A 57,671-nucleotide genomic window follows, 5' to 3' on the forward strand; every position below is an offset into this window, starting at 1 on the left:
CGAGCTGGGCGGCGAGGGTGGCGTCGGGCGCCTTGCAATCCTGGGCGATGGCGCGCAGTGGCGCGAGGAGGCGTTCGTGCCACTCGCGCAGCTCGTCGCGATGGGATTCGGGGATGGCGCTGGAATCGGCGAGGCCCGCGCAATAGCCGGTGGCGGCCGAGGCGAGCGAGGTGCGCACGTAGGCTTCGATCTGCGCCATCGGGCCGGGGCCGGCCTCGGCGATGGCGGCCTCGAGGTCGTGCACGGTTTGCGCCATGAGGTGCTCGAGGGCGCCGATGAGCAGATCGGCGCTGGAGGGGTAGTAGTGGTAGACAGCCGTGCGGGAGATGGTGGCGCGCTTGGCGACTGCGGCGGGGGTCAGCGCCTGCGGGCCGCCCTCGATTAGGAGGTCAGCGGCCGCTTGCAAGACCTGCTCTTCGCGCATCGCACGATGCTCGGCGACCGTCGACGCCTCAATCTTCGGCACGTTGCCTCCTCGAGTTGGGTATATCGCATTCTAAGCCGTCAGCGCGCATCTTTTCTGACAGGGCGCCAGAATGTTATCGTCAGCATGTCGATAAGAAGGAGACGGCGATGGCTAAACGTTGGTGGGCGCTCGCGGCGATTGCGCTGGGCGTCGCGCTCGTCATTATGGACGCGACTATCGCTAACGTCGCGCTGCCCGTCGTCATTCGCGAGCTGGGCCTGACTAGCTCGGACGCGCAGTGGGTTAACGCGATCTACTCGCTCGTCTTCGCCTCGCTCATCATCACCGCGGGGCGCGCGGGCGATGTGTTCGGGCGGCGCACCATGGCCGCCGGCGGCCTCGTCATCTTCATGGCCGCCTCGCTCGCGGCCGGCAGCGCGAACGGGCCCGGCTTCCTCATCGCGGCCCGCACGATCCAGGGCATCGGCGCCGCCTGCGTCCTGCCCGCGACGCTGTCCAGCATCAATGCCATGTTCCGCGGCAAGGACCGCTCCATTGCCTTCGCCGTCTACGGCTCGATGATCGGTGGCATGGCGGCCGTCGGCCCCCTCGTCGGCGGCTGGCTCGCGACCGAGGTGACGTGGCGCTGGGCGTTCTGGCTCAACATCCCCTTCGGCCTGCTCGCGCTCGCCGGGCTGCTCGCCTTCGCGCCGAACACGCGCGATGAGCGCTCCCAGGCGTCGTTCGACGTCCTCGGCGTCATCCTCGCCTCGCTCGCGATGGGCGCCATCGTCTTCGCCCTCATCGAGGCATCCAGCTTCGGCTGGTGGCGCGGCGCCGACGGCGCGCTCTCGCCCATCACGCCCACCCTCATCGCGGGCCTTGTGCTGCTCGCGGCCTTCGTCGTCGTCGAATATCGACGCGATCGGGCGGGCAAGCCCGTCCTCGTGCACCTGGCGCTGTTTCGGGTGCGCAGCTTCAGCCTCGGGGTGAGCACGGCGTTCCTCGTCTCGCTTGGCGAATTCGGGCTGCTGTTCGTGCTGCCCCTGCTGCTGCAGGGCGCGCTCGGCTACGACGCGCTCGGCACCGGCTGGCTCATGATGGCGCTCGCGGCCGGCACGTTCGTGGCCTCGGGGCTGGTCCCCCACCTCGTGAAGTCCTGGGGCAAGACGGCCGTCATTCGCGTCGGGCTCATCATCGAGGCCGCGGCCGTTGGCGCGTTGGCGCTCGCGACGCCGGCGTCCGCGCTCGTCATGGCGATCGCGCTGTTCAGTTACGGGGTGGGCGTCGGCCTTGCAAACGCGCAGCTGACCGATACGACGATGCAGGACGTGCCCGTCGAGAAATCCGGCATGGCCTCCGGGCTGCAGACGACGATTCGGCAGCTCGGCTCGGCGATGGGCATCGCGGTGCTGGGCGGGCTCATGATCGGCCAGCTCACGACGCACACCGAGCAGCGGCTGACCGATGCGGGCGTGCCGCCGGCACAGGTGGAGCAGGTGTCCACGGCCGTGCACGACTCCGTCGGCGCCGCCATTCCGGCGATTTCGCAGCGCTCGCCCGAGGCCGGGAAGGCCGCCGCCGATTCGCTCATCGACGCCGCGCGGCTGACCGTCGGGATCGGTGCGGGCATCCTGCTGATCGGCGTGGCGGCGTCGTTTGCGCTGCCGGCGAGCCGTCGGGAGGACGAGGCTGCGCGCACTTAAGCGCGCACTACCGGCAGTATCACTGCCGAGGAGTTCTTCGCGCAGCAGGGCGGTAGGCAGAGACCGTCGGATCGCCCTTGAGCGCGAACCGCCAGGGATAGCGCTCCGCCTCGCCGCCCGGCCCCGCAACGCCCGTGCGACCCGTCGTGACATACGCATCAGGGGGCTGCGTCGGCAGCCAGAGTTCGTATGGGTTGCTCAGCGGTGCGCCATCGTCGGCGCGGGTCAGGCCGAGCGCCGCCGCGAGATTGCCCGGCCCGCGCGCGAGCTGCGCGTCGGGGATAAGCGGGCCAGACGTGCCGGCATCCCGCGGCGTGCGGGCGGGCCGGGATGAGCGCGCAGTGCGGGCGAGGCGCAGCTCGATCCGGCGCGCGCGGGCCACCTCGATCCCCTCGACGATCTCGCCCGCCCGCAGCAAAATCGCCCCGACGTCGCCCTCTTCGTGCGCGACGATGTTCACCGCGTGATGCATCCCGTAGGAAAAGTAGACGTAGATATGCCCGGGTTCGCCCGCCATGACGCGGGTGCGCGGCGTGATCCGCCGGTAGGCATGCGAGCCCGGATCCGCCAGGCCGCAATAGGCCTCGACCTCCGTGAGCCGCACCGCCACGTCGGCGACGCGAAACACCCCGCCGAGCAGCCGCGGCGCGAGCGCGACCGGGTCGTGCGAAAGATCGGCGGGCGTGGCCCGCGTCAGCTCTGCCATGCCTCGTCGAGCATCTCGTAGGAGCGGATGCGCAGCGCAGGGTCGAAGGTGTAGGTGGCGGTGATGAGCTCGTCGAGGTCAAATTCGGCGATGAAGTCCTCCAGGTATGAAACGACGGTGGCGGGCGATCCGACGGCGGCGATCGAGCGGGATTGCGTCAACAGGTTCGTCAAGCGCGGATCGAGGACGTCGTTGAGATCGTGCACGGGCGGTTGGATGGGCCCGAGTCGGCCGGTGCGGATCGCGGCCTGCAGCTGGATCGCGGAGGTGTAGAGGAAGGCGGCCTCCTCATCGCTCGGGGCGACGAGCACATTGACGCCGGCCATGACGTAGGGCTCCGGGACCTGGGCGGTCGGCGCATCGGCGTTGAAGTAGCGGCGGTAAATCTCGATCGCGTCGCGCATCTGGGCGGGCGCGAAGTGCGAGGCGAAGGAGAACGGTAGGCCGAGGGCGGCCGCGACCTGGGCGCCGCCCGTCGAGGAGCCGAGCATCCACAGCGGGACGCGCGTATCATCGCCCGGGATTGCGCGCACACGATCGAGCTCCGGGTTCACATAGCGCGCCTGCGCGGCTGTGACATCCTCATCGCCCCGAGGGTGCCCGAGATACTGGGCGAGCTCGGAAACGTCGGCGGCAAAATCGCGCAGTTCGGCCCCGCCGCGTCGCAACGCCCGCGCGGTGGCAGGGCCGGTGCCCGGCGCGCGCCCGAGCCCGAGGTCGAAGCGATCGCCGTAGAGCGTTGCGAGCGTCCCGTAGTATTCCGCGACCATGAGCGGCGCGTGATTGGGCAGCATGACGCCGCCGGCCCCGAGGCGGATGCGCGAGGTGTGCTCGGCGAGGTGACCGAGCAGGAGTGACGTCGCAGACGATAGGAACGTCTCCGAGGAGTGATGCTCCGCCATCCAGTAGCGCTGATAGCCACCGCCGTCGGCCGTGATTGCCAGCTGGCGGGTGGCCGCGAGCGCCTCGGCGCGGGTCATACCCGCGGAGACGGGAGCGAGGTCAAGGATTGAGAGCGGGACGCGAGTCATACTTCATGCCTAACCCGTATGTTGCGGAATGGCAACATCGCCCACAGGTGCAGAAAAACTCGGTAGGCTCAAGGCCAACCCGGCATCCCCTAGCCGGTTTTCGATTTCTGCGAAGGCGGTTCCATGTCTGAAACGACAGCGCAAGCCATAGCCCTGATCATCTACTTCGTCGGGATGATCATCATCGGGCTATGGGCCTACCAGCGCACCGATGATCTCGACGATTACATGCTCGCTGGGCGCAAGCTGCCGCCGACCGTAGCGGCCCTGTCCGCGGGCGCCTCCGACATGTCCGGCTGGCTGCTCATGGGCCTGCCGGGCGCGATCTACTCGCAGGGCCTCGTGAGCTTCTGGATCGCGATCGGCCTGACGATTGGCGCCTACCTCAACTGGGTGTTCGTCGCGCCGCGCCTGCGCACCTATACCGAGGTGGCGCGCAACTCGATCACGGTGCCGTCCTTCCTCGATAACCGGCTGCGCGATAAGACGCGCATGCTGCGGATCGTTTCGGGCATCATCATCTTCGTCTTCTTCACCTTCTACGTCTCTTCCGGCATGGTCGCGGGCGGCAAGTTCTTCGATTCGTCCTTCGGGATGGACTACCACCTCGGCATGGTTCTCGTCGCCGGCATCGTCGTGCTCTACACCCTCATCGGCGGCTTCCTCGCCGTGAGCTGGACCGACCTCGTCCAGGCCCTCATGATGGTGACCGCGCTCGTCATGATCCCGATCGTTGCCATCGCCGAATACGACGGCGGCGCGGGCGATCTGTTCAACAAGGCCGCCGAGGTCAACCCCCTGCTTTGGTCGATGCTGACGGGCACGACGGTCATCGCCGTCGTCTCCAACCTCGCGTGGGGCCTCGGCTACTTCGGCCAGCCGCACATCATCGTGCGTTTCATGGCGCTGCGCACCGCCCACGACGCGAAGGCCGGGCGCCGCATCGGCATCGGCTGGATGATCATCTCGGTCGTCGGCACCGCGCTCGTGGCGATCGTCGGTCTCGGCTTCTTCGCCGGCCAGGGCGAGGAGCTCGCCGACCCGGAGACGGTGTTCATCGCACTGTCGCGCATCCTGTTCCACCCGATGATTTCCGGCTTCCTGCTCGCGGCCGTGCTCGCGGCGATCATGTCGACGATCTCCTCGCAGCTGCTCGTGACGTCCTCGGCGCTGGTGGAGGACATCTACAAGGTGTTTTCTAAGTCCTCGCGCCAGCTCACCGAAAAGCGCATGGTTCTCTATGGCCGCATCGCCGTGCTCACGACCGCCGTCATCGCGGCGCTGCTCGCATGGGATCCGGGCTCCTCGATCCTCGACCTCGTGGGCTTCGCGTGGGCCGGCTTCGGCGCCGCCTTCGGGCCGATCATTCTGCTCGCCCTGTTCTGGCGCAAGCTGACCTACCAGGGTGCGCTCGCCGGCATGATCGTTGGCGCCGTCACCGTCGTCGTGTGGGGCAAGTACCTGTCGGGCGGCATCTTCGACCTGTACGAAATCCTGCCGGGCTTCCTGTTCGCGGGGCTCGTCGCCTACTTCGTCTCGAACGCGACGTACACCGAGAATCCGGAAATTCTCGCGGAGTTCGAAGAGGCGCGGGAGCTGGCAGCGGCCGGCGGCTCGCTGAGCGCTGAGGAGCGCAAGGCGCGCTCCGTTAACCGCTAAGACGCGAAAGCGCGGCGTCCCCGAGCTGGGACGCCGCGCTTCGTATATCGGCTAAGGACACGAGTGCCCGTTTAGCAGGGAGGCGTACGGCGATGCCAATCAGTCACGCCTTGATAGCTTGCACCGAGCTGGACCAACGTTGCCTCACTGAGAGCACCGCCAACCAGCTGAACCGATACCGGAAGTCCCTCCTCCGAAAAACCACCAGGCATCGTGATCGTTGGAATCTGGCTCATAGTAAAGGGCACGGTGAATCGATGGATATCCGAAATCTTCTGCTCGTCCATGTCGACCATGTCACTGGCTAACGGAGCTTCAAAGGGGAGTCCCGGGATCAAAAGCGCATCGACTTTTCCGATAGCGTGCTTCACCTTGCCGGTGAAGTCCAACCGCCGGCGGATGAGGTTTTGATACTCGAAGGCTGAAAGCGAAAGCCCAAGATCTAGCAGCTCCGTGAGCGCCCCTCCATACGACTCACGATGGTCCTTAAACCAGTCGTGAGTCACATGGGCGGCTTGCACTCCGCATACCTTGAACCAGTCGTCGATAATCACTGTTGGATCAGGGAACTCAATCGGAACGATCTCAGCACCAAGCTCCGCAAAGACATCAATGGCGTCGAACAGTGCTTGCTGCGTGGCTGCAGTGACCCCCTGAAGTCCCCATTCGAGATCGATACCGATCGTCGTCCCCTGTAATCCTCCTGGCCTAATCGAGGAAAACTGTGGGACTGGGGCACTCAGAGAAGTTGGATCCGCTGCGTCGTAGCCGGCGATTGCTTCAAGCATCAATCCCGTGTCGATAGCGCTGCGCGCCATAGGGCCAACATGGTCAAGCGTCGCCGCAAAGTCCCACACCCCACTGCGACTACACCGTCCCCATGTAGGTTTCAGGCCTGTCGCTCCGTTGCATGATGCGGGAATACGAATCGAGCCCCCCGTATCGGATGCAAGTGTGCCGAAGGCCAAGCCTGCCGCTGTAGCGACGCCACTTCCACTCGACGAGGATCCGACCCACCGATCCTTTGCCCACGGGTTTTTCGGCGTCGTAAACGGCGGGATGTGCTCGGAGTAGACTCCTTCCGTGAGATTGAGGCGCCCCACAACAATGGCGCCTGCTTGCTCGAGACGCGTGACGACGGTTGCCGTGGATTCCGCGACTTTCCCGACCCGACTCGGCATTCCTAATTCGAACGGCTGGCCAGCGATGCTGTAAATATCCTTGACAGCCACCGGGATCCCGTGCAGGGGTCCCCGCCACTGTCCGCGCTCTATCTCAGCCTGAAGTTTCTGTGCTACGGATAGAGCACCATCATGATCGACGAATACGTAGGAATGAAACTCCGAATCCATCGAATCAATGCGATCAAGAATTCCCTGAGTTAATTCGACAACGGAGAGCTTACGCGTGCGGATCAGATGGGAAATCTCACTAATACTCTTGAAAAACATCATCGTCTCCTAGACAAATCTACATCCCTGGCAGGACGCCAGAGAAGAGACTCAAAACGAAAATCATTGCGAGAGCCGTAAGCCCTGCCAGGGTGCCGCCAGCGGTCCACGTTTTGAGGGTTTCCGGCACGGTCAGTCCGGAGAAGCGGTTGACAACCCAGAATCCCGAGTCGTTGGGAAGTGACAGGCCAATGCCTCCAGCGCAGATCGCCAGGCCGAGCAATAGTGGCGAGACATCGAGACCGGAAGCAAGCGGACCGAGGACTGTGGAAGCCGTAATCAATGCCAGCGTAGTGTTACCCAAAGCCGCACGAAGGATCTGTGCGAACAGGAAGGCCAAGAGAATAATCGGCATGTTCCAGCCCTTCATGAGCTCCACAAGATACTCACCGACACCACTCGCGTTGAGCATCGCTCCGTAACCACCGCCAGCGCCACTAATGAGAATCACAAGTCCGCCATCGGCGATAGCTTGCGTGAACAACTCGTTCGGATCCTCGGTGAGGTATGGGCGGACAGCGATCCAGGTGACAACCACACCGATGAGCAGACCAATATTGGGGTCTCCGAGGAATGCGAGGAATCGCGTCACTCCATTGTCGAAGGGAAGCATGGTCATCAGCGAGCCAATAAGGATGATGACAATCGGAAGCAACAGAAGGACAAAGGAACGCGTCGTCGAGATTTCAGGTTTTGTTGCTACCTGTTGAGATCCACGTGAAGCCACGCTGTCGCCACCTGCGGCGACCTCTTCCTCGCTCCCTTCGCCGTATACCGCTTGCCCACGTCCAATCCATTTTGCGTAGAAAATAGCCGCAACAATAACGGCAGGAATGGCAACGATAATGGCATATCCAAGGAAAACCCCCAGGGGCACATTGACGTTGTAGGCAACGATGATTGGTCCCGGGGTCGGTGGGACCAGTCCATGCGTCGTGATCAGACCAACTGCCAAGGCGGTTGTCAGGGTCATCATCGAGATCTTCGCGGAGCGAGAAACGTTCCGAATGAGGTTGACCAAAATGATGAATGCGGCATCGAAAAATACGGGAATCGACACAAGGGAACCCGTCACCGCAACTGCAGCAGGGGCACCCTTCACGCCCGTTACTTTGAGCATCGCTTGGGCAATTTTCTGGATTGCTCCCGCGGAACCGAGAAGTTGACCAAACATGACTCCGAGACCAATGAGAATACCGACACCCGCTAATGAGGTACCAAATCCGCCGGTCATCGTTGAAATAACTTCATCAAACGGGAGCATTGTGGCGAGGCCGACCGCGAGTGTCGCCACGATCAAGGCCAGGAAAGGCTGCCACTTAAAGGCAATGATTAATACAAAGAGCAGGGCAATTGACGCTAAAAATACGAGTAAGAGTAACGATCCCGACATGGCTATTCCTTAGATTGATGAGGTCGATTAGTGGTTGGTTTCCGGAGCGACGACACGGATGATCGAGGAATCGTCCATCGCCCCCATGCCGTGTGCGACACCCAGCAGGTATTCCTGCTCGGCAGCAGCAGCCGTTGGGACTGCGAGTCCGGCATTCTTCGCCGTCGTCGTCACAATGCCCATGTCCTTGACGAAGATGTCGAGTCGGGACTTAACCTCAACTGGCTCCTCATCGTAGGCCTGCAGCATGCGAGTGCCTCGGTCCCCCAACATGAAGGAGGCCGCTGCCCCCGCCATGAGGGCATCGAGCGCCTGGTGAGTGTCGAGCCCAAGAGCCCGAGCGAGAGCAAGAGCCTCCCCCGCCGCAGCAATATGGATCCCGCACAACAGCTGGTTGACCGTCTTCATTGCTTGTCCCTTGCCGGGCTCGTCGCCGACGAGAACCAGTGTTGAACTCATCGCGTCGAGCACAGGCTTGGCCGCTGCCCATGCTTCCGGTCGAGCACCCACGACGACGAGGAGATCGCCATTGCCGGCACGAACTGGGCCGCCAGATACTGGTGCGTCAACTAAGTGGATCCCAGCTTCCTGAAGCAGCGGATCAACCCAGTCAATGGCGTCACCTCCAACCGTCGAGGTGAGAATGAGAGCGGATCCTGGCTCCATGACCTCCAGGATTCCGTCCGTGCCGATGAGGGCATCTTCGAGCTGAGCCCGGTTGCGAACTGCCAACAAGACGACATCAGAACCGCGGGCCGCCTCCCGCGCGGAGTCAGTCGTCGTGACTCCGGCAGCTGCGGCGAGACCGAGGCGTTCCTGCGAGATGTCATATCCCCGCACCTCGAATGATTGAGCGAAGTTCTGCGCCATGGGCAACCCCATTGCGCCCAGTCCTAGTACTGCGATGGTGGTCATGAAAAACTCCTAGATAGGTGGGATTAGAGACTGAGGGTGTCGACGACGGTCGCGAGCGAGGACTCGTCCCCGACATTTCCGGCGAACACGATGTAGGGAACTCCTTCGGCACGGCCGTCCTGGCCGGACCACATAGAGACGATCCCGGGAAGCATGGGGCCAACAACGAAAGCGCGACGGATACCGAGGCCCTTCGACGCAACGTCAGAGGAGGTAATTCCTCCCTTGGCGATGACGAATCTTGGCGTAGTTTGGGAGACAATGCCCTGGACGACGTCGACAACCGCAGCCGAGACTTGCCGCGAGATGCTGAGACTGTCGTCAGCATCAGCGCCCGTCACCAGGAGCCGCGACGTCCGCACGACGACCGTGTCTGTGGACAGACCCACCACTGCCTCGTCCACCAACGCGCCGAGATGCTCATCTCGCTCGGGCCCTAGAACCTTCGCAACGTCAATTTCGAGTTCAATCAGCGAGCGTGCGTCGCGGAGCGTGTTCAATTGGCGCGTCGTCAATCCAACGTGAGAGCCAACGACGACGAGACCGTGGGGAGATGGTTCGCGCCCACCACGAGCAGCTTCGATCTCCGCCTCCGTCAACGGAGCGTGAACCTCTTGACCGATGCGAGCGCGGACGAACGGCGGCCCAACACGGTAGATAAAGCGCGAGCCCGCGCTTTCTGCCTCGATCAGTGCCAACGACAACAGGCGCAAATCATCTTCGGTCACGATATCCACGACGATTGGCTGCCGAGAAGATGCAGACCTCAAAAGCCGGACTGTCTCGTCGCGATCAGCGCGCAGAACACTTAGCGGAATCGCGATGACGTCTGCAGCCAAAATTTCGCCATCCGTCTTCTCTTCAACCCAGTCCACGAGGCGAGAGTTGCGGTAACCAAAGGTCGCGTCCTTAGCGAACTCCGTTTCTCCGACCGGAACGAAGCCATCGGCAGCAGATCCTGCGTAGTGGACACCACCAACGGTGATCCGCCCTGCGTCGCCAAACGCCGGCACGATCAGGATTCCGTCAATTTTCTCGTGCGTAGCGGCTTCGACCTCTTCCGCTAAGACGTTCGGCTCAAGCGGGAAGTGTCCCCGCAGCGTCGAATCGGAACGCGAAACGAAGGTCACTCGTCGGTCCAATTCCTTGGCAGCGTCAAGGGCCGCGCGAACGACATCGCGGTTAATCTTCTCCGCGTCCGTTGCAGAAAGTGAGCGGGAATTCGTCATGACGTACACAGCGGGAGCGCCAGTCGAAAGAGCCCATCGCAGATCGGCTTCCTCCCACGCCGTGAGGACCGGGAGGTCGGCAACTGACTGGGTCCCCGTTGGATCGTCGTCGAGCACAATCAGTACTGATTGGGCGGGCGAAGCCGCATCGGCTTCGCGCACGGATGAAGCGCTAACAGTGACATCACGGGGATAATCAGCGAGCAGTTGTTCCAGTGTCTGCGTTGACATTCCATCTCCTTTGACCTTAGACCTCTGAGGTCTTGATCAGAGAGTAAGTGTCGCCATCGCGTCCTGTCAAGGGGGAGAACGACCTACGAGCGAAAAGTGCTCCAGGCTAGCGGGCTACTGAGCGAAGGTCTGCAGATCGTTGCGCGTTTGAGTCATGTGCTCCCGCATCGCTTTTTTCGCGGCTGCAGCGTCGCCGGACTCGATGGCGGCAAAAATCCGCCGATGATGGGCGGCAGCTCGTTGCCGCACTTCCGGCACCTGCGTCGTGAGTTGGCGCGATGATCTCAGGGCTTCTTCCAGCGGGTGCAAAATCGCGGCGACGAAGGGGTTGTGCGAGCCCTTGAGGACGGCCTGGTGGAAGGCAAGATCCGCAGCGACCGCGTGGTCGATGTCGTCGTCGAGGGATGCAGCATCGTAGGTATCGAGGAGTTCTCGCATTCGTTGCAGATCCTCCTCGGTGCGGCGTTCGGCAGCTAGCCCGCATGCTCCCACCTCGATCATGCGACGAACTTCGACAAGGTGCTCCCCCGCGAGCGCTGGCGGCGCGGTGCGGACGGTCCACCAAATGATCGACGCGAGATCGGTCCACTGTTCCGGGTCAGCGACAAACGTCCCGCGACCGTGGACGACGATGAGGACCCCACGTTCCTTCAGAATCTTGACCGCCTCGCGCATCGTCGGGCGCGAGACTTCTAGCCAGTGCGCCAACTCGTCTTCGGGCAGCAGCGCAGATCCGGGGACGAACTCACCGTCGGCGATTGCGTCGAGGATCCGGGTCACCGCGTATTCGACTCGGGTAGATGCCACGTTCTCGCTCCTCGTTTATCGCTCTTCCAGTCGATCGTATCGGCTGGCGACGTGTCATGTCGGGCCGCTCCTAGACTGGGGGTATGCAGACATGGCTTTCGCAGCTCGCCGCTAGCGGCGCGCGCGCCCTCAAGCGGCTCGGGAGCGAGCCGGCGCCGGTGCGGCGGGCGCTCGTGCTCTCCGGCGGCGGGGCGCGCTCCTCCTTCCAGATCGGCGCCCTGGCCCGCATCTACGAGTACGAGACCCTCGCCTTCGATACCATCGCGGGCACGAGCGCCGGCTCGATCCTCGGGGGCGTCATCGCCCAGCACGCCGACCCCGCCGGCCAACGCGCCGCCGTCGCCGAGTTGGAACGCCTGTGGACCGAGATGAGCGGGCCGGCCGATATGTTCCGCGAGCGCCCCTGGTTCTCGCTGCTGCAGCATCAGGCGCCCGTGTGGCAAAAGATCCTGCGCTCCGATGCTTCCGGCAGGACGCCGCGCACCATCGAGATTCCGGCCTTTAACTGGCCATGGAAACGCGAGGAGGCAAGCGAGCCCACGACGGTGCGGCTGCCCCAGCTACCGCAGGCGCTCACGACGATGTCGGACCTATGGGCCGTGGCGGGGCCCGGCTCGGGCTTCGATTCGATCGCGCGCGGGGCGCTGACTTCATCCTCGATCTTCACTCCCGGGGACCTCGTCGACCGCATCGTTGAGACCTTCGAACCCGCGCGCGTCGCCGCCTCCGGAGTGCGGCTGCGCGTCGCCGTCGTCGCCCTCGAATCGGGCGAACTGCGCTACGTCGATGAACGCGGCGAGCTGCGTGATCGCGCGGATCAGCCGCTTGGCGAGCGCGTCGACCTCGTGGCGGCGATTGCGGCCTCGTGCGCCATCCCGGCGGTCTTCGCGCCCGTCAAGCTCGGCGCAGAGCATTACGTCGATGGCGGGGTGCGGATGAACCTGCCGGCGGACATCGTCGCGCAGCACCTTGGCGCCGATGAGTGCATCGCGATTTCGTCGGCGCCGCAGGGCGTGCAGACGGCGGAGTCCTACGCGGAGTCGAATATTGTCTCGACGGTGGTGCGGTCCTCGGCAACGCTCATGAGTGAGGAGCTTTCGCGCCAGGAAGTAGCGCGCGCCCGTGCCGCCGGCATGACGATCATCGAGCCGCTGATGGAGGTGCACGATTCGATGACGGTGGAGCCGGGCCTCATCCGGATTTCGCGCGATTACGGCTATGTCCGCGCGGCGCAGGTGCTTGCGGGCGCGTCGCGCGAGGAAGAGCAGCTCGCGCAGCACCTGTTCGAGATTCGGCGGCTGCTGTGGGCGCTGCAGGCCGAGGCCGCCGAGGAGGCGCCGCGCATCGGGGAGGCCGCCGCGCAGATCGTGCAGGCGGCTAAGCGCTCCGCGCAGCGCGAGTCGCTCGGCGCCGACCCGGAGGCGCTCGCGGGCATGGTTCGCGATCTCACGCTCGCGCTGCCCGGCGCGACGCTGCCGCCGGGCAGTTCAACGTGGGGCCGGCGCCCGGAGTTCGATTAGTCCGGCATGCCGCGCAGCCGCACCGACAGGCACGTCACGCAGCCCTCGAGCTTTTCGTACTCGGAGATATCGACCTCGATGACGCGGTAGCCGCGCTCGCGGTAAAGCTCCGCGGTGCGCGGCGCGTCGGCCGCCATGAGGATCGTCTCGCCGTCCAGCAGCACGACGTGCGCGCCGGATTCTTCCGGCACGGCGAGGAAGTTCTCCCACACGCCCGGGTCGTCAACGAGCGGCTCATATCCGACGACGGTGCCGTCGGGCAGGGCGGTGACCGCCGATTTCAGGTGCAGCACCTTGGTCAGCGGCACGGTGACGACGCGCGCGCCGAGCGGCTCGAGATGCGCGGCGAGTTGAGCAATGCCCTCGTCGTTGGTGCGACCGCCGCGGCCCACCCACACGGTGCCGCCGAACTTCAAGACGTCGCCGCCATCGAGGGTGCCGGGCGCTTCGATGTGCGCGATGCGGTAGCCGAGCTCGCGCACCGCGGCCTCCGCGGCCGGCGTCTCCGGCTTGCGTTCATCGGCTCCCGGGCGCGCGATCACGGCCGTATCGCCGTAGACGACCATGGTGTCCTCGACGAAGACGGCGTCGGGGCAGTCGTCGGCGGGCGCGACCTCGTGGGTCTGCCAGCCCGCGTCGTGCAGCGCGGCGACATAGTCCTCCCACTGGCGCTTGGCGAGTTCGACATCAACGGGGCTGCGTTCGATATGCGTGACGAGACCGTCGGCCAGGCGCGGTGAGGGCCGACGGATGAGAGCGTGCTTCTTATCCATACCTCTATTGTGGCGCAGGCGCGGCAGCTACGGCGCGATATGCCGCGGCAACTGGCGCTCCCAGAACGCCAAAATCTCCTCGAAACGGTCCAATCGATGCCAGGGCCGCCCCGAGCGCGACAGCTCGTGGTTCTCGCCGGGGAAAATGACGCACGTCGCGTCCACCCCGCCGGCCTTCAGCGCGGTGTAATAGCGCAGCGCCTGTTCGATCGGGCAGCGCAGGTCCTGCTCGGAGTGCATGACGAGCGTTGCCGTCTCGACCTGATCGACGACGGCCATCGGCGACTGCGCGGCGACCTGCGCGGGGTCGGTGCCGACGTACTGCTCGGAGAAGAACCAGCCGATATCGGACGGACCGGCGAACGTCGCGGGATCGAGGTAGCCGCGCTCGACGATCGCGCCGGCGAAGCGGTGGTGGTGGGCGATGATCCAGGCGGTGAGGTAGCCGCCGTAGGAGCCGCCCATGATGCCAAGGCGCGCGTCGTCCAGATCCGAAAACTCCGCGAGCGCGCCGTCGAGGAAGGCGAGGACGTCGTCAGCATCCAGGGTGCCGAGCGCATGCCGGATCGCCCGCGCGTGCTCGGTGCCGTAGCCGGAAGAGCCGCGCGGATTGCACATGACGACGGCGTAGCCGGCGGCGGCGAGCACCTGGGCTTCGTCGAAGACGGCCGGGCCGTAGGCGGCGTGCGGGCCGCCGTGGATCATGAGGATGACGGGCGCGCCGATCGTCTTATCGGGCAGCAGCACCCAGCCGTGCACGGGGTAGCCGTCGGCGCTGTCGTAGGTGCGTTCTTGCGGCGTGATGAGCTGGGTGGCGCGCAGCGGGCGCGCGAGGTCCGAGAGGCGCGTGATGCCGTCCGCGATGACGCCGACCTCGCTTGGCGAGGTGTGATCGCCGTAGGTGACGACGATCTGGCCCGCGTCGTTCGCATCCCAGCCGGTGACGACGCTGCCCTCGGAGGTGAGCTCGGTCAGCTCGCCGCCCGGCGCGATGCGGATCGCGAGCGTGGAGCCGCGCCGCTCCAGACCGCAGATGAGATCGGTCGCGCCGGCCGCGAGGAAGGGGCCGATGAGGCGCTGCGTGTCCGGGTCGGTCAGGCGCTGCGCGCGGCCGAGGTCGAGCGGATCGCCCGCGAGCGCCGCGGCGAGATCGTCGATGCGGTAGAGCGCATCGGAGCGGCCAACGAAATCCAGGCCGGTCTCCCCAAGGCTGGAGGCCGCGAGGTACAGGCCCTCGCCGACGGGGCAGGCGCCCGAGACCGCGAAGATTTCCGGACCGCCGGAGGTCGTGAGCGCGATGGGCTGATCCGGGTCTTCGCCCTTGGTTTTGATGCGGATCGCGAACAGGTCGGTGCGCACATCGGCGTCGTGGCCCTCGTGCAGACCCGCGATTGCGAGCGCGTGGCTGGCAGTCACGGCCGTCAGCGAGAAGCCGACCTCCCCGCGCGTCAGCCGCGTGACCGGCGGGAGTTTGACGTCGAAGCGTTCGGCATCGCCGTTGGCTTTGGCGCGCCCGACGGGCTCATAGCTCGGATCGGAATGCACCTGCGTGACGGGGACGTAGAAGAGGTGGTGCGGACGATCGAAGACGTAGCCGTGGCCATCGGCGCGGCCCTGGAAGCCGGGCAGCGTGCGCGGCGGCTCGGCGCCGGGTTCGATATCGGGCCGGTAGCGCCCCTCCACCGGCACGGGCGCCTGACAGATAATGCCCTCGCAGTCGGGCAGCCAACGAAACGCGGTGACGCCGAGCGGCAGGTCCGTCATCGCCACCGCTTCGCCGCCGCGTGCATCGACGACGTGCAGCTGGGGCGCCTGCCCCATGTCCGTCTCGCCAAGCGCGGCGGGCGCGGTGCGCAAGAACGCGAGCAGCGCGCCGTCGGGCGAGAATGCGGGCGAGGTATCGCTCGGGCCGCGGGTCAGCAGCCGGCCGACCCCTGCCGCCGCGGGCTCCGGCGCATCCGCCACGGCAAATTCGCGAAGCAGGGAGACGTTGGCGTCCGTCGCGAAGTCCGGATGGCTGACGGCGACGACGACGCGCGACCCATCGTGCGCGAGGGAGGGCATCCCGGCGTGACGAATCAAGGTCAGATCGGTTGGCTGCATATCACTGATGCTACGACACGGTGGCGCGCCCAACCACGCGGCGGCCTCGATACCATATGGGTATGCAGCAACGCCCGACGAAAGCCGTAATCCTCGCTCGCGGCCTTGGCACGCGAATGCGCGAGGCCTCCGCGAGCGCCACCTTGGACCCGAGCGCCGAACGCGCCGCCAACGCGGGCGTCAAAGGCATGATCGACGTCGGGCGGCCCTTCCTGGACTACCTCGTCTCCGCTCTCGCGGACGTCGGCATCACCGACGTCTGCCTCGTCATCGGCCCGGAACACGGCATGATCCGGGAGCATTTCGATCAGCTGCGCCCCACCCGCGTGCGCATCCACTACGCCATCCAGCGCGAGCCGCGCGGTACCGCCGACGCCGTCGCCGCCGCCGAGGACTTCGCGGGCGAGGATCGCTTCCTCGTCGTGAACTCCGATAACTACTACCCGCCCGAGACACTCGACGCCCTGCTCAATGCCCCCGGCGCGGCCCTGCTCGGCTTCGACCGGGCCGCGCTCATCGCGCAGTCGAATATCCCGGCCGAACGCATCCAGGCCTTCGCGATCCTCGACGTCGACGACGCCGGGCACCTGCGCCGCATCGTCGAAAAACCCGATGCCGCGACGCTCGCGCACTACGGCGACGCCCCCATTTCGATGAACGCGTGGGTCTTCACGCCCGCGATCTTCGACGCCGCACGCACCATCGAACCGTCCGAGCGCGGCGAGCTGGAACTCGCCTCCGCCGTCATGGCCAGCGATGAGGACTTCACCGTCGTGCCCGTCGCGGTCGGCTGCCTGGACATGTCCCGCCGCGACGATATCGCCGCCGTGAAGGAGCGCCTCGCGAGCATCGAGGTCAACCTGTGATCACCTCGTGGTTCGTTCCGGGCCGCATCGAGGTTCTCGGCAAGCACACCGACTACGCCGGCGGCCGCTCGCTGCTCGCCGCCGCCGACGTCGGCATCACCTTCCACGCGCGCGCCCTCAGCGAACCCATCGTGCGCATCACCTCGCGCGCCGTCGATGACACGGTGACCCTGCCGCTCGCGATCGATCAGGACGTGCCGCGCGGCCACTGGGCCGGCTACCCCGCCGCCGTCGTCTCCCGCCTCGTCGCCAATTTCCCGGACGCGGTCTCCGGCGCGCACATCACCGTCGACGCGACGCTGCCGCTCGCCTCCGGCATGTCCTCCTCCTCGGCGATGATCGTGGGCCTTGCGCGTTCGCTGTTTGACCTCTCCGGCATCGAGGACCACCCCGCCTTCACCTCCCACATCCGCACGCCCGAGGACCTCGCGATGTACCTCGCGTGCGTGGAAAACGGCATGAGTTTTGGCGAGCTTGCCGGCCACCGCGGCGTCGGCACCTTTGGCGGTTCGGAGGACCACACCGCGATGCTGTGCGCCGAGGCGGACGCGCTCGTCCAATATCGTTTCTGCCCCACCACGCGCGAGGCCGTCATCCCCTTCCCGGCCGACTATTCCTTCGTCGTCGCCGTCTCGGGCGTCCTCGCGGAGAAAACCGGCTCCGCGATGGAGCTGTACAACCGCGCGGCACTGTCGACCTCGGAGATCGTGCGCCGGTGGAATCGCGCGACGGGCCGCAAGGACGTCTGGCTCGCCGACGCGGTGCGCGCCGGCGGCGATGCGCACGACCAGCTCCGCTCCCTCACCTCCCCCGACGCCTATCTGCGCGGGCGCCTGGAGCAGTTCATCAGCGAATCCGAGGATTTCGTGCCACGCGCGAGCGCCGCGCTCGCCGCCGGCCGGATCAGCGAATTCGGCCGCATCGTTGATACCTCCCAGCGCTGGAGCGAGGAGGGACTTGGCAACCAGGTCCCCGAGACGGTGCACCTGCAGCGCTCGGCGCGCAGCCTCGGGGCCGCGGCGGCCTCCGCGTTCGGCGCAGGTTTCGGCGGCTCGGTATGGGCGCTCGTGAAAACCCACGACGCGGAAGCGTTCGCGGCGCAGTGGCTCGCGGACTACCAGCGTTCCTTCCCCGAGCCCGGCCAGCGCGCCACGACGCTCATCACGCGCCCCGGCGGCCGCGCCCACCGCATCAGCTAGGCGCGTCGCCGGCGCACCCCGCGCGCGAGCGTCTTGGAGAACTCAAGCTCCTTGATGGCGCCGCCGAGCAGCGTGCCGACGGCCACCCCCAGAAATGCGCTGCCCGCACTCACCAGCGGCGAGGCCGAATAACCGCTGACCTGGCTCGCCGTCATGAACGCGAAGGAGCCGGGCGCAACGATCATGAACGCCGGTAAGTACGTCACGTGCCACGGCGGCCCCACCCGCGCGAGCGCCTGCGCCCCCACCGAGGCGACGAGGGCCGCCACGAGCCCACCGAGCGCGGGCGAGACCTCCCCGCCGAGGTAGACCTGCAGTGCGCCGGCCACCCCCGACAGCGCGATGATCGAGGCGGCGTGGCGCAGCGGGCAGTAGCAAAACACCATGATCCCGATCGTCGCGAGGATGACGCCCACGAGCTTGATCCCAAACGGCCATGCCGGCGCCGCGATGTCGAGCAGCTCGCTCAACTGGTGCCCCGCGGCCATGACCGCCAGCGCGATGCCGACGAAGAACAGCGTGAACTGCATGAGCGCCGCCGCGAGCCGCGCCGTGCCCGCAGACGAATGCCCCGCGACGAGGTCCGCGAGCCCGGTGACGAACACCGAGCCGGGGAACAGGATCGCGAGCACCGCGACGATCGTGCGGAACGGGTAGTCGAGCCAGCCCGCATCGGCTGCGAGCAGGATCGGATAGGACACGAGGAAGCCGGCGATCACGGGCAAAAACTCCGCCATCGCCTTCACCCGCCCGGCGATCGTGGCAAGCCCCGCGACGAGCGCCGAGCCGATCAGCCCGGCCGCCACGGTGGGCCATGTCGGGCAGAGCAGCGCGACGAGCCCCACCCCGACGAGGATCGATCCGAGGTTCGCCACCCCATAGCTCCACGGCGCCCGCTTCGCCGCCGCACTCTCCAGCAGCTCGCACGCCTGATCAGCGGGCAGGTCGCCCGCGCGCAGCCGCGCCGTAATGGAGAGGAACTCCGAGAGCTGATCGAAGCGAATATAGGACTTGGCCGCCGAAAATTGCACGGGCGCGTCCGGTGACAGCCCGACGAAGACGCCGGTCGGCAGCGCCGCCACCTGCACGTCGGGGTAGCCGAGCGCCCTACCCGCGGCGATGACCTCCGTCTCGACGTCGCGAGCCGAGAGTCCGCCACCGAGCAACAACCGCGCCAGGCGCAGCAAAAACGCTTCCACCCCGCCATCGTAGAGCCCCCGGACGTTCACTCACTGTTGCGATGGCGGCCCACATGGCGTCAAGTGCCGGTTACACCCCGCTCCTAACCTGTCGGGTGACACCACCACCCATCAAAAGGATGTCCATGTCACGCTTCATTGTCTCTGCCCTCGCTGCTGCCACCCTGGTGGCCGGCGGCCTGGCCGCCACCCCGGTCGCGGCCGATTCCGCCCCCAAGAACGTCATCGTCTTGATCGGCGACGGCATGGGGTACAACCACATCGATAACGCCTCCTCCTACCTGGCCGGCACGACGCGCTGGCAGGTCGAGTGGGATCCCGCCAGCTTCACCGGCGGCGAGCTCGGCGGCACCCCCAGCCAGGAGTTCGAAACCTGGAACCGCGTCTCCCAGCAGACCTTCCCCGTCACCGGCTCCTATGACCCGAAGGCCGCCTGGAGCGACTTCAACTGGGTGAAGAAGCATCCGACGGATTCCGCCGCTGCCGGCACCGCGCTCGCCACAGGCGTCAAGACCATCAACGGCTACCTCGGCGTCGATGCCTACGGCAAGGCGCAAGAAACCATCGCTGAGCGCGCCAAGCGCCTCGGCAAGTCCGCGGGCGTCGTCTCCTCCGTGCCGTTCTCGCACGCGACCCCGGCGGCCTACGTCGCGCACAACATCTCGCGCAATAACTACCACGACATCGCCACCGAGATGATCGCCTCCGATATGGACGTCATCATCGGTGCCGGCCACCCCCACTTCGATGATTCGAACCAGGCGGCCGTCGCGAACTACAAGTACGTGAACGAAGCCGATTTCACCGCCCTGAAGCAGGGCAAGACGGACTTCTCCTTCCTGGAGACGACGGCCGAGCTGACCGCCCTCGCCTCGGGCGAAACCCCCGAGCGCGTCTTCGGCCTGCCCCAGGTCGCCTCCACCCTGCAGCAGTCGCGCGCCGGCGAATCCACCGTGCCCTTCGACGTCGCGAACAACGACGTGCCCGATCTGCCGACGCTGACCGCCGGCGCCCTGAACGTCCTGGATAACAACGACGAGGGCTTCTTCCTCATGGTCGAGGGCGGCGCCATCGACTGGACCGGCCACGCCAACGACGAGGTGCGCAACATCGAGGAGACCGTCGACTTCTTCGACGCTGTCTCCACCGTCTCCCAGTGGGTCGAAGCGAACTCCTCGTGGGAGGAAACGCTCGTTATCGTTACCGCGGATCACGAAACCGGCTACCTCGTGGGCCCCGAGTCCGATCCCGCCTTTGACGCGATGACCGGCAACAAGGGCGAGGTGCCGAAGCTCAGCTGGCACTCGGGCGATCACACCAACATGCTCGTCCCCGTGTTCTTCAAGGGCGCAGGTGCGGCGACGCTGGCCGCCCACGCGACGGGCGAGGACCCGGTGCGCGGCGCCTTCCTCGATAACACGGCCCTTGCCAACTTCCTGCTCGAGGACCTGTGGCGCGCCGCGGAACCGACGGAAGAGCCGACCGAGCAGCCCACGGAAGCCCCGACCGAAGCTCCCACCGAGCAGCCCACCGAGGCGCCAACCGAGCAGCCCACGGAAGCTCCGACAGAGCAGCCGACGGCCGAGCCGAGCGAGAAGCCCACGCACGACGCGAAGCCACTGCCGATCGGTCCGAAGCAGCCCGGTAAGCCGATCGCCTCGGCTCCGAAGATGCCCGTCACGGGTGGCGAGCTCATCATGCTCGCGCTGCTGGCCTCCGGCCTGATCTCCTCCGGCGTGGTGCTGGTGCGCCGCCGCCAGGCGAGCTAATCCCCATACGCAAGTGGCCCGGCAGATTCTGCCGGGCCACTTGTGTGTTATCGAGCTACAGCTCGCAGGAGACGCAACCTTCTACTTCGGTGCCAACGAGCGCCTTTTGGCGCAGTCGGATGTAGTAGAGCGTCTTGATACCCTTGCGCCACGCATAGATCTGCGCGCGGTTGAGGTCGCGCGTGGAGACCGTGTCCTTGAAGAACAGCGTCAGCGACAGACCCTGGTCGACGTGCTGGGTGGCAGCCGCGTAGGTGTCGATGATCTTCTCGGGCCCGATTTCGTAGGCGTCCTGGTAGTACTCCAGGTTGTCGTTCGTCATGAACGGCGCCGGGTAATAGGTCCGGCCGATCTTGCCTTCCTTGCGGATTTCAACCTTCGCCACGATCGGGTGGATCGAGGACGTCGAGTTGTTGATGTAGGAGATCGAGCCCGTCGGCGGCACCGCCTGGAGGTTCTGGTTGTAGATGCCGTGCTCCATGACGGAGGCCTTCAGCTCGCGCCAATCCTCCTGCGTGGGGATGTGGACGCCCGCGTCGGCGAACAGCTGGCGCACGCGATCGGTTTCCGGCTCCCACACCTGATCGGTGTACTTGTCGAAGAACTCGCCGGAGGCGTAGGTCGAGTCCTTGAAGCCGCCGAAGGAACGGCCGCGCTCGATCGCGAGCTTGTTGGATTCGGTGATGGCGTGGAACAGCACGGTGTAGAAGTAGATGTTCGTGAAGTCCAGGCCCTCGTCGGAGCCGTAGAAGATATTCTCGCGCGCCAGGTAGCCGTGCAGGTTCATCTGGCCAAGTCCGATGGCGTGCGATTCGTCGTTGCCGCGCACGATGGAGGGCACCGAGTTGATCGTCGTCTGATCGGAGACGGCCGTCAGGGCGCGGATCGCGGTTCCCACCGTCTTGCCGAAGTCGGGCGAGTCCATCGCCATCGCGATGTTGAGCGATCCCAGGTTGCAGGAGATGTCCTTGCCGATGTGGGAGTAGGTGAGGTCCTCGTTGTATTCGCTGGCTTCCGAGACCTGCAGGATCTCCGAGCACAGGTTGGACATGATGACCTTGCCCTTGATCGGGTTGGAGCGGTTCACCGTGTCCTCGAACATGATGTACGGGTAACCGGATTCGAACTGGATCTCGGCGAGCGTCTGGAAGAAGCGGCGAGCGTTGATCTTCTTCTTGTGGATGCGCTTATCGTCGACCATCTCGTAGTACTTTTCCGAGACCGAGATGTCGGAAAATGGCACGCCGTAGACGCGCTCGACGTCGTAGGGCGAGAAGAGGTGCATGTCCTCGTTCTTGCGCGCGAGGTCGAAGGTGATGTCGGGGATGACTACGCCGAGCGAGAGCGTCTTGATCCGGATCTTCTCGTCGGCGTTCTCGCGCTTGGTGTCGAGGAAGCTCATGATGTCCGGGTGGTGCGCGTGCAGGTAGACGGCGCCGGCACCCTGGCGGGCTCCAAGCTGGTTGGCGTAGGAGAAGGAGTCTTCCAGCAACTTCATCACGGGGATGACGCCTGAGGACTGGTTCTCGATCTTCTTGATCGGCGCACCGTACTCGCGAAGGTTCGTCAGCAGCAGCGCGACGCCGCCGCCGCGCTTGGACAGCTGCAGGGCGGAGTTGATGCCGCGGGCGATCGACTCCATGTTGTCTTCGATGCGCAGCAGGAAGCAGGAGACGGCTTCGCCGCGCTGGGCCTTGCCCGAGTTCAGGAACGTCGGGGTTGCGGGCTGGAACCGGCCCGCAATGATCTCGTCAACGAGCTGCAGCGCGAAGTCTTCGTCGCCGTCGGCCAGGGTCAGAGCCACCATGACGACGCGGTCTTCGAAGCGCTCCAGGTAGCGCTTTCCGTCGAAGGTTTTCAGCGTGTAGGAGGTGTAGTACTTGAAGGCGCCGAGGAAGGTGGGGAAGCGGAACTTCTTGGCGTAGGCGTAGTCGAAGATGCGCTGGAGGAATTCCTTGGAGTACTTCTCAAGGACGTGTCCCTCGTAGTAGCCCTCATCGACCAGGTAGGTGAGCTTCTCGTCCAGGGAGTGGAAGAAGACGGTGTTCTGGTTGACGTGCTGCAGGAAGTACTGCCGCGCGGCCTGTCGGTCGGCATCAAACTGGATCTTGCCGTTTTCGTCGTAAAGATTCAGTTTGGCGTTCAGCGCATGATAATCAAGATCTTCGCTGGCAAAGGACTCTAGGCCGGTATCAGTGAGCGTTTCTGCCAAAATTCTTCCAATCCTTCTTTGACCCGCGCGACGTCGTCGGCGGTGCCAAGCAGCTCGAAACGATAGAGGTAGGGCACCTTGCACTTGGCGGAGATAATGTCGCCGGCGATGCAAAAAGCGGTGCCAAAGTTAGAGTTGCCCGAGGCGATGACGCCGCGGATCAATGAGCGGTTGTGCTCGTCGTTGAGGAAGCGGATGACCTGCTTGGGAACCGCGCCCTTGTTATTACCGCCCCCGTAAGTGGGGACGATCAGGACGTATTCCTCCTCGACGCGCAGCGGGGGGTCGTTCGGATACAGCGGAATCCGGGAGGCGGGAAGCCCGAGTCGCTTCACAAATCGATCGGTGTATCCCGACACCGATGAGAAGTACACGATATGGGCCATGTCGTCCTCCCGGATTCATGATCCTGCGGGGTTTTTCCGGTGCATGCAGGGGCGCACCGAACCGTCGGGACTAGGCAGTTATGGTCTGCTCGACGCTCTGACGGGCGAGCGCCTTGATGCGGTCGGGACGGAACCCGGACCAGTGGTCGCCGTCAGCGAAGACGACGGGAGCCTGAACGTAGCCAAGTGCCTTCACGTTGGCGAGGGCCTCGGCGTCTTCGGTGATGTCGACGACGGTGTACTCCAAGCCGTTCTTCTTCAGCGCACGGTAAGTGGCATCGCACTGCACGCAGTTCGGCTTGCTGAACACGGTAATGCTCATGGGAGCACACTCCTTTTTGCTTCGTAATGACGGTCCGGCGAGCGGTTTTCCCCGGATGTTACATCCGTGTGGTTCGATTCATCTCGGACCCCGTCGCTGACTTCCGTCACTATACCTTGTGATCGATCGAATGCGCGACCACTAGATGTAGTGGTCTCATTATTCCAGTGTGAATATTTATCCAAGTTTATGCACCACCTCCTGTGGACGGCCGCGGCTCGAATGTGGATGGGAATGGCGGCTGCGATTGCCCGTGTGCTGAAGCCTGCCATCGACCTCGGACACGAGCGGCCCAGGGGCCGCGTCGTTTGTACGAATCGGCACCTGGTGAACCATGTCCGCCGCGTCGCCGCGAAAGCCCACACTGCCATGTGCACGCTGGGGATGAGGATCCATCCACAGGCTGTGGAGGCTGTGGATAGGTGAGCTGGGAGGGGTGGATGGTGAGAACCAGATCGCAAAAATTACCGGCCCGCTCGGCGTGTCGCGAGCGGGCCGGTGAGAAACGGGCTTCTTAGAGTCGGGTGGCGATCGTCGAAGTGAGTTCTTCCAGGTCCGCGATGTCCGTGTCCTCGGTAGTGGTCAAGACCGTCGTGACGAGGGTGGAGCCGACCTTCGCGAGCATCGTGTATACGTGCACGGTGCCATTGGGCAGCTCCTGGGTGACGTGCTGCCCAAGGGAGGAGTCCGCAGCGATCGAGGTAGGGATCAGGGAGACCGCGGATGTGATGGATTGGCCGTGGGCGCTCACGGTGAACTGCGGGCACTTTGTGATCACGTCGGTGACGTTGCCGAAGTCGATGCCGTCGGCGCCGCCGGGCGAGACCTGGGCAACGACCTGTGCCCCATCGACCTCGCCGGCGGCCAGGCTCAGATCGCTTGTGTGGGCGATGAGCTTTTCGTTCAGCTCCGTATTCAGCTTGCCGCAGACCTCCGGCTCGAAGGTCGCGCCTTCGGTCCGCAGGGCCGAGCGGATGGACTCGACGTAGGCATCGACCTGGACTGGTGGCAGGGCGGTAAGGGGCTCACCGCGGTAGGTGAGATCGGCGAGGGCCTTGGCTGCGTCGGGCGAGCCCTGCGTGGGCGCTGCCGAGGTGGTGGCCGACTCAGTCGGTGCCGGGGTCGCCGTGGTAGCTTCCTGCGACGTCGTCGCCGATGCGTCCGGGGAGGGCTTCGTGGTCTCGGTTTGGCTGCAGCCGGTGATCGCCAGCGCGGCAGCTGCTAGCGCGGCCAGAGTTCGGTTGCGGGCGTTGGTGCTAAGCGTGCGGGACATGTAGCTCCTACCGGGTTAGAGTCGCTCGACGATCGTGTTGATGAGCGATTCCATCTCTCTGGCCGTCGCCTCATCCACCTGGGCCGAATCGGCCAGTTGGACCATAACGATGTAGTCGCCCTTCGTCGCGAAGAGCTGGTGCAAGAAGACCTCCTGGTCGCCCTGCTTGATGCGTTGCACCTGGCCGTAGTGGTCATCGGCGGGCGTGTCGAATCCCCCGCTGTGGACCTCGATCTCCTCGTTACCGATCTTCCAGGTCATGTCCTCGCAGTCGTCCTTGAACCGTGCGGAGATCTCGCTGGACCAGGATTCCTTGGCGGAATCGGTGATGACGACGGCGAGGTTGTCCTCCTTCAGCTGGGCACTTGCGATCTGCCAGGAGGAGGTATCGCGGCCGGCGGCTTCGGTGAGGCGCTCGTTGACGAGTGCTTCGCAGGATAGGGGCTCAACCGTCACCTGGGTGGCGGCACCGTTGGCGCCGGAAAAGATCGCGGCGGACTCTTCCTTGCTCGCTACGCTCAGTTCCTTGCCTTTGAACGTCAGGCCGGTGAGGGCCGCTTCCGGGGCGCTATCGCCGCTGGGCGATGCGGAGGTCTCGGTGGTCTCGCTCGGGGTAGCGTCCGCGGGCGTCGTCGCCGCCGAGGTGGTTGGCTCTGCGGACTTCTCCGGGGTGGAGTCCGAGGAACAGGCGGCAAGGACGAGGGATCCCACCGCGACGGTCGATAGCAGGGCGGTACGAAGGCCGGAGCGGCCGGTGAATTGAGTGCGCATTACGGGATCCGTTCAGTCATGGTTTGCAAAAGTTCGGTGAGGGCGGCGACGTTGGGCGATGAGGCCTGCATGCCCGACTGCACCATGAGGATGTAATCCCCCTTGGTCGCATACAGGGTGTACTGGGGCGGGTTTTCGCCATTGACCATGGAGTAGCCGAAGGCGTCGTCGGCGCCGCTGATCGGGGTCTCGACTTTTTCGACGGTGATGGTGGCGGGAGCGCCGGCCACGGTGAGGTCCACCGAGGGGCAGATGGCCGGGAACTCGCGGGCGATGTCGACGTTGCGGCGCTGGACCGCGAAATCGCGTGACGCCGACACCGAGATACCGCTCGCGTTGGCGGCCATCGCGATGTCGACATTCTTGTAATCGGCGGTATTGCCGGTTTGCGGCACGAACGCATGCTCGCATTCGGGAGGCTTGACCGTCAGGTCGAGCTGGTTGACCTGTTCCGCAGCGCTGATGAGGATATCGGTCAGCGGCGCCCCGTGCATGACCTCCAGCGCCGTGCCGTCGTAGGAAAGATCTCTCACGATCGGCACCGTCGTATTGTTCGGGTCTACGTCGGCGGGCGCACTTGGGGCTGAGCTGGTCTCGGCCTCTGGGCTGGTCTCTGGCGAGGGTGCAGCGCTCGAAGGCGCGCTCGTCGTCGCTTCCGGAGTCGTCGACTGCGAAGTGCAGGCGGCGATCGAAAGTGTCATTGCTCCAGCAGCGATGACGGCTGCAAGGCTCCGGCGCAAGGTCATCGGGCACGTCCTTATCTATTGGGTGCGCTCATCGAGTTCTAGTTGATCACGACGATGAGCGCTGTCACCAGGACCGCCCCGGCGCGGCACCATGATGGGCGAGCCGGGGCGGACATCGGACTGTACTTCCTTAGAGACGATCCAGCACAGTCGTGAGGAGCCCATTGGCCTTATCAATGGTTTCGGCCGTCGGCTCGGTGAGGTTCACGGCGACGACGACGCCCGACTTCTTGGCGGTTGCCGTATAGCTGCCGGACTTCGTGTCACCCATCGTGACATCCTGCTGATACGCGATAGCTTCGCGCGCCGGAACACTCAGCGGATGTTCCGCCATCGTCATTTCGATAGTTCCGAACTCACTCTCCATCGACGACGTCTTGCAGGCACTGAGCATCTCCTTAGAAAGCGCAATGTCGAAGTTAGCGACCTGCTCCTTGATCACCTGAACCGTGACGCTCGGCTGTTCCGGGGCGGCCATTGCAAAATCGTCGACCGTGACCTTGTCTAGGTCGAAGACGGTGGATGAGCCCTTGGACACGACTGCGTTGCACGCCTCAGGCTTAATGTTCTGAGCGCCCTGTCCCGTAGCGAAGTCGCCGAACTGCTTGATCATGTCAATGGACTTCTGCGGATCTCTCACCATCAGGGGTGCGCCGTCGTAGGTCAGGCCCTCGAGGACCGCGGCCAGATCGCTAGGCGGTTCGCCGTCGGCCTCTTCCGTGGGCGACGCGTCGTCGGTGGGCGTCGCGTCGTCGGTGGACTGCCCGCCACCCGCTTCCGTCGTGACGGACGGGCTCGTGGTCGTGGCGCCGTCGTTGGACGAGCAGCCCGCCAAAATCAGCGCGGCGAGCGTGGCGGTAGCCCCCAGGGCTCGAATCGTGCGAGACATGTGACTCCTTGAGTTCTCATCGGAGCCCCCGGTGAGCCCCTCCCACGGGTAGTCGACCATAATCTGGCGGCCCGCGCTACCAGAATCTTGCGACGTGAAACTTTCGGGCGGCCTCGTCCTAGCACTCCACGACGTTCACGGCGAGCCCGCCGCGGGAGGTTTCCTTGTACTTGCTCAGCATGTCTTCGCCGGTTTGCCGCATCGTTTCGATGACGACGTCAAGGCTCACGGTGTGCCGGCCATCGCCCCACAGCGCCATGCGCGCGGCGTTGATTGCCTTCATCGCGCCGATGGCGTTGCGTTCGATGCACGGGATCTGGACGAGGCCGCCGACGGGATCGCAGGTGAGCCCGAGGTTGTGCTCCATCGCGATCTCGGCAGCGTTTTCCACCTGCAGGGGGGTGCCGCCCATCGCTTCGCACAGTCCGCCGGCCGCCATCGCGGAGGCCGAGCCGACCTCACCCTGGCAGCCGACCTCTGCACCCGCGATCGACGCGTTCGTCTTGATGAGCGACCCGACGGCCGTGGCGGCCAGCAGGAAGCGACGCACCCCCTCGCTGTCCGAATCGGGCACGAACTGCAGGTAGTACTTGATGACCGCGGGCACGATCCCCGCGGCGCCGTTCGTCGGGGCCGTCACGACGCGGTGGCCCGCGGCGTTCTCCTCGTTGACCGCGAGGGCGTACAGGTTGACCCAGTCGACGGCGCGCAGCGGGTCCTCACAATCGCCGATCGGCCCGCGCTGCTCGCCTGCGGACAGCTCCGCAAACAGCTTCGCGGCGCGGCGCGGCACGTTCAGACCACCCGGCAAGATGCCATCGGTGCGGCAGCCCGCGTCGATGCACTCGCTCATGGCGTCCCAGATCTGATCGAGATGCTTGTCGACGTCGATGCGCGCGCGGGCGGATTCTTCATTGGCGCGCACGACGTCGGAGATCCGCAGCCCGGACGACTCACAGTGATCGAGGAGCTGCTGCGCGGAGGAGAACGGATAGGGCGCGGGCTCGGCCGAATCATGATCCTCGCCGCGGTCACTCGACAACGAGCGCACGCGCGTGACGTCCTCGGCGCGTTCCTCCTCGGACAGCTCGTCGTCGGGAATTTGTTCGACGACGAAGCCGCCGCCGACGGAGTAATACGTGCGCTCAAGCGCGACGCCCTGCTCGTCGTGCAGCCGGAACGTCACGCCATTGACGTGGTAATCGAGGACCGTGTCCGGCACGAGCGCGACGTCCGTTTCAAACGCGAACGGCACGTCCACGGAGCCGGCGACGCTCAGCGTGCCGCTCTGCTCGATCCGATCGACGAGGTTCGTCACGACATCCATCGGGACGCTGTCGGGCAGGAAGCCGGCAAGCCCCCACACGACCGCCCGGTCCGTCGCGTGCCCGCGGCCAGTCGCACCAAGGGAGCCATACAGGTCGACGGTGACGCGCTGCGGGCTGACCCCTGAGCGCACCGCCGCCACGATTTCGCTCGCGAACGCATGCCCGGCCTTCATCGGCCCGACGGTATGCGAGGAGGACGGCCCGAGCCCGATCTTGAATAGATCCGCGACGGATAGCGGGCGCGGCGCCTCAGCCGCGGGCGTCGCCCCGGCATACAGCGTGTCCGGCCCGCGCCGGCCCGTCGCCCGCGCCCGGCCCGGCATGACCGAACGTTCCACGGGAGTGATGGCCAACTGGCGTCGCGACGAATGCGGCCGGGTCAAGTGATATTCGACGTGGGCTCCCGGCGTCGTGGCTGTCGGCGGCTCGGGCAGCGTCGGCGCCCCGCCATCTCCCGCGTTATCAGCCGTCGTTTCGCGCATCTCGCGTTCTTCCATGCCTAACCTCCTCGTCGGGCCCGCGCGCGTCGCGTGCCAGAGGTATGGTGTCACGTTTCGGGCGATTTTCCTACCCACCACCGGGCTACCATGGGGCCATGACTACCCCCAAGATGAACGTCGAATCCTTCAACCTCGACCACACGAAGGTTGCCGCGCCCTACGTGCGTGTCGCAGATCGCAAAGTTCTGCCCGCCGGCGACGTCCTCGTGAAATACGACGTGCGCTTCACCCAGCCCAACCGCGCGCATCTTGAGATGCCGACGATCCACTCCCTAGAGCACACGTTCGCGGAAAAGGTGCGCAATCACGCCGATTACGTCATCGACTTCTCCCCCATGGGCTGCCAGACGGGCTTCTACCTCCTCGTGAGTGGCGATCACGAAGATCAGGAGATCTTCGACCTCATCGCCGCGGGCCTGAGCAATGTGCTGGCCGCCGACGAGGTCCCCGCCGCTAACGAAGTCCAGTGCGGCTGGGGCGCCTCCCACGATCTCGCCGGCGCTAAGGCCGCCGCCAAGGCGATGCTCGAGGGCCGCGATGTCTGGCACGAGGTCATGGCCTAACTCATGACTGCACACACCCCCGAAGCCGTCACCGCGCGCCGGCCCGTCCTCATCCTCGCGGCGATGCCCGAGGAAGCCGCCCCCTATGAGGACATGGACCTCGACGCAGCGGTCGCCGTCACCGGCATCGGCGCCGTCAACGCCGCCGTCACCGCCACCCGCATCATCACCGAGCTGAACCCCCGCCTCGTGGTGTCCACAGGATCGGCGGGCGGCCTCGGCCAGCAGCTTTCCATCGGCGACGTCGTGATCGGATCCGACTACCGCTACCACGGCGCCGACGCCACCGCCTTCGGCTACGAGCTCGGCCAGATCCCCGGGATGCCCCCGGCGTTTTTCGGCGACGCCGACTCAATCGAGCGCGCCCGAACCCTACCGGCCAACCCCGAGGCGCCCATGCATATCGGCGGCATGCTTTCCGGTGATTCCTTCATCGCCGCGCACCTCGTCGACGATATTCGCCGCACCTTCCCCACCGCCCTTTCCACCGATATGGAGTCCACCGCGTTAGCTCACGCCTGCCACCTCGCGGGCATCCCCTTCGTCTCGGTGCGCGCCATCTCGGACCTGTGCGATGGCTCCGCCTCCGAGGCCTTCCACCTGAGCCTGCAGGAGGTCGCCACGCGCGCCGCCCACACCGTCGCAGCGCTGCTCGCCTAAAAGTTATCCACAGTTCCACCATGGGCCCTTGCGGCGACTTTCTCTCCCGGCTTGACTGTCATCCACGACATCACCTCCCCGCCACACCGGACGGGGAGCCGGAAGAGAAAAGGAGCAGCCGATGGCACTACTCAGCCCCGACGACATCGCCGCAGCCCTGTCCTCTCTTTCCGACGGCGATGATCCCGTTGCCGCATCGACGGTCGCCCTCGCCGCCGAGCTCCTGAGCCGCGCCTTCGATCGCGGCATCACCGCCGCCTCCCGCGAGGACCACCTCGCGATCTACGACGCCTACGAGGTATCCCACCGCTACGCCACCTACGGGCGGATGCGGGCCTTGGCCGCCGCCGATCAAGCAAAGGCCGGAAAAGTCCACGGCATGACGATGGCCGACTACGTCGCCGAGCGCCGCCGCGTCCCCCGCCCGGCGGGCCTGACCGCAGTCCTCGATTCCCGCAGCGCAATCGCCCACCCCAACGCGCTCGCCGCAGCCGCCGCCGGCCACATGAACGAACGCAACTTCAAACCCTGCATCGAGACCCTGAGCGAAATCGCCGAGGTCGTCACCCCCGAGCAACTCCCCGACATCGAAGCCGACGTCCTCGCCGCCGCCACCACCCCCATCCCGGAAAACTTCCGTCGCCGCACCCGCGAACTCATCCGCCGCGCCAACCGAAAAACCGCCCGCAAACAAGACGAGGTGGAGCGCATTAACCGCACCCGCTCCTACGTCCAGCGCGGCGCCAGCCTCATTCTTGTCGACGACGGCCGCGCCGGCGCGCGCATGAGCGTGCGATTCACGGCCGAACAGCACGACGCCGTCCTGCCCGTCATCGAATACTTCGCCGAACGTCAACGCCAAGCCCTCAAGAGCGCGGGCCTGCCCACCGGCACCACGGCCACCCGCCGCGCCGACGCGCTCGCCTGGATCGTGGCAAACTTCTTTACCGACGATCCCGCGTGGAAGAACCGTTTCCCGACGCCGCCCGATCCGCGCACCCCGGACGCGCCGAACCCCTACCCCGCTCCGCCGCCGCACCTCGATCCGGCCGCGACGCTGGGCGAGGCCCCGGGCCGCATGTCCTTCCTTAGCCGCTCACACGCCAGGTGCGTCGGCACAGCCCCGGTCGAATTCTGCGCCTTCGCGCCACTGCCCTACGACGACGCCGTCGCCGCCCCAGGGCCGATCGCGAGCAACTCGCCCCGCCGCTCCTTCCACCCCACGGCCCGCAGCGCCACGCTCACCGTCGCGACCGCCAAGGCAGCCGTGACCGCCGCGCTGGCCTCCTACGGCGCCGCGGCCCCCGCAACGCCCCACGATCTCGGCCGCACCGCCCGCGGTCCCTCCCCGGACCTGCGCCTCATGGTGCGCCTGCGCGACGGCGGCTGCATCCACCCCAACTGCACCGCCGAGCCCTACCGCTGCGAAATCCACCACCTGCACTCCTTCGCGGACGGCGGCCCCACCAACTTTTTCAACCTCGTCCTCGTCTGCCGCTCCCACCACCTGCTCCTGCAGCACGAACCCGGCAGCCGCACCCACTGGACCGCACGCATCGGCCCCGACGGCCTACCCGAGGTCATCCCGCCGGTCACCATCGACCCACAACAAACGCCCCGCCGCCACGAACGTTTCACCCCCGATGATGATCCCCTCGGCCGATGGTTCCGCGGTAAAATCCCCGACGACGAGCCTCCCGTCGCGCGCGAGTGGCCCGACGACGGAATCGCCGAGTCGGCCCAAGCCTCCTAGCCGGTAGGCCCCTCCCGCGCCGCGACATCCCCGGCCGCACCTCCGCGCCGCATCCCCCAACGCCAACACCCCGCCTGCCGTCCGCACCTTCGTACGGTGCCCGCAGCAGACGGGGTGTTCAGCGTGCCTATTCGGCGACCATCGCCTGAATCGGGCTCGTCTTCGCCGCCGTTCGCGCCGGCAACACCGACGCGATAAGCGACGCGATGACCGCAACCGCGAAGATCCCTGCGAGCCAACCCCAGGGCAGCGATAGCCCAAGGTCGAACCCGGTCTCGGCCGCGAGCGCCCGGATCCCCAGCCAGCCCTCGAAGATGCCGAGCGCCAGCCCGCCAACGGCCGCCGCCAACGCAATGAGCAGCGCCTCCACCGAGAGCATCGCGCGCATCTGGCCCCGCGTGAACCCAAGCGCGCGCAGCAACCCGGACTCCTGCGTCCGCTCCAGCACCGAAAGCGCCAGCGTATTGGAGACCCCGATGATCGAAATCGCCACCGCCGCGCCCAGCAGCCCCAGCACCACGTACATCATCGTGTCGAGGATCGAAAGGTAGCGGATCCGCTCAAACGCGCCACCATCAAGCTGCACATTCTCGCCGCTGCCCCGAATCGCACTCGCGATCTTGTTGAGCTGGCGCGTATCGACATCGTCATCCAGCTTGATGATGATGGCCACGCGCGTCACCGCAATGTCGTGTTCGCTCGTCAGCGACGAAAGCTCGCTCGCATCGAGCCATACCGACGCTTGGTCGGGCCCGCGCCCCTCGATAAGGGTGTATTGCTTGCCGACGGCTTGCTCGCCAGGATTCGCCCGCGGGTCCGCGGCCACCTCGGCAGGGAGGAAACGGAGCTCGCCCTTACCGTCGCTCGCCCCGTCCACCGCGCTGATCGAGCGCACCCCGAGCTCACCAGCTTCCGGGCGCGCGACGCGCGAACGCGCCACATCGTAGGCCTCCGGCGTCATGCCGAAGACAGCAACGGGTGTCGCCACCTGCTCGTCGCTCGATTCGGTCTCGCTGCCTGCCCCCTCACCAGCGGCCCCCTCAGCATCGCCCCCTTCAGATCCCGGACCACCGGCAGCTGCTCCCTGCTCCGGGTTCTCCTCAGGACCCGCCTGGCCCTCGGTACCCGCCTGGCCTTCAGTACCTGTCGCTCCCTCGGACCCGCGGCCGCCTTCCGATTCCGGCGGTACCGGCAGGATCGTGCCGCTGCCAAGGTATCCACGCGCTACCTCTACCCCGACGGCCTTGGCCACGCCGTTAAGGTTCGCAATATCCCGCAGCTGCGCGTCCGAAAACTCAGTCGATTGCGCGATGAGATCGACGGGCCGCCGCTCCGACAGCGTCTGGCTGAGCGAATTCTCCAGCGAATACCGTCCCGTAATAACGGTCGTCACGAGCCCGATCCCGACGACGAGGGCTGCCGCCGTCGCCGCAGTCCGTCCGGGATTGCGCTGGGCGTTGGCCGCAGCCAGTTCGCTCGGCGCCCGTCGCTTCGCCCATCCGGCCGACAGCACCCGCAGCAGCGGCGGCACCACGTAGACGTACAGCATGATGAGCCCGACGAACAGCGCCATCCCGCCGGGCATCGCGATAATGAGCGACTCCTTGACGATGCCCGCCACCGCCGCCGCGGCGCCCGCGCCGGTCAGCAGCAAGCCCAGGATCAGCCGCACGATGCCGCGGCGGGACCGCACGGGTGCCACGTCCATCGGCCGCAGTGCCGCCAGCGGCGCCACCCGCGTCGCCCGCCGCGCCGGCCCCAGCGCGCAGATCACCGTCAGCACCACCCCGATGGCGAGACCCGCGAGCATTGGCACGTACGTGTCAGCAAACTCGGGCGTCAACTGCAGCATCGGGAACGTCCACATGACGAGCCCCGCCCCCACGAGCGCCCCGATCGCCGAGGACACCAGCCCCACGATCGCGGCCTCGCCCAGCACCAGGCGGCGCACCTGCCCGCCCTCAGCGCCGATGCAGCGCAGCAGCGCCAGCTCGCGGGTGCGTTGGACCACCAGCACCTGGAACGTCAGCGTGATGACGATGCCCGCCACCACCACGGCGATGAGCGCAAACGCCGTCGCGATCCCCGTGAGAATGCCCGTGCCGGTCGTGAACTGCTCGAGCTCCTTTTCCACGGCCTGATCGACAGTCAAGAAGGTCAGCGCATCCGGCGCATCGGCCGCCGATACCCCCGCGGGCAGCAACTGCGCCGCCTGGAGGCGATCGATCAGCGTCGCCGCACCCACGCCCGGCGCCGCCTTGACGATGATCCGCGCCACCGAGTCGAATGTCGGGCCGGACCAGCTCTGTACCGCCGCGGGCACGACGGCCTGGGGGAAGGAAAAGCCGCTCTTAGAAAATACTCCGACGACGGCCACCTGCGTGCCCTGCTGGTCCTGCCCAATCGGCGCGACCTCCATCGAATCGCCGACGTCGACCTTCAGCAGCTCCGCCGAATCCGCGTCGAGCGCGATCTGGTTGTCCGCCTCCGGCCAGCTGCCGCGGTCCATCGTCTGCCAGCGCACATCGGCGTCGATGAGCGGGAAGGCCTGCACGTGCGTACGCTCCCCGGCATGGCGCACCTCGAGCGCGGAATTGTTGACGACGCCAAGCGCCGCAACCCCGTCGACGTCCCGCACCTTTGCCGCGATGTCCTCGCACGTCGGCAGGTCGCGCGGTGCCGCGCCATCTTCCCCGCCCGCGTCGCCTACGCCGCCCGCGTCGCCTTCACCGCCCGCGTCGACCGCGCTTTGCAGCGCCGACTCCTGGCAGGAGATCTGCACGTCGGAGTTCTTCAGGATCTCGGCGAATGCCTGGCGCATCGTGGAGGTGAAGGCCCCGCCGAGGGATAGCGTGACGACGACGAAGGCCACCGCAACGATGACGGCGATCGTCGTCGCGATGAGGCGGCTCGGCCGCGAGCGCAGTTGCGCGAGCAGAACGTCTTTCACTCCGCCACCCGCCGACCATGGCTGTGACCTGGGCGCTCATCGGAGACGATCACCCCGTCGGCCATTGACAGGATCCGGTCGCCCACGCCGGCAGCGTCCGGGTCGTGCGTGACCATGAGGACGGCCTGGTCGAGATCGTCCACCGCGCTGCGCAACAGCTGCAGCACCTCGGCGCTCGAGGCCGAATCGAGGTTGCCCGTCGGCTCATCGGCGATCAGCACCGCCGGCCGCGTCAGCAGCGCCCGCGCCACCGCGACGCGCTGCTGCTGCCCGCCGGAGAGCTCATAGGGGCGGTGATCAAGCCGCTCGGCGAGCCCCAGCGTCTCGATGAGCTGATCGAACCAGGCCTGATCGACGCTCTTGCGCGCCATCTTCGTCGGTAGCACGATGTTTTGCTGCGCGGTCATCGTCGGCAGCAGATTGAACGCCTGGAAGACGAACCCGATGCGATCACGACGAAACCGCGAAAGCTGCGCATCGCTCATCGCCGTGATGTCCTCGCCCGCGATCTGAACGCGCCCGCTCGTCACCGAGTCGAGCCCGGCCACGCAGTGCAGGAACGTCGATTTGCCCGAGCCCGACGGCCCCATCACCGAGGTGAACTCCCCCGCTTCGATTGCCACGCTCACGTTGTCGACGGCTCTCACCGCGGCATCGCCGGAGCCGTAGATCTTGGTCAGGTTTTCCGCGCGGATCGCGGCAGAGATGCTCGACATACCACCATCGTGCCAGCATCTGCGAGCGGCGCACTATCGGCCGTTCGGAGGGGGTGGTACTTCATGTGAATACCTCCGCCTGGTGGGTCATTACCTCAGGTGAGGATCTCCGGAAAGTGGTGGGTCATTGCCTCACGTACTTTCTCCGGTTCAGTCGGTGGCGGGACTGTCAGGAGAACGGTGTGTGAGGGTCAGGCCTGGTCCGAAAGGAGATGGCCGTGGCTGACACGACCGATGTCGTCGTTGATGACGAGATGATTGATCCCATGACCGGGCAGATCATCGATCAGAAGGAACTCGCACAACGCCTGCTCGCGCAGGCGGGGCATGGCGTTCGCCTGACGCTCAGCTAGCTCACGAACAACGTCCTCAAGACGGGATGGAACGCCGAGTTGACCGAGTATCTCAGTCACGAGCACGGCGGAGTCCCAATCGCTGCGAACATGCGCAACGGGACACGGTCGAAGACCGTGCTGACGGTATAATCGTCCCGGTTCAGATCGAAGTCCCCCGGAATCGAGATGGTTCGTGTGAGCCGGTGATCCTTTCAACGAAGGAAGCGTCGCTTGGACGGGCTCGATCAAATCGTCCTGTCGCTGACCGTGCGGGGGTTGAGGTCCGGTGAGATCGCCGTGCACTTCGACCAGGTCTCTGGTGCGAAGGTCTCCAAAGACGCGATCAGTCGGATCACGGACACGGTCACCGGCCAGCTCGCGCAGTGGTCATCCCGGTCGTTGGAGCCGCTCTCTCCAGTGATCTTCGTCAACGCAATTCAATGGTGAAGGTCCGCGACGGGCAGGCCCGCAACACCCCGCATCTCAGTCGTCATGGGTGTGACCGTGAACGCGGAACGCGAGATCCTAGGCCGGTGACGGCGGAGAGGGAGCCGGTTCTGGCTGCAAGTGTTCACCGTACTGAAGATGCGCGGTGTCCAGGACGTGCTCATCGCGGTCTATCACGGCCTGAGGGGGCGTGCCGAAGCAATGAATCAAACCTGGGAGCAGACGTTGGTACAGCAGCGCATCGGCCACCTGATCCACACCAGACTCCGTTACTCTGGTCGGCAGCATCGCGACGCGATCGTCCATGCCCTCAAACCGGTCTCTACGGCCCCAAGTGAGACCGCGGCGAAGGACCGGTTCGAGGAGCTCGCGGCCAAGTGGGGCGCACGCTACCTAGCGATCATCCAGCCCTGGCACAGTTTGTGCGCCCAGTCCGCGCCGTTCCTCGGATACGACGCCCTTGATCCGCCAAGTGATCTGCACGACCAACCCGAATTGAGTCCATCAACGCATGGATACCGGCGGGCTGTCCGTGCGCGAGGGCACTTCCCCAACGAGGCCACTGCGCTGAAGCGTCTACACCAGCTGATAAGGTCGCTCGACACGACCGGCCATGTCCGGGCACGCTGAGTAATGAGGTGCAAGCCCACGCTAAACGCGCATCCGATTACCTATGCCAGACCGTTCGAAAGAACCACCCACCAATGAAAACCACCGGACCCCTACCGCGTCGGTGATCCAGCCGATCGGTTTCTTGGTGGGGCGTGGAGAAGTCGAGCCGGTCATCGACCAACGGTCAGAGCTGGTTGAGTAGATCCACCTCGGCGACGGAGTCGTAGCGGTAGTAGAACCCGTAGCCGCGCACGAGGTGCCCTGAAGCCGCCTTGAGGATCTCAATGGCTCGACGGGCTTCGGCAAGCACGCGTTTGAGGCGCTTGTTCTGCTCCTGCAAACTTTCGACCACGGGCGCTGGTCTCGCTTCTGGGCTGTATCGATTGCGCCATACCCGAAGCGTCTCCTGGCCGACACCGACCTGCTGGGCGATAGCTGTGATCGAGTGAGAACGAGCACCTCGTTCGACCACTTTACACTTCAGAACCAATCAAATCGCACTCTCACGCAACCCGCAGCTGTATTTCTCAGGCATATCCCTATTCCCCTTCAACCAGATCCGAACAAAACCCGGGCCGATTCAACAGCTGTCGCGCGTTATCCCGGATCCAGTCCATACCCCCACCACCTGATCCAGGATCTGGAACTTGCCCTTCTTCGGCGCCGCCGCATACGCCTTCGCATACTTCTTCTTGATCTCATACCAGCTGACAACGACAGTTCCTTCGCACTCACACCCCATCGTGACCGGCTCACCGTACGCGAAGGAAACTATGCGAGGTACGACCCTCCCTCGCAGGGAATATATGAGAGTGTCGTCGAGGTCTTGACCCGGCGAGATGCGATTGGTATTCTCCAGTCAAGTGCATGGTAAAGATGCCGCGCCTACGTGAAGAAGCTTCCGTTGAGATATCCAGCATTCATAAAAGGGGCTCTTGCGTTACTGGCTTGCTGCGGCTTGACCCCTATGCTCATTGCCGCTGCGCCCGTCTCCTCAGGAGACGGATCGCCATCATTCGGCGAGAAGGATGCGCATCACTACAAGCTACTGCTAGAACACGGAGTTTCAAAGACTACCGCCGTTACGCTTATAGAAAAGCTCAATGAAGGCGAGATTTGGGATTCAATGCGAAACGACTCTTCTCCCGTCTCGGAATCCTCATCGATCGACGGTATTACACGAGTAACCCGGAGTGTTTACAAAGACGGCTCCATTGCTATTTCTCGGATCGATGATCCCGCGCTTGCCAAACAACGCGGTGCCGAGAATGGGATCTCTAGCCGAGGGGTGACTAACTGCGAGTACAGCAAGGCGGGTTCATACGGCGGATATTGGAAGCATTGCCAGGTGTATCGAAACTTCGTCGTTGCGGGCCATGGCTTCTACTTCGACTACGAAAACATCAAGGGCAGCCCCGCAAAGATGACACAGTATGGAAATCCAATCTACAATACGGTGCAAGGCTCGTGGACTGGAGGATCGTTCCGTAGGATGGGCCCTGATAGGGTGCGCCTAATCAGTACGCACACGGTCGCGAACAAGCAGTCTACGCTCTGGGTCCAAGCCAACGTCAAGGGGCCCAATGCTTGGGAGGCACACGGTTAAAATGTCAGGCTCAGAACTAACGATTGTTAGCATTGTTGCTGTCATCGTCATCGGCGTGTTCGCATTGGCATGGGCTGTAGCGAAGTATTTGAAGCGCCGTTGATTCAGCCGTGCCTCGAGCATGGCAGTGGGCGGCGCGGGTAGTATCGGGGGCATGTCGTCTTACAGCTCGAACACCCCGACTCCGCACAAGCCGTCGCGGCCCGCGTTCTCCCCGCTCGTCATCGTGCTGGCGACGCTGCTGGGCCTGCTGCTCGTCGTCGCCGGCTTCCTCGCGGGGCGCTACGCCTACAGCAGTAAGGCGGCGCCCGCGCCGGGAGCGAGCGCGCCGGGCGGTGGCCAAGGCCAGGGCGGCCAGGGCCAGCAGCCGCAGCCGGGCGAGACGCGCGATACGCTGCCCGAGCCCCCGCCAGAGGTGCTCGAGCTCATCCGCAAGGAACCCAAGCGCGAGGAGGGCGATCCCTTCGCCCAGGGTGCCGTCGATGCCCCCGTCGTGATCGTGGAGTATTCCGATTTCTCCTGCCCGTTCTGTGCGCAGTTCGCGACGAAGACCAAGCCCGAGATCCAAAAGCTCATCGACGAGGGGACCGTCCGCTTCGAGTGGCGCGATCTCGCGCTCTTCCCCGAGGGCAAGACGACCGGCGCCGCGGGCCGCGCGGCCGCTGCGCAGGGCAAGTTCTGGGAGTTCCACGACCTCGTCTTCGCCGACCACTCCGGGCAGGGCCACCCGTCCTACACCGTCGATCAGTACGTCGAGTTCGCCAAGCAAGCCGGCGTTGAAGACCTGGACAAGTTCCGTGCTGCTATCGAGGATCCGGCACTGGAAGAGGCCGTCTTTAAGGCGACCGATGAGGCCGTCATGCGACTGGGACTGCGCGGCACCCCCGCGTTCATCATCAACGACCAGGTCGTCTCCGGCGCCCAGCCAACCGAGTACTTCCAAAAGGTCATCCAGGAACAGCTGGACAAGCTCAACGCGGCGAAGTAACGCCCTCCGGCGAGCTATCCGCCCCGCGTCCGTGCGTCATGACGTAGCCGGTCACGTAACTCAGCATCAGTCCCGCACCGACAGCGGAGGGCGATGATGACGAAACCCAATCGATACCCGGAATCGGCGGCAGCTGAGGCGTGGTTCATCCCGAGCCACCACAGCATGATCCTTCCCTCGGAGGATTCGGCGGCAGTGATGCACACCATATGCTCGCTCTATGACCACTCCTGAAGGCTCGGATACGCCTGCGCTGCGGCTGGATTCGCTCACCAAGGATTACGACGGACGGCTCGTCGTCAATGAGCTCTCGCTGGACATCCCGGCAGGGTCGTTTTATGGCATCGTCGGGCCCAATGGCGCGGGCAAGACAACGACGCTGTCGATGGCGACGGGGTTGCTCCGGCCCACGCGGGGGCACGCGTATGTGGCAGGCATCGATGTGTGGGCGGACCCGCCGGCGGCCAAGGCGCACATGGGCGTGCTCGCCGATGAGATGGCGACGTTTGACCGGCTCACCGGCCGCGAACTGCTCACCTACACGGGGCTGCTGCACCGGCTGGCACCGGACATCGTCGACCAGCGATGCGATGAGCTGCTGCAGGCGCTCGACCTCGGGCGAGACGGCGCGAAGCAGGTGGCCGATTATTCCGCGGGTATGCGCAAGAAGATCCTGCTCGCCACCGCGCTCATCGCGGCGCCGCGCCTGCTCATCTTGGACGAGCCCTTCGAGTCCGTCGACCCCGTCTCCGCGCGCACGATGCGCGAAATTCTCGCGGCCTACGTCAACGGCGGTGGCACCGTCGTCATCTCCTCGCACGTCATGGAGCTCGTCGAGGCGATGTGCGATCACGTGGCGATCATCCACGAGGGCCGGGTGCGGGCGGCCGGGACGGTGGCCGAGGTGCGCGGCGAGCTCTCGCTCGTCGACAGGTTCATCGAGCTCGTCGGCGCCAAGCACCTGGCCGAGGGGAGCCTGACGTGGTTGCGCTCCTGACGCGCCTGCGCTGGCGGCTGTGGCGAACGGAGTACCGTTCCAAGCGACGCTGGATCACGGCGATCATCGGCGTCGTGTACACGGTGCCACTCATCGGGTTGTTCTGGCTCGCCTTGGGAGCCCTGACGCGCGAGGCTCCAGTGATGCTGCCGCACGTGCTAGTGGGTGCCGGTGCGGGAATCGTGCTCGCGTGGTCGACGGTGCCGATCGTGGCTTTCGGGCTCGATGACCCGCTGGCGGCCAACCGGTTCGCGCTGCTGCCGCGCCGGGCGCGCGAGCTCCAGCCTGGGCTCCTTGTTGCGGGGCTCGTCTCGATTCCCGCGGTGCTGACCGCTATCGCGCTGATCGGAGCGCTGCTGCTCAGCGAGATCGCGCTCGCTACCTGGCAGGTGGGCGATGCGTCGATGCCCGGACGGATTCTTGCGATGGCGATCGCGCCGGTGAGTTTTGGCGCTGGATCGGCATTGTGTTTGATGGTGCCGCGGGCGCTGCTCGCCGTAACCTCGGCCGGCGGGGTCTCCCGCCGCCGCCGGGAGCTAGGCAGCGCGCTCGGGCTTGCCGGGCTGCTCGGCCTGACCTATGCGGCGATGCTGTGGGGCGCTCCCGTGCTAGAAAATGCGAGCGGCGAAGAGCTCACTCACGCATTAACGACGGTGGCAACGATCGCCGCGTGGACGCCCTTTGGTGCGCCCTTTGCGCTGCCGTTCGACATCGCGAGCGGGGCATGGCTCGCCGCCGCCGGGCGCGCGGTGATCGTTGCCGCGAGTGTCGCCGGGGTCTGGCTATGGTGGGAGCGCGCGCTGTCCGAGGCGCTCGTTTCCGGTCCCCAGAATCAAAGCGCGAGGCGTGCGCGCCGCGCTGGCGGGGCGGGCATCATGCGGCTGCTTCCGGCCAGCCCACTCGGTGCGGTGATCGGCCGGTCGCTACGCACCTGGGTGCGTGACTCGCGCTATTCGCTGGGGCTGCTCATCTCCCCACTCGTCGTCGGCTTCCTCGTCGGGATGGCCATCATCAACGACAACCCCTCCACGATTCCGATTGCCGGCTTCATGCTCGCGCTCACCCTGCAGCCGATCCTCAACGACTTCGGCTACGACGGGCCCGCGATGTGGCACTCCATCGTGCACGACGCAGACCCGCGGGCAAATATCCGCGGGCGCGGGATCGCGGCGCTGCTCGTTATCTCGCCGATGCTGCTCATTCTTGCCGTCGTCCTAGTGTGGGTGACGGGTTCGCTTCGCGCGATTGCCACCTACGGGCCATGGATTGTGGGGGCAGCATTCTCGGCGACGGGCGCGGCGGCAATCGTCTCCCCGCTGTTGCCCTACGCCGTGCAGCCGCCGGGCACGAATGCTTTCAAGGGCAACGCGGCCCAGGGTGCGGGCGCGTGGATCTCCGCGATCGTGGGAATGGTAGCGATCACCGTGCCGCTGCTACCCGCTGGGGTCTTGTTCCTCGGCGGCTTCCTGCGGCCGAGTTGGGCCGCGGCCGCGCCGTGGGTAGCGCTCGCCGGGGGCACGATCATGCTCGTCGTCGGGTGGATCCTCGGGCCAAAGCTCCTTCAGGAGCGGCAAGCGGAGATCTACCACCGGGTGCGCATCTGGGCGACGTAGCGGGGCACACCACCGACGCCAGTATGCCCAGCTCGGAGACGTGTCTTGCCAACGCGGCGCACAGTGCAAAGGATGGCTACCACAGTCACTGCCGCCGCCACACCGATGTAAGGCGAGGGCCCAAAATATGCGTCGAGGTCTTCACCCAACTATGTTCAACCTAGCTCCTCCCGTTGCCCTTCAGGTTTGCACCCGGGCAAACGTCAATTCCAATCAAAAGAGCGCTTGTCAACTACGTGGAGAGCTATACGCACGCTACAACCACCGGACAGCGCACATGTGTAGCAGACTTGTGCCATGGATATCGTCTCTGCGCTGGGACTTGGCTCCGCTGCGGGCCTGAATGCCTACATCCCGATGCTTATCGTCGGGCTGCTGGACCGCTACACCTCCGTCGTGAACCTGCCGGCAGGCTGGACGTGGCTGTCGGATGGCTGGCTGCTCGCGATCGTGGCGGTGCTGCTCGTCGTGGAAGTCGTCGCCGATAAGATCCCCGCGGTTGACTCCATTAACGACGTCGTGCAGACGATTGTGCGGCCAGCCTCGGGTGGCATCGTGTTCGCCTCCGGTATGGGCGATCCGCAGACCGTGAGCGATTCCGCCTCGGCCTTCGGTGATGGCCGCTGGGTCGGCTTTGCCGTAGGTGCGGCGGTGGCCCTCATCGTGCACCTGACGAAGTCGACGGCGCGGCCCGTCGCGAACGTCACGACGGCGGGCCTCGCGGCGCCGGTGCTGTCCGCCGGGGAGGATGCGACGAGCGTGGCGCTCTCGCTCGCTGCCGTCTTCGCGCCGATCGTCGTCCTGGTGCTGCTCGCGCTCACCTTCTTCGGCCTCGGCTGGCTTATCAGCAAGCGGCGCAAGCGCAGCCACGCCGGGCCGCCACCCCGCCTCGAAGATATGGACTTCTAGCCGGGCGCTTCCGGGGCCGGAAACTGCGTGTCAACGAAAAGTAGCGCGATGGTGCGCGTCGTACCCCCAAGAACCCTGGTCCTCGTCGGGCCCTGCTGCTGCAATGGAGATAACCCCATTCGACCCACAGCCGAGACGATGAACGATGGACATCCATGAACGGCTCAAGGAGCTGCGGACGAAAGCCGGCCTGCCCCAAACCGAACTGGCGGAAAAGCTCTCGGTGTCCCGCCAGGCGGTCTCGAAGTGGGAATCGGGGCGCGGGACGCCCGATATCGGCAATATCCAAGCGATCGCCGCACTCTTTGATGTCTCCGTCGATTATCTCCTCGCCAACGTCGCCATCTCTCCAAGCCCGACCGTGCGCGTCCCGATTAATCTCGATGAGCTCACCGCGATCCGCCCGAAAGGAAAGGTCCTCAAAAGGAGGGCTCACGCCGCGGTGATGGCGGCCCACCCCCGCGCCACGAGCATCATCCCGCTGATCCGCTCCAAGGTGAATACTGGGCCGGGATGAACAGGTTCAAAAAGGAGCTCAACCCGACCATCTGATGGTGGCGGCTCCTGTTAGCTGGCGCCTTCGCGGCGGGCGCGGTGTTCCGTCTCCAGCGTCGTCGTCATGCGCACCAGGACAAATACCGACAGGCCCAGCGCGATGAGCGTCGCGATGAGGCCGGCGATGATGGATGCGGTGGCGGCGAGCGTCGTATAGCCGATGAGGGCGGCGATCGCGGCGGCGCCGGCGTAGGGCAGCTGGGTCAGCACGTGCGTGATGATGTCGCAGCCGGCGCCCGTCGAGGACAGGATCGTCGTATCCGAAATCGGGGAGCAGTGATCGCCAAGGACGGCTCCGGCGAGGACGGCGCCGAGGGCCGGCAGCAGGAATTCGGTGGCGCCGAGCGAGTTCATGATGTCGCCGGCAATGGGGATGAGGATGCCGAAGGAGCCCCAGGATGTGCCGGTGGAAAACGCCATGATGGAGGCCGCGAGGAACATCACGGGGATGAGCCAGGCGACGGGCAGGTCCGCGCCGCGCACGAGATCGCCGACGTAGCGGCCGGTGCCGAGCTTGCCGATGAGATCGCCGAGCAGCCAGGCCAGCAGCAGGATTTGGATGGCGGGCCACATGGAGGCGGCGCCGGAGCCGATGCCGCGCACCATGGTGCCGGCGGAGATGTGCTCGACGGGGCGGATCGCGCGCCAGCAGAAGAAGAGCGCGGCCGCGAGGCCCGCGAGTCCGCCGATGACGAGGGATTCGGCGACCATCGTGTTTTCGAGCATGCGCAGGACGTTCGTCGTGCCGCCCTTGAGGGCGCCGGTGACGAACATGGCGCCGACGACGCCGATGACGAGCGTGATAAAGGGGCCGATGAGGGCGGCGATGCGGCCGGATTCGGCGTGCGGCAGGTGCTCGGAGACCTCGCCGGGGATATCGGCGTCCTTGGAGTAGGGGCGACCGGCGGTGATGGCGCGGCGCTCCTCGGCGCGCATCGGCCCGAAGTCCAGCGAGAAGGCGACGACGGCGGTCACGAGCAGGACCGCGGCGATGGCGTAGTAGTTCGCGGCGGCGGCGCGCATGAAGGCGCCGATGTCGGTGACGGCGAGCCCGGAGGCGGCGACCGTCGGGGCCATGAGGGCGATGATGGAGGCGCCCCAGGAAGAAAACGGCACGAGGACGGTCACCGGCGCGGACGTCGAGTCGATGATGTAGGCGAGTTTGGCGCGCGAGACACGGTATTTGTCGGTGACGGGCTTGGCGACCTGGCCGACGGCGAGGGCGTTGAAGTAGTCGTCGATGAAAATGCCGACGCCCATGGCGGTGCCGAGCCACTGCGCGCCGCGGCGGCCCTTGATGCGGGAGGCGGCCCAGTCGGAAAATGCTTGGGAGCCGCCGGCCATGAGGACGAGCGCGGTGATGGCGCCGAGCAGCGCGAGGAAGGCGAGGATGTAGATGTGGTCGGTGTTGAGGGCGCCGTCGGCGTAGAACAGGCCGAGGATGGCGGTGCCGATCGTCTTCAGGGTGGTGAGTGGGTTGAGGTTGGCGATGAGCAGGGCGGCGGCCAGGACGCCGAGGCCAAGGCTCAGGATGACCTTGCGGGTGAGGATGGCCAGAACGATCGCTATGAGCGGCGGCAGGATCGAAATCCAGGGGTGGGCGGCAGCGAGCGTGGCCCCCGACTGGGTGGCGGACTGGGCAGCGGGCAGCGCTGCGGCAAGAGCAGCGACGGGTAGGGCTGCGGCGATGGCAGCGATCGTTGTGGCTCTCACGCCTCCACGATAGTGGGATCGGCCTGCAGCGCGGCGGTGGGGTCCACGCGCGGGGCGCATGCCGGTCCGAGCAGCTCGGCGAGGCGGTCCACGCCGATGCCGCCGTGGGCGGGTTCGGCGGCGAGCAGCCGGGCGACGGCCGTGTTGGCGCGCGAGGCCGCGGTGATCGGATCCGCGCGGCAGGTGAGCAGTTCGTGCAGGAAGACGGCGAAGAACGCGTCGCCGGCGCCGATCGTGTTGGTGATGCGCACCGGCGAGGCGGGCACGTGCACCGGCTCGGCGGGCCAGCTGCCGTCGGGCTGCCGGACGAGGAGCAGGCAGCCGCGGCATCCCAGCGTCATGATGACGAGCTCGGCGCGCGAGGCATGCGCGAGGGCGGTGAGGGCCGCTTGCTCGCGGCCGGGCACGCGCTCGGCGGACATCGTCAGGTAGCGCGCGGCGAGGAAGGGCGCGACCCACTCGGCGAATTCCGACGGCTCGCCGGGCGCGTCGTCGAGGATATGGGGGCCGATCTCGTGCAAATCAACGGCAAACGGCAGGCCGGCGTCGGCGAGTTCGGCGGCCAGCGGCGCGGTCATGCGGCGCGAGGCGAGGATGGTGATATCGGCGTCGGCGATGTCGGGCTGTAGATCGCTCAGGCGGAAGCTCGCGCGCGAGGCGTCGGTCAGATCGTTGAACACCTGGCGGGTGCCGTCCTCGGCGTACAGGACGACGGAGCGGGGCGTGCGCGCCAGGGTGCGGGTGCACAGGTGGGTGGACAGGTCGAAGCGGTAGGCCTCGTTATCGATCAGCGAGGTGGGGTAGTCCTCCCCGAGGGGCGCGGCGAGGTCGACCTCGTTTCCGAGGGCGGCCAGCGAACGCGCGACGGCGAAGGCGATTCCGCCCACGCTGTAGCGGATTTCATGGTGATAGGACGGGCCAGCTCCGCGGGTGACGGGGAAGGCGCCGATGGGCAGTGTCGTGCGTTGGTTTGCAATGCCGACGACGATGACCTTCATGTGACCTCCTTCCGCGTCGTTGCGGCCCCGGCATCGAGCCGGGAGGGGTGTGCGCATGGGGCGCTCGAAGCCAGCCTACCTGTTCTTCGCCTCGCTCGGAGCCATGTCCGCGGGTGCGCTCCCATCTGCCGTCTTCACGACGCTCACCTCGGCTGCCTTGATGACGGCGGCAAGTGGCGTGCCGACCTCGATGCCGAGGGCGCGCACCGAGCCGAGGGTGATGTCCGCGCTGAGGCGCCAGGTGCGTGGTGCGGCGGCGGCGCGGGCCTCGGGACGCAGCACGTCGAGGGTGATGCGCGCCAGGCGCCCGGCCGATTCGATGCCGACGACGCGGGTGGCGAGGACGTTGCGCGGGGAGCCGGCGGGCTCCGTGCCGGCCGGGTAGAGCGAGACGGCCGAGGGCGGGAACAGTGCGACGGCGCGGCAGGAGGCGAGCTCGCGCGCGTCGGCCTCGCTGTCCGCGATGCCGGTGATGGCGAACGGATCCGCGGCGATCGTCACAAGGTGCGGGTCCGCGGGCTCCGCGTCGTCGCGGTAGGCGCGGCCAATGAGCATGTTCATGCCCGCGAGCGCCGCGGTGAACTCGGTGCGCGGGTGCGTGAGGATCTCGGGCGCGGGGCCGTGCTCGATGACGTGGCCGTCCTCGAGGACCACGACGTGGGTGGCGAGCGAGGCGACGTCGAGCAGGTTGTGAGTGACGAGGACGACGGTGGGGCGGGTTGCGGCGAAGCGGCGCGCGAGCAGGGAGCGGATGGCTGCGGCGGCGTTGACGTCGAGGGCCGCCATGGGCTCGTCGAGGAAGACGACGGCCGGGTCGGTGGCGAGCGCGCGGGCGAGGGAGACGCGGGCGGCTTGGCCGCCGGAGAGCTGGAAGGGGCGGCGCTCGGCCAGGTGCGCGCAGCCGACGGCGGCGAGCTCGCGGCGGGCGCGGGCGCGGGCGGCGGCGGTGCGGTGGCCTCTGGCGCGCAGACCGAAGGCGACGTTGTCGAGCACGGACAGGTGTGGCAGCAGCAGCGGGCGCTGGGCGAGCAGGGCGATGCCGCGGTCGCGGGTTGGCACGTGCGTGGTGGCATCATCGAGGATGCGCTCGCCGATGCGCACGGTGGAGCCGGGGCCCTCGAGCAGGCCGCTCATGACCTGCACGCACGTGGATTTGCCGGAGCCGTTGCGGCCGAGCAGCGCGACGATGTCGCCGGGCGCGACGTCGAGATGGACGTCGGTGCCGCGCTCGGGAACGGTGATGTGTGCGCGGATGGCGCGGCCGCGCGGGGTAGTTCGGGCTGCGGTTTTCGCACCTGGCCCGTCGACGGATTCCGGGGATGCGGGGCCGGGAGTATCGGAGGCGTCGGGGGTTTCTGCGGCGGCGGTGTTGGCGGCGGTGTTGGCGGCGGTGTCGGCGCCCGGGAGCTCATCGTCGTCGGATATTGCGGCGCGCCGCGTCGTGCCCGTGTGTTGCCAGGCCGTGATGGCGACGACGAGGATCGCGACGACGATGAGGACGGCGGCGAGGGCGAGCGCGATGTCGGGATCGGTTTCGCGCTGGAGGTAGATCTCCAGCGGCATCGTGCGGGTGACGCCGGTGAGCGAGCCGGCGAAGGTGAGCGTCGCGCCGAATTCGCCGAGCGAGCGGGCGAGCGCGAGCGCCGTGCCCTGCGCGATCGCGGGGGCGACGAGCGGCAGCGTCACACGGCCAAGGATGCGCGAGGGGCCCGCGCCGAGCGTCGCCGCTATCGATTCGTGCCCTTTTTCTCGCACCTGCAGCGCGCCCTGCAACGCGACGACGAGGAAGGGCATCGAAACGAACGTCTGCGCCATGATGACGGCCGTCGTCGTGAATCCGATCTGGATGCCGATCGCGTCGAGCCAGGATCCGATGAGGCCGCGGCGGCCAAAGGTTTGCAGCAGGGCGAGGCCGGCGACGACGGGCGGCAGCGCCATCGGCAGCAGGACGAGGATGCGCGCGATCTTCACGCCGCGCCAGGAGCCGGACAGCAGCACGGAGGTGGGGATGCCGAGCACGACCGCGAGCGCTGTGGAGGCGAGGCACGTCTTTAGCGAGAGCCACAGGGCCGTGCGCGCGTCGCCCTCTGCCATGATCTCGCCGATGCGGGCCCACGGCACGCGTGTGCCGAGGCCTATCAGCGGGATCGCGAGCGCCGCAAGGCCCAGGCCGGCCAGCAGGTAGAGCCACGCCGGCACCGTGCCGCGACGCAAGTTTTCTGGCATAACTGGAGGCTACCTCAGCTCGGCATTAGGGTTTTTTATGGCGAACTTTTCGGGAGGAACAATGGACACGCAGGACGCCAAAAACCTGACGGAACAGGCGGGTCGCTCCGACGTGGTGCGCACGGGGGCGCGCATCGGGCATGTGGCTAATGGCCTGCTGCATCTCATCGTCGCCTATCTCATCGCGCAGCTCGCGCTCGGCAGCAGCCAGGAGGACACCGACCAGTCGGGCGCTCTCTCGCTGCTCGGCCAGTCCGCGCTGGGGGCCGTCTTGCTGTGGGTCGTCATCGCCGGGCTCGTGCTGCTCGCCGTCTGGCAGATCACCGAGGCGGTGACGCTGAGCAAGACGAGCAAGCGGATTTCGGCGGCGGGTAAGGCCGTCGTCTACCTTGTCATCGCGGGCGTCGCGTTCTTCATCGCGATCGGCTCGTCGACCTCCTCGGGCACCGAGGAGGAGGCGACGGGCACGGCGCTGTCGATGCCCGGTGGCCAGTTCCTCGTCGCGATCGCCGCGATCGTCATCCTTGCGATTGGTGGCTACCACTTCTACAGTGGCGCGACGGCGAAGTTCTTAGAGGATCTCGACAAGAATCCGCCCGCGCCGCTGACGGCCGCGGGCCGGATCGGCTACATCGCCAAGGGGATCGCGCTGCTCGCGACGGGCTCGCTGTTTGGTTTTGCCGCGTGGCAGCACGATGCCGAGGAAGCCGGCGGGCTAGCCGACGGGATCGAAAAGCTGCGGGGGCTCCCCTTCGGGACGATCATCTTGCTCGCGATCGCCGTCGGCTTCGCCGCCTATGGCATCTACAGCTTCGCCAAGGCGAAGTACGCCAAGGTCTAGCGCGATCGCTACGTGGCCGCGTCGGCGCCGGCGCCGAAGCCGTAGTCGGCGAGGATCTTCTGCCCGCGCTCGGATAGCACCAGGTCGATGAAGGCCTGCGCTGCGGCATTGTCCGCACCCTTGGTGGTCAGGGCGATCGGGTAGCGGTTGACGACCTCGTCGGCGCCGTCGACGTCAATGACCTCGACCTTGTCGCCGGCCGCCTTGGCATCCGTCGTGTAAACGAGGCCCGCATCGGCTTCGCCGGCCTCGACCTTGCCGCGCACGTCGGTGACTTTTTGTTCCTCGGAGACGGGCTCAAGCGTGACGCCGAGGTTCTTCGCGAGGGTTTCGGTGGCGTTGCCGCACGGCACGCCGGGGGCGCACACGACGAGGCGCTTGCCGGTCAGGGAGTCGTTCAGCCCCGTGATCTCGCCCGGGTTTCCGGCGGGCACGATGAGGGTCAGGACGTTGGTGGCGAATTCCTTGGCTTCGCCGACGAGGTTTTCCTCGGTGGCGCGCGTCATGTTCTTTTCGTCCGCCGAGGCGAAGACGTCCGCGGGGGCGCCTTCGGCCATCTGGTCCACGAGCGTGGAGGAGCCTTCGAAGGAGAAAGTGACCGTGATGCCGGGGTGGGTGGTGGCGAGCTCGTCGGCGATATCCGAAAATGCCTTGTTCAGCGAGGCCGCGGCAAAGACGGAGACATCGCCGGAAAGGTCCTGGCTGGCAGCGGTATCCGTCGCCGCTGGCGATGCGGCCGGGGCCTGGGTGCCACCGCCGCCGCAGGCGGACAGCAGCAGCGCGCTGGCGGCCAGGCCTGCGAACAGGGCAGAGCGCGTTGAGTGGTTCGTTGTCATCGGGTCCTCCCCTGCGCCGCGAGATGCTCGCGTGGCGGCTCCGGCCCGTCGTGGGCCGCTTGTGGCGCACACTCCGACGCCGCCACGCTTGTCAGGCTATCGCCTTTTGCTCGCCAGCTACATTCCGATGCGGGTCATCGCGTCGTAGAACAGCGACCGGCCGAGGACCTCGGAGGCGAGGACGACGACGAAGGCGCACGTCGCGACGGTCGCGAGGGTGGGCAGCGAGCGGTGGGCGGCCGCGAAGCGGTACATGAGGAACCCGAGCAGGCATGCCCCGATGATGAGCAGGAGGATGCGGGCAAGGAACCAGTTGTTGTAGAACGCGGCGCGCGAGGCCTCCGGCATGGCCGGGTCCGCGCCCATCGTCGTGAGCTGCAAAATGAGCAGGACGATCTGGGCGATGGCGAGGGCAACGATCGCGACCGCAAGGATCTCGACGGTGCGCTGCAGCATCACCTGGGTGCGGTCATCGATCACGTCGTCGCGGCCGCCGAGGCGCCGACGGCGCCACATCGTCACGGTGAGCAGGCCGGCCCCGACGGCAAGGGCCCCGAGAGTGAACGTCGTGACGAAGAACGTCGCGGGCGTCGTCCACAGGTGCCAGAACGGGACCGTGGGCAGGGAGGCGTAGACCATCGACATGACGTAGACGAGGCCCAGGCCGATGAGCGCGGTGATGACGCCGAGGGCCTGGCGCAGGCGCGGGCTGCCGATTTTCTTCCACTGCAGGAAGGAAAAGACGAACCCGGCTGCGGCGAATCCGACGCCGAAGAGGATCTCGCGCGAGAGCCAGCTCGAGCCGAGGTGGCGGAAGGTGTTCAGCGCGTTAAACGGGTTACCGAGGTGGAGCATCGAGCCGAGCAGGCCGAGCACGAGGATCGGGCCGATGGCGAACAGCGCCGGGTCGGTGAGCTTGTCGAGCACGTTCGTGGCGGGCACGTAGTCGAGGCCGAAGCGCTTGAGCAGCCGGGCGATCGGGTTCGTGGGCTCGCTGCTCGTGGCACTGCTCGTCGTTGCTGCATCATCGGTGGCGGCGGGGGCGCCGCCGCGTCGTTCGGCGTCACTCAGGTGGTACAGCCGCGGGCCAATCACCTGGATGAGCCCGAGGATCACGAAGGCGCCCACGCACATCTGCGCGAGGATCGTAAAGGAGATGAGGGGAAGTTCGTGGACGTTCATTGCTAGATCTCCCGCGGGTTCATGATCTGGCCCGTGCCAGAGCCGGAGGTTTGCGCATCGCGGTGCGGCGTAATGACGAGGTGCGGCCGGGTGATCGAGGGATCGGGCAGCGGCTCGGTGTTATCGACGTGGCCGTGCTCATCGCGCAGTTCGTCGATCGGGCCCCAGCCGAGCGCCCGCGAGGGGCAGGCGGCGACGCAGGCCGGGTCCTTGCCCTCGGAGCGGTAGTCGGCGCACAGGTCGCACTTGGTCATGTGGCCAAGGCCGGGGTGGTACTGCGGTGCGGAATAGGGGCAGGCCCATTCGCAGTACCGGCAGCCGACGCACTTATCGGCGTCGACGGAGACCGTGCCGTCCTCGTTTTGGTGCATCGCCGTCGTCGGGCAGACCTTGACGCAGATCGGGTCCTCGCAGTGGTTGCACGAGATCGAGGTGTAGTAGGAAAAGACGTTGGGCGTGACGGTATTGCCGTCGCGCTGCCAGCTGCCGCCGGTGTATTCGACGACGCGGCGCCAGGTCACGCCTTCGGGCAGCGAGTGCTTATCCTTGCAGGCGATCTGGCAGGCCTTGCAGCCGTTGCACAGGGTCTGGTTGAAGTAGAATCCGAGTTTTTCCGCCATGATGTCTCACCGTGCCTTATGCGTGGGTGCCGGCGTCGGCGGTCCCGAGCGCGATCGCGGCGAAGGCGGCGGCCTGGCGCGCGACGTCGTTCGGGCTCGAGCCGGACGCGGTCTCGAAGGTGGATGTGTAGGTCACCGGGGCTTCGTTGAGGTCGATGTGCCGATCCGGGTCCGGATAGCTAGCACCGGCGGGGGCCGGTTCGACTTCGACGAGGACGGTGTGTTGGCCGTTGCCCTTGGCGTACGGCGTCTTGTGTTGGCTGGTCAACATGTTGACGGCGCCGCCGTGATCGACGCCGTCGGCGTCGATGTTGAGCCAGGCACCCTGCGGCACGGAGACGACGCCGGGCATGATGCGGGGCGTGACCATGGCGGGCAGCTGGATGGTGCCGCGATCGTTGTGGATGCGGACCATGTCGTTGTTCTCGATGCCGCGATCCTTCGCGTCGAGGGTGTTGATCCACGCGCGCTGGTGGTGGGCCTCGCGGTTGAGCGTGAGGTTGCCGTAGGTGGAGTGCGTGCGGCCCTTGAAGTGGTGGCCGATGCACTGCAGCGGGTACTTCTTGTTCGTGCGGGCTTCCAGTGCGCCTTCCCAGGTGTCCACGTGCTCGGGCAGCGCGGTGATCTTGTCGCCCGGTAGCGCGTCGGGGAACTCCCACGTCTTGGCCATGTCCCACAGCTGCTTGGAGAAGATCTCGATCTTGCCGCTCGGGGTATCGAGCGGGTTGGTGTCGGGATCGTCGCGGAAATCCTTCAGCGCGACCGTCAGGCCGTCGGGGTTGTAGTACCGGTAGACGCCCTGCTCGCGCAGTTCGTCGAAGCTCGGAAAATCGGGGTGCTCGGCGACCGTCTGCTCCTGCATCCAGCGCGCCCAGCCCTCCAGATCCCGGCCCTCGGTGAACTCCTCTTCGATGCCCATCCGCTTGGCGATTTCGGTGCACATTTCGTAGGCGGGCTTGGACTCGAAGATCGGTTCGATCGCCTTCTCGCCCATGATGAGGTAGGCCATGTCGCCGGTGTATTCGCTCGGGATGAGGTCCCAGCGCTCGGAGGTGGTGCAGTCCGGCAGGATGAGGTCGGACATGCGGGCCGTCGCGGTGAACTGGTTGTCGACGGTGACGATGAATTCGCATTTGGTTTCGTCATCGAGGACGGCGCGGGTCTTGTTGATGTCGCCGTGCTGGCTGCCGGACATGTTCGAGCCGTAGTTGAGCAGGAACTTGATACCGGTTTGCAGGCGTTCGCGGCCGCGCACGCCGTCCTTGAGCTCAGTCATCTCTTCGCCGTGGTCGATCGCGTCGACCCAGGAGTAGCACGAGATCGTCGTCGTGACGGGGTTGTCGCCGTCGGGGAACCACTGCGTGACCGGCCAGTAGTAGCCTTCTCGGCCGCCGGTGCCGCCGCCGGGGATGCCGATGTTTCCGGTGAGCGCAGCCAGGGTGTAGATGGCGCGGGCCTGGTTCTCGCCGTTGGCGTGGCGCTGTGGCCCCCAGCCCTGGGAGATGTTGACCGGCTTGGTGGTGCCGAGTTCGCGCGCGAAGGAGACGATCTTGTGGGCGGGTACGCCGGTGATGTCGGCCGCCCATTCGGGGGTCTTTTCGACGCCGTCCTCGCCCTGGCCCATGATGTAGGCGCGGTAGGAGTTGTTCGCCGGCACGCCGTCGGGCATGTGCTCTTCGTCGTGGCCGATGCAGTACTTATCGAGGAAGGCGGTATCGGCAAGGTTCTCGGTGAACAGGACGTGCGCGATGCCCGCGACGAGGGCCGCGTCGGTGCCGGGGCGGGGCGCGATCCAGTCGTCGGCGAGCACGGATGCAGAGTCCGAGTAGCGCGGATCGACGACGATGATGCGCAGGCCCTTTTGGTGGGCGAAGTTCGACACGAAGGTCAGGCCGCCGCCGCTCATGCGGGTTTCTTGCGGGTTGTTGCCCCACAGCACGAGGAGTTTGGAGTTTTCGATGGCGTCTTCAAACGAGTTGGAGATCTGCTCATCGGGAGCGCCGTAGTGGAAACGGGTGCACTGCGAGATCTGCAGGTAGGAGTAGTTGCCGTAGTAGCCGAGGAAGCCACCGAGCAGGTTGAACAGCCGCGGCCAGCCGCCGGAATAGCCCAGGTGCGCGTTCCACACGCCCGAGCCGTAGTTCTTGTAGATCGCTTCGTTGCCGTAGGTATCGATCGTGTGGCGGAGTTTTTCCGCGAAGAGGTCGAAGGCCTCTTCCCAGGTGATCTCCTCGAACTTGCCCTCGGAACGCTTCGCACCCTCGACGCGCTTGAGCGGTGTCTTGATGCGGTCGGGGTTGTAGATCCGCTGGCGCATGTTGCGGCCGCGCGGGCAGGCGCGGATCTGCCGGCCGAGCAGCGAGTCGTCGCCGGTGTTGTCCGGCAGGACGCGCACGATCTGTCCGTCGTTAACGACGAGGCGCAGCGGGCAGCGCGAACCACAGTTCACGACGCACGCGGACCAGATCTCCTTGGCGCCATCGGGCAGCGGACGGTATTCGACATTGCGGTTATCGAGGCCGAAGGTGTCGGACTCGGAGGAGCACCCGGCCGCGGACATGAGCGCGGCGCCGGCCCCCACGGCCGAGCCCCAGGCCAGGACCGAACGGCGGGTCATTCCGGGGCGTGGTTCTGCCTCGCTGGCTCGTTCACCTGAATCGATCGTCATGGTCTGCCTCCTGATGACCCGGTCTACCTGTGTCACGAGTGGGGGTGCGCGAGTTTTTTCGCTAACAATGCCCCACACCAATTTTTATATACGATTTCGCTGGTGTCTCCATTGTGGTGACAGCCGTGTCGGAGAAAACTGGGACTCTCGTCCTAGTTGGCAGGCAAAAGCCGCGAAATTCTGGGGGAAGTGCGCCGTGTGACTCGGGCCGCATACGGCGACTTAGCGGGGGCTAATTAGCTCAGATTAATATTGCGTAAATTCCAATATGCCCATATTGCCGCAACGTTTGTGGGAAAAGAACGGTAAGGAGATTATTCGTCGATCGTGATATCGCTGATGACGACGACCGAGTCTTCAGCGGGTATCCCTACCGCCTCAACGCACCGGGCGACCTCGGGCAGGTCGGGAAAGTCCTTGGCCGTGAAGTATCCGCCGCAGCCCATGACGGGTTTGCCGAATTCGTAGGTGACGCCGTCGCGGCGGATTCCGTAGGTGCCGTCGGCGTCCTTCACGAGCTCTGCTGTTGCCGGCACGATGGGGATGGCGAAGCCGCTGTCGTCGAGTTGGAGTGCGACGCAGCCGTTCTTGGCGACGAAGGTCCCCCACCATGCAGCATCGAAGCCGACGTCGTTGTTCGATTCGGTCATCGTGAGGATGAGATCATCGCTCGGTTCGAATGTCGTCATGGCAGGCGTCGTGCACCCGGAAATCATGAGTGCTGACACCGCAGCCGCTGCCGCGATCGCTTTTGCTGGCACCATTACCATGCGCGCTCCCCCGTCGCCGTTACCCTTTCAGGTTAACGGTTGGGACACGCGCGGCAGTAGTGCTACCGCCCGGTTAGACCTCCTTGAGGGCGGCGACGACCGCGGCGAGGGACTCCTTGGCATCGCCGAAGAGCAATTGCGTCTTGTCCGAGAACAACAGCTCGTTTTCGATTCCCGCGAAGCCCGGGCGCATGGAGCGCTTGAGGAAGAAGACCTGGCCGGCGTAGTCCGCGTTGATGATCGGCATGCCGTAGATCGGCGCGGACGGGTCGGTGCGGGCGGCCGGGTTGACGACGTCGTTGGCACCGACGACGAGCACGACGTCGGTGGAGGGCATGGCCGCGTTCACGTCGTCGGCCTCGATGAGCAGTTCGTAGGGGACGTTCGCTTCGGCGAGCAGGACGTTCATGTGGCCGGGCATGCGGCCCGCGACGGGGTGGATGCCGTAAACCGCGTCGATGCCGCGCTCGCGCAGGGCGGTGACGAGCTCGGCGCAGGTGTGCTGCGCCTGGGCGACGGCGAGTCCGTAGCCGGGAACGACGACGACGCGCGAGGCGTAGGCCAGCGCGATCGCGACGTCGTCACTTTGGGCGCGGCGCACCGGACGGTCGGACTGCTGGGTCGAGCCGGCCGTCGAGCCGCCCTTGAGGGCGCCGAACAGGATGCCGAGCACCGAGCGTCCCATCGCGCTCGCCATCGCGATCGTGAGGATGGAACCGGAGGCGCCGACGAGAGTGCCGGCGACGAGCATGAGTGTGTTGGGCATCGCGAAGCCGGAGGCCGCGACGGCCAGGCCGGTGAAGGCGTTGAGCAGCGAGATGACGATCGGGACGTCGGCGCCACCCACGGGCAGCACGGTCAGGACGCCGGAGGCCAGGCCCGCGATCAGCAGCGCGAGGCCGAGCCATACGTTGCCGGTGACGGCGACCGCGACGGCGAGAACCGCACTGATGAGCATGGTGCCGGCCATGATCGCGGGGGCCGCGGGCAGGACGATTGGCCGGCCCGTCATGATGCCCTGGAGTTTGGCGAAGGTCAGCATCGAGCCCGCAAACGACAGGGAGCCGACGAGGATCGCAAAGGCCGTGGCGGACGTCGCGAACGTCGAGTTCGCCCCACCCCATTCGGTGAGCTCCATGATGCCGACGACGGCCGCGGCGCCGCCGCCCACGCCGTTGAAGATCGCGACGAGCTGGGGCAGGTCGGTCATTTTGACCATGCGCGCCCACGGCACGGCGATGAGGCAGCCGAGGACGATCGCCACGAGGGTGACGGCGAGGTTCGCGCCGTAGAAGTCGGTGGAGAGCAGCGCAGTGACGACGGCGAGGGCCGCGCCGGCCGCGCCGAGCATGTTGCCGCGGCGGGCGTGCCGCGGGTTGGACAGGCCCTTGAGGGCCAGGATGAAGCAGACCGCCGCGACGAGGTAGAGCAGGGCGGCAACGTCGTAGCTGAGGAGCTTCACTTGGCCTCTCCTTCGTTTCCGACGGGCTTGGGCGCCTTCTTTGCGCTAAACATTTCGAGCATGCGGTCGGTGATGACGAAGCCGCCGACGAGGTTGACGGTGGCGAGTAGGACGGCGATGAAGCCGAGGACCGTCAGGATCCAGTTCGGCGAGTGCGCCGTGACGAGGATTGCGCCGACGAGGATGATGCCGTGGATGGCGTTCGCGCCGCTCATGAGCGGGGTGTGCAGCGTCGAGGAGACTTTGGAGACGACTTCGACG

Annotated in this window: 49 protein-coding genes and 1 pseudogene (2 of these 50 only partly in view); 18 read left to right on the forward strand and 32 right to left on the reverse strand. The window is 66.0% G+C overall.

Translation table 11 applies throughout. The features are described 5' to 3' along the window. Window positions 1–466, reverse strand: the 5' portion of a protein-coding gene (locus tag MUN85_RS12695; protein WP_348647951.1) for a TetR/AcrR family transcriptional regulator. 122 nt of this gene lie to the left of the window's left edge; 466 of the gene's 588 nt are visible here — the first part of the coding sequence; the start codon lies at window positions 464–466; its stop codon lies beyond the left edge, outside the window. Between the two features lie 107 nt (window positions 467–573). On the opposite strand from MUN85_RS12695, the gene MUN85_RS05630 reads away from it, so the two are divergent. After that, window positions 574–2,112, forward strand: coding sequence for an MFS transporter (locus MUN85_RS05630; protein ID WP_250505782.1), 1,539 nt, complete (start codon window positions 574–576; stop codon window positions 2,110–2,112). 19 nt (window positions 2,113–2,131) lie between these two features. Here the strand turns inward: MUN85_RS05630 and MUN85_RS05635 are convergent, their stop codons facing one another. Further along, complete coding sequence (locus MUN85_RS05635; protein ID WP_250505783.1) at window positions 2,132–2,818, reverse strand: DNA-3-methyladenine glycosylase; 687 nt, start codon at window positions 2,816–2,818, stop codon at window positions 2,132–2,134. Next, on the reverse strand, window positions 2,806–3,849 hold the full coding sequence (locus MUN85_RS05640) for an LLM class flavin-dependent oxidoreductase (RefSeq protein WP_250505784.1): 1,044 nt from the start codon (window positions 3,847–3,849) through the stop codon (window positions 2,806–2,808). Before MUN85_RS05640 ends, MUN85_RS05635 begins: the two co-directional genes overlap by 13 nt. A 123-nt stretch (window positions 3,850–3,972) precedes the next feature. Between MUN85_RS05640 and putP the strand changes: the two genes are divergently transcribed. Beyond that, window positions 3,973–5,508, forward strand: a complete 1,536-nt coding sequence (putP, locus tag MUN85_RS05645) for a sodium/proline symporter PutP (RefSeq protein WP_250505785.1) — start codon at window positions 3,973–3,975, stop codon at window positions 5,506–5,508. 71 nt (window positions 5,509–5,579) lie between these two features. Here putP and MUN85_RS05650 read toward each other — a convergent pair whose 3' ends face one another. The 5 genes from MUN85_RS05650 to MUN85_RS05670 form a co-directional block, all read right to left on the reverse strand. Next, the gene (locus MUN85_RS05650) at window positions 5,580–6,962 is read right to left on the reverse strand and encodes an amidase (RefSeq protein ID WP_250505786.1); all 1,383 of its coding nucleotides are present in this window, start codon (window positions 6,960–6,962) and stop codon (window positions 5,580–5,582) included. A 16-nt stretch (window positions 6,963–6,978) separates the two neighbouring features. Continuing rightward, window positions 6,979–8,352 (reverse strand): GntP family permease, encoded by a 1,374-nt coding sequence (locus tag MUN85_RS05655; protein WP_250505787.1) that lies wholly within the window; start codon window positions 8,350–8,352, stop codon window positions 6,979–6,981. Between the two features lie 27 nt (window positions 8,353–8,379). Continuing rightward, a complete protein-coding gene (locus MUN85_RS05660) occupies window positions 8,380–9,267 on the reverse strand; it encodes an NAD(P)-dependent oxidoreductase (protein WP_250505788.1) in 888 nt (295 codons plus the stop codon). 23 nt (window positions 9,268–9,290) lie between these two features. Further along, on the reverse strand, window positions 9,291–10,727 hold the full coding sequence (locus tag MUN85_RS05665) for a four-carbon acid sugar kinase family protein (RefSeq protein ID WP_250505789.1): 1,437 nt from the start codon (window positions 10,725–10,727) through the stop codon (window positions 9,291–9,293). A gap of 114 nt (window positions 10,728–10,841) precedes the next feature. Beyond that, entirely contained in the window at window positions 10,842–11,534 is a 693-nt protein-coding gene (locus tag MUN85_RS05670; protein WP_092562502.1) for a FadR/GntR family transcriptional regulator, read from the reverse strand. 83 nt (window positions 11,535–11,617) lie between these two features. Between MUN85_RS05670 and MUN85_RS05675 the strand changes: the two genes are divergently transcribed. Continuing rightward, window positions 11,618–13,054, forward strand: a complete 1,437-nt coding sequence (locus tag MUN85_RS05675) for a patatin-like phospholipase family protein (protein ID WP_250505790.1) — start codon at window positions 11,618–11,620, stop codon at window positions 13,052–13,054. Here the strand turns inward: MUN85_RS05675 and ddaH are convergent. Continuing rightward, the gene (ddaH, locus tag MUN85_RS05680) at window positions 13,051–13,827 is read right to left on the reverse strand and encodes a dimethylargininase (protein ID WP_250505791.1); all 777 of its coding nucleotides are present in this window, start codon (window positions 13,825–13,827) and stop codon (window positions 13,051–13,053) included. The genes MUN85_RS05675 and ddaH overlap by 4 nt on opposite strands. 27 nt (window positions 13,828–13,854) lie before the next feature. Beyond that, on the reverse strand, window positions 13,855–15,930 hold the full coding sequence (locus MUN85_RS05685; RefSeq protein WP_250505792.1) for a S9 family peptidase: 2,076 nt from the start codon (window positions 15,928–15,930) through the stop codon (window positions 13,855–13,857). A 62-nt stretch (window positions 15,931–15,992) separates the two neighbouring features. Between MUN85_RS05685 and MUN85_RS05690 the strand changes: the two genes are divergently transcribed. Further along, the gene (locus MUN85_RS05690; protein WP_250505793.1) at window positions 15,993–16,796 is read left to right on the forward strand and encodes a nucleotidyltransferase family protein; all 804 of its coding nucleotides are present in this window, start codon (window positions 15,993–15,995) and stop codon (window positions 16,794–16,796) included. Beyond that, window positions 16,793–17,995 (forward strand): galactokinase family protein, encoded by a 1,203-nt coding sequence (locus MUN85_RS05695; protein WP_250505794.1) that lies wholly within the window; start codon window positions 16,793–16,795, stop codon window positions 17,993–17,995. Before MUN85_RS05690 ends, MUN85_RS05695 begins: the two co-directional genes overlap by 4 nt. Here the strand turns inward: MUN85_RS05695 and MUN85_RS05700 are convergent. Next, window positions 17,992–19,194 carry a threonine/serine exporter family protein gene (locus MUN85_RS05700; protein WP_250505795.1) on the reverse strand — a complete coding sequence of 401 codons (1,203 nt, stop codon included), beginning with the start codon at window positions 19,192–19,194 and terminating at the stop codon, window positions 17,992–17,994. The two genes, MUN85_RS05695 and MUN85_RS05700, sit on opposite strands and share 4 nt — an antisense overlap. A 125-nt stretch (window positions 19,195–19,319) precedes the next feature. On the opposite strand from MUN85_RS05700, the gene MUN85_RS05705 reads away from it, so the two are divergent. Further along, on the forward strand, window positions 19,320–20,963 hold the full coding sequence (locus MUN85_RS05705; protein ID WP_250505796.1) for an alkaline phosphatase: 1,644 nt from the start codon (window positions 19,320–19,322) through the stop codon (window positions 20,961–20,963). 55 nt (window positions 20,964–21,018) lie between these two features. Here MUN85_RS05705 and nrdE read toward each other — a convergent pair whose 3' ends face one another. The 8 genes from nrdE to MUN85_RS05745 form a co-directional block, all read right to left on the reverse strand. Beyond that, window positions 21,019–23,175, reverse strand: a complete 2,157-nt coding sequence (nrdE, locus tag MUN85_RS05710; protein WP_250505797.1) for a class 1b ribonucleoside-diphosphate reductase subunit alpha — start codon at window positions 23,173–23,175, stop codon at window positions 21,019–21,021. Next, window positions 23,145–23,561: a class Ib ribonucleoside-diphosphate reductase assembly flavoprotein NrdI gene (nrdI, locus tag MUN85_RS05715; RefSeq protein ID WP_092562517.1), complete on the reverse strand. Its 417-nt coding sequence runs from the start codon at window positions 23,559–23,561 to the stop codon at window positions 23,145–23,147. Before nrdI ends, nrdE begins: the two co-directional genes overlap by 31 nt. A 70-nt stretch (window positions 23,562–23,631) precedes the next feature. Next, complete coding sequence (gene nrdH / locus MUN85_RS05720; protein ID WP_250505798.1) at window positions 23,632–23,883, reverse strand: glutaredoxin-like protein NrdH; 252 nt, start codon at window positions 23,881–23,883, stop codon at window positions 23,632–23,634. Between the two features lie 514 nt (window positions 23,884–24,397). Continuing rightward, window positions 24,398–25,156 carry a hypothetical protein gene (locus tag MUN85_RS05725; protein ID WP_250505799.1) on the reverse strand — a complete coding sequence of 253 codons (759 nt, stop codon included), beginning with the start codon at window positions 25,154–25,156 and terminating at the stop codon, window positions 24,398–24,400. A 15-nt stretch (window positions 25,157–25,171) separates the two neighbouring features. After that, entirely contained in the window at window positions 25,172–25,927 is a 756-nt protein-coding gene (locus MUN85_RS05730) for a hypothetical protein (protein WP_250505800.1), read from the reverse strand. Further along, window positions 25,927–26,673 (reverse strand): hypothetical protein, encoded by a 747-nt coding sequence (locus tag MUN85_RS05735; RefSeq protein WP_250505801.1) that lies wholly within the window; start codon window positions 26,671–26,673, stop codon window positions 25,927–25,929. Before MUN85_RS05735 ends, MUN85_RS05730 begins: the two co-directional genes overlap by 1 nt. 130 nt (window positions 26,674–26,803) lie before the next feature. Further along, window positions 26,804–27,562 carry a hypothetical protein gene (locus tag MUN85_RS05740; RefSeq protein ID WP_250505802.1) on the reverse strand — a complete coding sequence of 253 codons (759 nt, stop codon included), beginning with the start codon at window positions 27,560–27,562 and terminating at the stop codon, window positions 26,804–26,806. Between the two features lie 118 nt (window positions 27,563–27,680). Continuing rightward, window positions 27,681–29,213 carry an L-serine ammonia-lyase gene (locus MUN85_RS05745; protein WP_431603549.1) on the reverse strand — a complete coding sequence of 511 codons (1,533 nt, stop codon included), beginning with the start codon at window positions 29,211–29,213 and terminating at the stop codon, window positions 27,681–27,683. Window positions 29,214–29,485: 272 nt separating this feature from the next. Between MUN85_RS05745 and MUN85_RS05750 the strand changes: the two genes are divergently transcribed. From MUN85_RS05750 to MUN85_RS05760, 3 genes are all read left to right on the forward strand, one after another. Further along, window positions 29,486–29,953, forward strand: coding sequence for an S-ribosylhomocysteine lyase (locus MUN85_RS05750; RefSeq protein WP_250505804.1), 468 nt, complete (start codon window positions 29,486–29,488; stop codon window positions 29,951–29,953). 3 nt (window positions 29,954–29,956) lie between these two features. Further along, the gene (gene mtnN, locus MUN85_RS05755; RefSeq protein ID WP_250505805.1) at window positions 29,957–30,613 is read left to right on the forward strand and encodes a 5'-methylthioadenosine/S-adenosylhomocysteine nucleosidase; all 657 of its coding nucleotides are present in this window, start codon (window positions 29,957–29,959) and stop codon (window positions 30,611–30,613) included. Between the two features lie 121 nt (window positions 30,614–30,734). Further along, on the forward strand, window positions 30,735–32,366 hold the full coding sequence (locus MUN85_RS05760) for an HNH endonuclease signature motif containing protein (RefSeq protein WP_250505806.1): 1,632 nt from the start codon (window positions 30,735–30,737) through the stop codon (window positions 32,364–32,366). Window positions 32,367–32,493: 127 nt separating this feature from the next. Here MUN85_RS05760 and MUN85_RS05765 read toward each other — a convergent pair whose 3' ends face one another. Both MUN85_RS05765 and MUN85_RS05770 read right to left on the reverse strand, forming a co-directional pair. Continuing rightward, a complete protein-coding gene (locus MUN85_RS05765; protein WP_250505807.1) occupies window positions 32,494–35,316 on the reverse strand; it encodes an FtsX-like permease family protein in 2,823 nt (940 codons plus the stop codon). Beyond that, window positions 35,313–36,032 carry an ABC transporter ATP-binding protein gene (locus MUN85_RS05770; protein ID WP_250505808.1) on the reverse strand — a complete coding sequence of 240 codons (720 nt, stop codon included), beginning with the start codon at window positions 36,030–36,032 and terminating at the stop codon, window positions 35,313–35,315. Before MUN85_RS05770 ends, MUN85_RS05765 begins: the two co-directional genes overlap by 4 nt. 218 nt (window positions 36,033–36,250) lie before the next feature. On the opposite strand from MUN85_RS05770, the gene MUN85_RS12700 reads away from it, so the two are divergent. Together MUN85_RS12700 and MUN85_RS05775 are read left to right on the forward strand one after the other, a co-directional pair. Next, on the forward strand, window positions 36,251–36,385 hold the full coding sequence (locus tag MUN85_RS12700; protein ID WP_284500951.1) for a hypothetical protein: 135 nt from the start codon (window positions 36,251–36,253) through the stop codon (window positions 36,383–36,385). Between the two features lie 204 nt (window positions 36,386–36,589). Then, window positions 36,590–37,444 (forward strand): annotated as a pseudogene (locus tag MUN85_RS05775) (transposase); the annotation flags it as partial. Between the two features lie 166 nt (window positions 37,445–37,610). Here MUN85_RS05775 and MUN85_RS12705 read toward each other — a convergent pair. Beyond that, entirely contained in the window at window positions 37,611–37,898 is a 288-nt protein-coding gene (locus tag MUN85_RS12705) for a transposase (RefSeq protein ID WP_348647954.1), read from the reverse strand. A gap of 417 nt (window positions 37,899–38,315) precedes the next feature. Here MUN85_RS12705 and MUN85_RS05785 point away from each other — a divergent pair, with 417 nt between their 5' ends. The 6 genes from MUN85_RS05785 to MUN85_RS05810 all read left to right on the forward strand — a co-directional run bounded on the left by MUN85_RS05785 (window position 38,316) and on the right by MUN85_RS05810 (window position 44,056). Then, window positions 38,316–39,032, forward strand: a complete 717-nt coding sequence (locus MUN85_RS05785; protein WP_250505810.1) for a hypothetical protein — start codon at window positions 38,316–38,318, stop codon at window positions 39,030–39,032. Between the two features lie 154 nt (window positions 39,033–39,186). Next, complete coding sequence (locus MUN85_RS05790) at window positions 39,187–40,020, forward strand: DsbA family protein (protein ID WP_250505811.1); 834 nt, start codon at window positions 39,187–39,189, stop codon at window positions 40,018–40,020. Between the two features lie 220 nt (window positions 40,021–40,240). Continuing rightward, window positions 40,241–41,017: an ABC transporter ATP-binding protein gene (locus tag MUN85_RS05795; protein ID WP_250505812.1), complete on the forward strand. Its 777-nt coding sequence runs from the start codon at window positions 40,241–40,243 to the stop codon at window positions 41,015–41,017. Further along, complete coding sequence (locus tag MUN85_RS05800; protein ID WP_250505813.1) at window positions 41,002–42,630, forward strand: hypothetical protein; 1,629 nt, start codon at window positions 41,002–41,004, stop codon at window positions 42,628–42,630. The genes MUN85_RS05795 and MUN85_RS05800 overlap by 16 nt, the downstream gene beginning before the upstream one ends. Before the next feature lie 297 nt (window positions 42,631–42,927). Beyond that, the gene (locus MUN85_RS05805; protein WP_250505814.1) at window positions 42,928–43,539 is read left to right on the forward strand and encodes a DUF4126 domain-containing protein; all 612 of its coding nucleotides are present in this window, start codon (window positions 42,928–42,930) and stop codon (window positions 43,537–43,539) included. Window positions 43,540–43,684: 145 nt separating this feature from the next. Further along, window positions 43,685–44,056: a helix-turn-helix domain-containing protein gene (locus MUN85_RS05810; RefSeq protein ID WP_250505815.1), complete on the forward strand. Its 372-nt coding sequence runs from the start codon at window positions 43,685–43,687 to the stop codon at window positions 44,054–44,056. Between the two features lie 50 nt (window positions 44,057–44,106). On the opposite strand, the gene MUN85_RS05815 is transcribed toward MUN85_RS05810, so the two are convergent. The 3 genes from MUN85_RS05815 to MUN85_RS05825 all read right to left on the reverse strand — a co-directional run bounded on the left by MUN85_RS05815 (window position 44,107) and on the right by MUN85_RS05825 (window position 49,031). Further along, entirely contained in the window at window positions 44,107–45,807 is a 1,701-nt protein-coding gene (locus MUN85_RS05815; RefSeq protein WP_250505816.1) for a Na+/H+ antiporter NhaC family protein, read from the reverse strand. Then, complete coding sequence (locus MUN85_RS05820) at window positions 45,804–46,805, reverse strand: carbohydrate kinase family protein (RefSeq protein WP_250505817.1); 1,002 nt, start codon at window positions 46,803–46,805, stop codon at window positions 45,804–45,806. Before MUN85_RS05820 ends, MUN85_RS05815 begins: the two co-directional genes overlap by 4 nt. Window positions 46,806–46,880: 75 nt before the next feature. After that, a complete protein-coding gene (locus tag MUN85_RS05825; protein ID WP_250505818.1) occupies window positions 46,881–49,031 on the reverse strand; it encodes an ABC transporter permease in 2,151 nt (716 codons plus the stop codon). Between the two features lie 61 nt (window positions 49,032–49,092). On the opposite strand from MUN85_RS05825, the gene MUN85_RS05830 reads away from it, so the two are divergent. Then, a complete protein-coding gene (locus tag MUN85_RS05830; protein ID WP_250505819.1) occupies window positions 49,093–49,872 on the forward strand; it encodes a DUF1206 domain-containing protein in 780 nt (259 codons plus the stop codon). 8 nt (window positions 49,873–49,880) lie between these two features. On the opposite strand, the gene modA is transcribed toward MUN85_RS05830, so the two are convergent. From modA to MUN85_RS05865, 7 genes are all read right to left on the reverse strand, one after another. Further along, the gene (modA, locus tag MUN85_RS05835; RefSeq protein WP_250505820.1) at window positions 49,881–50,708 is read right to left on the reverse strand and encodes a molybdate ABC transporter substrate-binding protein; all 828 of its coding nucleotides are present in this window, start codon (window positions 50,706–50,708) and stop codon (window positions 49,881–49,883) included. A 117-nt stretch (window positions 50,709–50,825) separates the two neighbouring features. Then, window positions 50,826–51,890, reverse strand: coding sequence for a dimethyl sulfoxide reductase anchor subunit family protein (locus tag MUN85_RS05840; RefSeq protein ID WP_250505821.1), 1,065 nt, complete (start codon window positions 51,888–51,890; stop codon window positions 50,826–50,828). 2 nt (window positions 51,891–51,892) lie between these two features. Next, window positions 51,893–52,510 (reverse strand): DMSO/selenate family reductase complex B subunit, encoded by a 618-nt coding sequence (locus MUN85_RS05845; protein ID WP_092562596.1) that lies wholly within the window; start codon window positions 52,508–52,510, stop codon window positions 51,893–51,895. A 16-nt stretch (window positions 52,511–52,526) separates the two neighbouring features. Continuing rightward, entirely contained in the window at window positions 52,527–55,178 is a 2,652-nt protein-coding gene (locus tag MUN85_RS05850; protein WP_250505822.1) for a DMSO/selenate family reductase complex A subunit, read from the reverse strand. Window positions 55,179–55,492: 314 nt separating this feature from the next. Next, complete coding sequence (locus tag MUN85_RS05855) at window positions 55,493–55,948, reverse strand: hypothetical protein (RefSeq protein ID WP_250505823.1); 456 nt, start codon at window positions 55,946–55,948, stop codon at window positions 55,493–55,495. Window positions 55,949–56,021: 73 nt separating this feature from the next. Continuing rightward, window positions 56,022–57,410, reverse strand: coding sequence for an NAD(P)(+) transhydrogenase (Re/Si-specific) subunit beta (locus tag MUN85_RS05860; RefSeq protein WP_250505824.1), 1,389 nt, complete (start codon window positions 57,408–57,410; stop codon window positions 56,022–56,024). After that, window positions 57,407–57,671, reverse strand: the 3' portion of a protein-coding gene (locus MUN85_RS05865; RefSeq protein WP_092562605.1) for an NAD(P) transhydrogenase subunit alpha part 2. It continues 44 nt past the right edge of the window; only the last 265 of its 309 coding nucleotides appear in the window; its start codon lies off the right edge, out of view; it ends in the stop codon at window positions 57,407–57,409. Before MUN85_RS05865 ends, MUN85_RS05860 begins: the two co-directional genes overlap by 4 nt.

The organism is Bowdeniella massiliensis (assembly GCF_023634005.1).
In the GTDB taxonomy this organism is placed as follows: domain Bacteria; phylum Actinomycetota; class Actinomycetes; order Actinomycetales; family Actinomycetaceae; genus Bowdeniella; species Bowdeniella massiliensis.

Excerpts from the sequence above, each read along its gene's own strand:
- MUN85_RS05790 (WP_250505811.1), top strand. The coding sequence starts at position 39,187 with ATGTCGTCTTACAGCTCGAACACCCCGACTCCGCACAAGCCGTCGCGG.
- MUN85_RS05845 (WP_092562596.1), bottom strand. The coding sequence starts at position 52,510 with ATGGCGGAAAAACTCGGATTCTACTTCAACCAGACCCTGTGCAACGGC.
- MUN85_RS05640 (WP_250505784.1), bottom strand. The coding sequence starts at position 3,849 with ATGACTCGCGTCCCGCTCTCAATCCTTGACCTCGCTCCCGTCTCCGCG.
- MUN85_RS05650 (WP_250505786.1), bottom strand. The coding sequence starts at position 6,962 with ATGATGTTTTTCAAGAGTATTAGTGAGATTTCCCATCTGATCCGCACG.
- MUN85_RS05830 (WP_250505819.1), top strand. The coding sequence starts at position 49,093 with ATGGACACGCAGGACGCCAAAAACCTGACGGAACAGGCGGGTCGCTCC.
- MUN85_RS05635 (WP_250505783.1), bottom strand. The coding sequence starts at position 2,818 with ATGGCAGAGCTGACGCGGGCCACGCCCGCCGATCTTTCGCACGACCCG.
- MUN85_RS05685 (WP_250505792.1), bottom strand. The coding sequence starts at position 15,930 with ATGCAGCCAACCGATCTGACCTTGATTCGTCACGCCGGGATGCCCTCC.
- MUN85_RS05735 (WP_250505801.1), bottom strand. The coding sequence starts at position 26,673 with ATGACCTTGCGCCGGAGCCTTGCAGCCGTCATCGCTGCTGGAGCAATG.
- MUN85_RS05675 (WP_250505790.1), top strand. The coding sequence starts at position 11,618 with ATGCAGACATGGCTTTCGCAGCTCGCCGCTAGCGGCGCGCGCGCCCTC.
- MUN85_RS05705 (WP_250505796.1), top strand. The coding sequence starts at position 19,320 with ATGTCACGCTTCATTGTCTCTGCCCTCGCTGCTGCCACCCTGGTGGCC.
- MUN85_RS05725 (WP_250505799.1), bottom strand. The coding sequence starts at position 25,156 with ATGTCCCGCACGCTTAGCACCAACGCCCGCAACCGAACTCTGGCCGCG.
- MUN85_RS05745 (WP_431603549.1), bottom strand. The coding sequence starts at position 29,213 with ATGCCGGGCCGGGCGCGGGCGACGGGCCGGCGCGGGCCGGACACGCTG.
- nrdI (WP_092562517.1), bottom strand. The coding sequence starts at position 23,561 with ATGGCCCATATCGTGTACTTCTCATCGGTGTCGGGATACACCGATCGA.
- MUN85_RS05840 (WP_250505821.1), bottom strand. The coding sequence starts at position 51,890 with ATGAACGTCCACGAACTTCCCCTCATCTCCTTTACGATCCTCGCGCAG.
- MUN85_RS05855 (WP_250505823.1), bottom strand. The coding sequence starts at position 55,948 with ATGGTAATGGTGCCAGCAAAAGCGATCGCGGCAGCGGCTGCGGTGTCA.
- modA (WP_250505820.1), bottom strand. The coding sequence starts at position 50,708 with ATGACAACGAACCACTCAACGCGCTCTGCCCTGTTCGCAGGCCTGGCC.
- MUN85_RS05770 (WP_250505808.1), bottom strand. The coding sequence starts at position 36,032 with ATGTCGAGCATCTCTGCCGCGATCCGCGCGGAAAACCTGACCAAGATC.
- ddaH (WP_250505791.1), bottom strand. The coding sequence starts at position 13,827 with ATGGATAAGAAGCACGCTCTCATCCGTCGGCCCTCACCGCGCCTGGCC.
- MUN85_RS05750 (WP_250505804.1), top strand. The coding sequence starts at position 29,486 with ATGACTACCCCCAAGATGAACGTCGAATCCTTCAACCTCGACCACACG.
- MUN85_RS05690 (WP_250505793.1), top strand. The coding sequence starts at position 15,993 with ATGCAGCAACGCCCGACGAAAGCCGTAATCCTCGCTCGCGGCCTTGGC.
- MUN85_RS05795 (WP_250505812.1), top strand. The coding sequence starts at position 40,241 with ATGACCACTCCTGAAGGCTCGGATACGCCTGCGCTGCGGCTGGATTCG.
- MUN85_RS05820 (WP_250505817.1), bottom strand. The coding sequence starts at position 46,805 with ATGAAGGTCATCGTCGTCGGCATTGCAAACCAACGCACGACACTGCCC.
- MUN85_RS05810 (WP_250505815.1), top strand. The coding sequence starts at position 43,685 with ATGGACATCCATGAACGGCTCAAGGAGCTGCGGACGAAAGCCGGCCTG.
- MUN85_RS05665 (WP_250505789.1), bottom strand. The coding sequence starts at position 10,727 with ATGTCAACGCAGACACTGGAACAACTGCTCGCTGATTATCCCCGTGAT.
- MUN85_RS05805 (WP_250505814.1), top strand. The coding sequence starts at position 42,928 with ATGGATATCGTCTCTGCGCTGGGACTTGGCTCCGCTGCGGGCCTGAAT.
- putP (WP_250505785.1), top strand. The coding sequence starts at position 3,973 with ATGTCTGAAACGACAGCGCAAGCCATAGCCCTGATCATCTACTTCGTC.
- MUN85_RS05825 (WP_250505818.1), bottom strand. The coding sequence starts at position 49,031 with ATGCCAGAAAACTTGCGTCGCGGCACGGTGCCGGCGTGGCTCTACCTG.
- MUN85_RS05655 (WP_250505787.1), bottom strand. The coding sequence starts at position 8,352 with ATGTCGGGATCGTTACTCTTACTCGTATTTTTAGCGTCAATTGCCCTG.
- MUN85_RS05850 (WP_250505822.1), bottom strand. The coding sequence starts at position 55,178 with ATGACGATCGATTCAGGTGAACGAGCCAGCGAGGCAGAACCACGCCCC.
- MUN85_RS05630 (WP_250505782.1), top strand. The coding sequence starts at position 574 with ATGGCTAAACGTTGGTGGGCGCTCGCGGCGATTGCGCTGGGCGTCGCG.
- MUN85_RS05730 (WP_250505800.1), bottom strand. The coding sequence starts at position 25,927 with ATGCGCACTCAATTCACCGGCCGCTCCGGCCTTCGTACCGCCCTGCTA.
- MUN85_RS05740 (WP_250505802.1), bottom strand. The coding sequence starts at position 27,562 with ATGTCTCGCACGATTCGAGCCCTGGGGGCTACCGCCACGCTCGCCGCG.
- MUN85_RS05760 (WP_250505806.1), top strand. The coding sequence starts at position 30,735 with ATGGCACTACTCAGCCCCGACGACATCGCCGCAGCCCTGTCCTCTCTT.
- mtnN (WP_250505805.1), top strand. The coding sequence starts at position 29,957 with ATGACTGCACACACCCCCGAAGCCGTCACCGCGCGCCGGCCCGTCCTC.
- MUN85_RS05660 (WP_250505788.1), bottom strand. The coding sequence starts at position 9,267 with ATGACCACCATCGCAGTACTAGGACTGGGCGCAATGGGGTTGCCCATG.
- nrdH (WP_250505798.1), bottom strand. The coding sequence starts at position 23,883 with ATGAGCATTACCGTGTTCAGCAAGCCGAACTGCGTGCAGTGCGATGCC.